This window comes from Paenibacillus sp. J31P190 (assembly GCF_059692075.1).
In genome coordinates this window covers 1-57671 of sequence record NZ_JCAUAS010000012.1, presented here as the reverse complement: position 1 = coordinate 57671, position 57671 = coordinate 1, and the positions used below count along the sequence as shown (strand labels likewise).

Here is a 57671-nt window from a genome sequence, read left to right as displayed (position 1 = left end):
TTGTTTCTTGGCTTCACCCAAGAAGATGTCACAAGTTCGACAATAGGAGCAGACCGTTGTTCGATCTTCAAATATTTGTCTAATCGTCTTGATGATCGTTAATTCGGGATCTCGTGTATGGATGTAGATATTTGCCGGAGATACCGTAATGAGTGTGCTAACAATCATGTCCTCGAAATTAATATCTTTTTCAAGTACTTCCAGCTTAAAGGTTGTATCGAATTCATTCGCGTCTATGAGTTCAAGCTGATCATTCAGGATGACAAACTCATGCCCGCCTTTATGTATAAGATGAGCAACGGGGATCTTGGCTTCCTGAATATAAACAAAGTACTGCAACAGAGAAATAAATTCTTGATACTGGCGATCCATCATGAATTCATCAATGGCATACTCAGCTATCTCTCGCAGCTCCTCCGTATAATCCTGTAAGCGAAATTTAAGGAAGCCATCTAAGCTTAACCGAGGGGTTTCCTCCAGAGTTTGCACGAGCTGCTCCGATAACATTTGTTTGCGGCGTTGTCTTGCTGAGCTGCCATTCAAAATAGGCAATTCCTCAATGACCGCCTCCGCACACATGGATTGCTTGCAGTACCCTTCAATGGCTTCCAAATCATCTATGGCTTCATATTTAAATTCTTTAACAATCAAATCACGCAAGATAAGCGATTCCTTCTCTGCGATGATATGATCAGCCAAAATGACAGCCAGTCCTTCCCTTAGTTCTTTGTGAACAGAAGATATTTCTCTTTCATTCATCCTCACTTCTATTCGAATGTACGCATGTGTATCATGTAGATCAAATGGGGCAGTTACTCCACTTTCAGCGATATGTAAAAGCTGCAGCTCACGTTCTATCTGAGCGCTTAGCGAACGTACATAGGCCTCATCGGCATTCATTACAACAATGGCAAACAGTTCCATAGACTAACTCCTTTCATCAATACGTCCTCCTCCTAAGAGTATATGGTCGATAGGAATCAGATATACAACGAACAATTTGCCATTTCCATTCATTAATTTTTTGTCAATTCTTTCGTTCATATATTCCAATCCCGCAGATATTTTATTTCAATCATGATGTTAAAATGGCACCACTCTACTTTTTCCTCCCTATTTTCATTTCTCTCTTTTAGCTTTCAACGGTCAAAAATTATTATCATCTTTACGGAGAAAGCTACCGAAGAAGTATTCGAAATATTGGAACGTATTCGCTGAAAAATTTCTCAATCTAAATATGAGGAATTAAACGGACAATCCGTGACCATTTAAATTGGACTGAGTGAGTATCGACCGGGAACTAGTAAAGAAACCTTATTCTCTGGCGCTGATCAATCGCTGTATACAGCCAAAATGACAGGTAAAAATTAAACGATCATTCATACGGCTCCGCTTAAGGAAGCAAACTAAAGCATCTAGTCGCAAAAGAAAAAGCCTCCAAGTTGGAGGCTTTTTTGTAGATATTATCCTAAGTATGACTCAAAAATACTTCTGATAAGTAAGAACGGAAGTGCACCAATGGAGACAAAAGCATAAAAAAATCCTTGAAGAAAATTTTTGAATAGTTTCACAAGAATCACTTCCTATCGTTTTTGTCTAAATTGTGAACTACTTCAATTGTACTCCTTTTTCAGAAAAAAACATGAAAATAACATTAATTTTTTCATAACTTGTTCAAGTAAAATTTGAAAGAACAAAGAATCCAAACGCAATTCCCGTCACCACCGCTCCTGCCACTGACGTAGCAATTCGAATCCAAGCAGTACTCGTTAATTTCGAGTATCTGGCACCTGTCACTGTTTCCGAATAAGGCTCCTTAGACGTCCAGGTTGACCACTCATCTCGATGTTGGTCACAAGTAGGCTCAGCTCTCTCCGTTGACGGATTTCTAACCGTTTGATCCTCTCGAGCCGCCTGTATTCACGAATGATCCGTTCGACTTGCTCCCTCTCCGCTTGATGACAGGGCGTCACCTCATTCGACGTCTGAGGATCAATTGTAGAATCTATAACCTTAAAACTTGAAAGCGAAACTCTGTGGAGTGATTTCGAACATTTAGGCTGCAAATCTGAGGATCGCGGGGAACGAGGGGCCGTTATTTCGATGATTATGTCGATACGGGACCCGTATGCGGAACGTAGGAACCCTATTTTGCCGTTTTACGTGTTTTTACACCTCGAAAGCGGGAAATAGAGGCTCCTCGTTCCGCGAAAACGTGAATTACGCGGTTTTGAGCAAAATAAAGCTTCTACGTTCCGCTAAAATCTGGTGATGCCGGTACGTGTTGAGTTTGGTAAACAGATATAAGAGAATATGTTCACAGGTGATGAACAATTATTGTTTGGCTACTTGGTAAAAGGAGCGGCAGTAAAAAAGAGAGCAGCCGCGCAGCTGCTCTCCAAATTACATTATTAGTTTTGCATCACGAAATCTTTATCAATAACTAGCGATTCGTCATCAAACACACGCAATGTTTGGTATTTCGTATTCCGCTGAGCTGGAATTTTACCTGCTTCGCGAATGATTCGCAGCGTGGAGTTAACGTTGACCTTGTGCGTTGTACCCGCCGCGGAGACTACATTCTCCTCAATCATCGTACTTCCAAAGTCGTTGCAGCCGTAGCTCAGCGTTTGTTTGCCCACTTCAGGTCCCATCGTCACCCACGACGATTGGAAGTTAGGAATGTTGTCGAGCATAATTCGGCTAATCGCCAACGTCTTCAAATACTCCTCAGGCGTGACTTTCTCTGCCTTCATATTCGTATTATCCGGTTGGAATGTCCACGGAATAAAAGCTAGGAAGCCTGGTGTATTGAGCTTCTGGAACAGAACATCATCTTGCGCATCACGGATACGCAGCATATGAAGCGCGCGCTCTTCCATGGATTCACCAAAACCGATAACCATGGTACCCGTTGTATGCATACCAATTTTGTGAGCGGTTTGCATAACGTCCATCCAATCGCGCCATGACCCTTTTAGCTTACTAATTTTGCGTCTCGTGCGATCATCCAGAATTTCTGCTCCGCCACCTGGCAAAGAATCGAGTCCGGCTTCGTGCAATTGACGAACGACTTCCTCTAAAGATAAACCATCTGAAACATCTTTCATTTTCATAATTTCAGCTGGCGAGAAAGAATGCATCGTAATATCAAAACGCTTCTTAATTTCTCGAAGGATATTCGTGTAATAACTGAATGGAAGGTTCGGATTTGTGCCGCCCTGCATGAGGATTTCGGTCCCATCTACATCCAGAGTCTCTTGGATCTTCTGGAAAATGGTTTCATCCGGCAAGACGTAACCTTCTGATGAACCGGGTGGCCGGTAAAACGCGCAAAATCTGCAATATACATCGCAAATATTCGTATAGTTAATATTCCGCCCAATGACGAAGGTCGTTACGGGATCGGGATGCCATTTCTTCATAATCTGATTAGCGGTGTCGCCAATCTTCTCTATTTGATCGGATTCGAACAGCGTAATACATTCCTCTACATCAATTCGTCCGCCTGACTGTGCTTTATATAAAATGCGATCAATCGGTTTCATAGGCTACCCACTCCTTTACTTTCTGAAGGCTTGTATCCACTCATCGTACCATATTCATGCCAAAAAAGCAGCAATATGCTGCTTTTACCAAGGCGTATTCCATTTCAAATATGACTAATTTTCGAATTCATGGAGGTCTAACCGCGGAGGGCTTGTTCCAAATCTTCAATAATGTCTTCGATATCTTCAAGACCTACCGAATACCGCACAAGACCGTCCGTAATGCCGCGCTGTAAGCGAACTTCCTTCGGCATCGAGGCATGCGACATCATCGCCGGATAGGACAAGATGCTCTCCACTGCGCCCAAGCTTACCGCAACGAGAGGAATACGCACTTTGCTTAATAGCTTTTTCGCTTTCTCGCCGGAACCAACATCGAACGAAACAACCGCTCCATAGCCTAAAGACTGCTTTTCATGAACGTCTCTACGAGGGTGGTTCGGAAGTCCCGGGTAGTAAACAACATCAATATCAGGCTGCTCTGAAAGCCAATTTGCCAGTCTCCGGGCACTAGTTTCGGACATTTCCATACGAGCCCGCAACGTTTTCATCCCACGGATCAACAACCAAGAATCTTGAATGCCGAGTACGTTCCCCATGCCATTCTGGATTTGTTTCATTCTGCGGCCTAGACTATCGTTAGCAACTACAGCCAGCCCAGCCAGAACGTCACTGTGTCCGCCTAGGAACTTCGTTGCGCTATGCAGCACAATATCAATACCCAGCTCGATTGGCCGCTGATGGTATGGGGTCATGAACGTATTATCCAGCATCGTAAGCAAATCATGCTCTTTAGCAAAAGCAGCGACTTCGGCGATGTCTGTAATTCGGAGTGTCGGATTCGAAGGTGTCTCGATAAATACGGCTCTTGTGTTAGATCGCTGTGCTGCACGTACTTGAGCGATATCAGTCATGTCAACGAATGTCGACTCAACGCCCATACGATTCATAATCGTTGTCAGCAGGCGATAAGTACCACCATAAACATCTTCGGTACAAATGACATGATCACCCTGCGATAATAGCATGAAGGCTGATGAAATAGCTGCCATACCCGAGGCAAAAGCAAATCCGCGTGTACCGCCTTCGAGTAATGCAATATAGTCTTCCAAGGCTTGACGGGTTGGATTGCCGGAACGGGTATAGTCATACTCCGGTGAGACTTCTAAGTCGGCTTGATGAAAGGTTGAGGCTTGATACAGAGGCACACTGGATGCCCCTGTTGCTTCATCGATCTCTCCACCGAAATGAATGAGCTTCGTTGCAAATTTGCCATGCGGCTTACGTTTGTCATCTTGTGGATGGCTCATGATAGCGAATCTCCTTCCAATTCGGCTTGCGCCTTACTGAGGGCATTCGAAAGATCCGCAATCAGATCATCAATATGCTCTATGCCCACAGAGAAGCGTAAAAGACGGTCATCTACACCGATTTGCTGACGAATTTCAAGCGGAATATCCGCATGTGTTTGTACAGCCGGATAGGTCATAAGTGATTCGACACCGCCTAGGCTTTCGGCGAAAGCAATGAGCTCGATATGACGAAGAATCGGTTCAATTAGTCTCGCATCCGTTACTTTAAAGGAGAAAATACCTGTGTTTCCACTCGACTGCTTGTTCTGAATCGCATAACCAGGGTGGGTTTCAAGTGCTGGGTAGTAAACTTCACCGATCAGCGGGTGTTCCAATAGGAACTTAGCGATTGCCGTTGCATTCTGCTCATGACGCTCCATGCGCAGCGCAAGCGTCTTCATTCCCCTCATAAGGAGCCAGCTGTCTTGCGGTCCAAGCACGGCACCAATGGAGTTATGCAGGAAAGCCATCTGCTCGGAGAGCTCTTTGCCCTTGGTCACGATGAGACCAGCGAGCACGTCATTATGACCGCCGAGGTACTTGGTCGCGCTATGAATGACGATATCAGCACCAAGCTCAATTGGACGTTGAAGATACGGCGTTAGTAAGGTGTTATCGACAATCGATACGATACCTTTCTTACGAGCCCATGTACACACAAGCTCAAGGTCTGTAATCATCATCAGCGGATTCGTCGGTGTCTCAATGACAAGCCCTTTGGTATTTGACTGGTAAGCCGCTTCCAATCCATCTAAATCGTTCGTGTCTACATACGTAGCGGTCACACCAAAGCGCGACATGATTTTCTCAAGCAGACGGTAGGTACCGCCATATAAATCCAAGGAAACAATCAGATGATCTCCTTGACTGAAATATGCAAAAATAGTCTGCAACGCAGCCATTCCTGAGGAACATGCAAAGCCCGCATCTCCTGACTCCAGCTGAGCAATAGCATCTTCGAGCACCTTGCGTGTCGGGCTTTTCGTACGTGCATAGTCGAATCCTGTACTTTGCCCAAGCTTCGGATGACGGAACGCAGTAGCTTGGTAGACTGGGAAGCTGATAGCTCCAGTAACGGGTTCTTCAATAGAGCCAATTTGGGCGAGACGACTTTCGATTTTCAACAAAGGGAGTTCCTCCTCAGGGTTATGGGTTCGAATTACAATTGCGAGCTTGCCAAGCTTTCGTTGATGTTAGCATTCAGTTCAAATGGCGTTTCTTGATAGACATAGTAATTCAACCAATTAGAGAACAGGAGATTTGCATGCGCTCTCCAAGTATTATAAGGCTGTCTACTCGGGTCGTTATTCGGGTAATAATTTTTGGGGATATCAATTGAAAGCCCTTTACTCACATCCCGATCGTACTCCCATTTTAATGAACAAGCATCATATTCCGAATGTCCTGTTACGAAAATATGCTTCCCATCTCTCGTTGCAGCGATATAAACACCAGATTCCTCAGATTCCGATAAAATCTCCAAATCCGGACATTGTTCAATGTCTTCACGACGAATATCCGTATGACGCGATTGCGGTACATGAAAGACTTCATCAAAGCCGCGCAGCAGCTTGGTATTCGGTACCTGAACGGTATGAGGAAATACGCCGAACATTTTATTCTCGAGCGCAAACTTTCGCACACCGAAATGGTGATACAAGCCAGCTTGAGCTGCCCAGCAAATATGCAAGGTAGAGGTGACGTTGTGCTTGCTCCAATTCAGGATTTGCGTCAATTCCTCCCAGTAATTCACATCTTCGAATTCCATCTGTTCGACAGGAGCACCTGTGATTATCATGCCATCCAGCTTTTCATCTTTAATATCGTCAAATGTTTTATAAAACATTTCCAAATGCTCGACGGAAGTGTTCTTAGAAGTATGAGTTTTAGGATGCAGAAGCACGAATTCCACCTGCAATGGCGTATTCCCGATTAAGCGCAGCAGCTGCGTTTCCGTCGTTTCTTTGGTCGGCATCAAATTCAATAAAGCAATCCGAAGTGGACGTATATCCTGGTGATACGCGACAGATTCGTCCATGGTGAAGATGTTCTCTTGGTTTAAAATTTCTTTGGCAGGCAGGTTGTCAGGAATCTTGATCGGCATCCTGTTCACTCCTCTTCATAAGTTTTAAATGGGTGAAAATGGGTAATAAATGCAAAAATGACCTTCTCTGGAATCAGAGAAAGGCCATGGAAAAGCAAAGTCAATGTCCTTCTCTTATCTCCCAGATTCGCTTTAAACAGCGTTTCCGCAAGAATTAGCACCGTGCGTCCCTTTGCTTGCAAAGGTTTGTCGGTTGCCGGGTGTCATAGGGCTAGTCCCTCCACCTACTCTTGATAAGAAAATGTAACGTATGCGATTAAAATTATCATACTATAAATTCACCCAAAGTCAAGGCATGAAACACTTGTCAAGCGAAAGAATTTGCAGCGGTTTGTCCCCTTAGGATACGGTTGATACAAAATGTCTCAAATAATAATGTTTAAGCCATCTTAAAAACGGGTTATATGATATTAAAACACTAATATATATAACAAAACTTTACTAATAAATCATATCTCATGAAAAGAGGTCACCTATGTCAACCCAAACGATCGATAACTTCTCCGCTTTTGCTTCATTAAACCGATTTTTCACTCTGATTGAAACCACAAAACCAACCATTCAGCAAGCAGAGGATGCTGCAGCCCTGTTATGCCGTATCTACGGTGCAAACAGTGAGGAAGAATTGCTGCAGCGCAGTGATCCTGAATTAATTGAGATTTACAAAGAAATTAAAAACAAAATTTTAAATGCCGCCATGTAAGCATGGCGGCTATTTTTTTGACACCGACTGAGCGTTATTCCCATACTTTATCTTAACAACACTTTACCAGTTTTCTGCAAACTTTTATGGCTTGAAACGTGATATATGAAGGGTTATACTAGACAAGTATTCGACACGGACTAAAAAGGAGGGCATACGTTTGGACGGAGAACCGAGGAGTAGAACCTGCAAGGATCTTAAACAATTTAATAGTGTAGGAATGCAGTCGGTTATTCCTTCATCCGGAGCCTTGCTCTAAATGATGAACTAACCGGCTGATTCCATTCAAAGGGGTGGATCAGATGAAAACACGGTGGGTTCAGAATGGCATTTTTACGTTGGTTGATGACGTGACTGTCGCCCTAACACCTCCAGAAAGAGGCTTTTATTGGATTGATGCAGGGGTAGAGGACTTAGAGATCCTTCAACCTTTGTTCCATCTTCATGATTTGGCCGTGGAGGATTGCTTAAGCGAAGAGGAACAACGTCCCAAAATTGAGTTCTACGATTCCCATTATTTTATCGTTATTAATAGTATTCGATTTGATGATGAAGAAATTTTCCTTCGCGCACTTAATCTATTTCTAAGCAAACATGTCATTATTACCGTTACTAGACAAAAAATTAATGAACTTCGAGCTTTGAAACCTTTTCTCTGGGAAGAGGAAGTAAACAGCGCCGATCGTTTCCTATACCATCTGGTCGATCTTGTCGTCGATAATTATGTGGCGGTCGGTGACCGTATCGAGGCCAAGATTGAAAAGCTGGAAGAAGACATCCTGGTGGCAACGAAGAAGTCGCATTTGAATGAAATTATCGGTCTTCGTTCAGAGATTCTATGGCTCAAAAAAGTGCTGGTTCCTCAGCGCGATGTCATTGGAACACTTGGCAAGAAAGAGCTTAGACTGATTGACCATCAGCTGCAAAAATATTTCGGAGACATTTATGAAAATGCCGTAAAGATCGTGGATACGTTTGATACGCTGCGCGATCTCATGGGTAACTTACGAGAAGCCTATCAGTCTAGCGTCGCTAACCGAGCGAATGAAATCATGCGCGTTTTCACAGCAACTTCGACGATCTTCATGCCTTTGACGTTCATTACCGGCGTATTCGGAATGAATTTTGATAACATTCTCGGGCTTCATGTGGCTCATGGCGATGAAATTGTGTTGGCGTTCATGGGTGCATTGGGCATAGGCATGTATGTATTATTTCGTAAAAAAGAATGGCTATAGATACTTTATGATCGTGGAAAGAGAGAGGGCTTCTTGGAGCAGAATGCTGCTATCAAGGAGCCCTTTTCATTACGTTTAAATCAACTTAATTTTAACGAATTTCCGTTTCCCCACCTGAATAATATCCCCATCCTTTGGGGTTATTTGTTCATGAATTTGCATGATCTTCTGTTCATTGATCTTCACTGCCCCTTGTTCCACACTGCGTCTTGCTTCCCCATTAGAGGCTTGCAGCTCGAGTGAAACAAGAAGCTTAATGATGGAGATTTGACCTTCTTCCAACTGGCTGATGCTTAGTGTCATTTCTTCGATGTCTTCGGGCAAAGCTCGCTTTTGGAATACAGTGATGAAATGCTGCTCTGCCTCTTCTGCCGCCTGCGCACCATGATACATGTGCACATATTCCTTAGCCAGCTTCATCTTGGCATCTCTCGGATGGATGGCACCTGCTTCTAGCCCTCGTTTGAGATCATTCAGCGAATCATTCGAGATGGTCGTTGTTAATTCGTAGTATTTGGTCATGAGCGAATCCGGAATCGACATCGTTTTGCCGAAGATTTCGTTAGGAAGCTCATCGATGCCAATGTAATTTCGCAAGCTTTTGCTCATTTTTTGAACACCGTCCAAGCCTTCGAGCAGCGGCATCAGAATCGCTATCTGTCCATCTTTAATCTCATAAGCACTTTGAAGCGTTCGGCCCATCAAAATATTAAAGGTTTGATCGGTTCCACCTAGCTCAATGTCACTTTCAAGAGAGACTGAATCATAGCCCTGCATTAAAGGGTAGAAAAACTCATGAACGTGAATGGGCTGATTAGCCGCGTATCTTTTTGCAAAATCGTCCCGTTCCAGCATGCGTGCAATCGTTACTTTCCCTGCTAGCTTCAGTACATCATCGAATTTAAGCGCTCCAAGCCAAGATGAGTTGTAGTAGAAGGTGGTCTTGGCCAAATCTAAAATTTTGGATAATTGCGTCTGATACGTTTGCGCATTGTGCTTAACATCTTCCTCTGACAGCTGTTTGCGTGTCTCTGACTTTCCGGTTGGATCCCCGATGCGTCCTGTGAAATCTCCTATAATCAGTTGAACCTCATGTCCCAAATCTTGAAATTGGCGCAGCTTCTGCAAAACAACGGTGTGACCAATGTGAATATCGGGCGCAGATGGATCTAAGCCAAGCTTCACTTTTAACGGCTTTCCTGTAGCCACGGCGTGCATGATCTTTAGCTTGAGTGCTTCCTCAGGCACGATTTCGGCAGCACCTCGTTTTATGATAAGCAGTTGGCGTTCCACTTCTTGCTGCTGTACTTCAGTAAGCTGATCCCATATCAACATAGTTAACCTCCTCATTCTGATAAATACAAAAAAAGACAACCTGCGCGTCCACAAAGGGACGAGAAGGTTGTCTCGCGGTACCACCCTAATTAAAGAGAAGGATTCGCGCTCTCATTCGCAAATTTCTCTTTCACTTAGATTCATAACGACAAATGAATGCCGGGTAAAAGCTACTGATGCCCTGTCGAGCATGTTCCCTTAACCAACTCAGAACTGTAATTCGGAGCCATACTTGCGTCGGTTTGCACCCTACACCGACTCTCTGCAGCAGCGGCATTTCTCCTACTTCGGGCATAGCCCGTGTTCGTCATCGCTTTAATTGATATTTTAGATTATTGACCATTTAACCATATAATCCCAACCAAAGTCAACACAAACTAGCTCGCAGCTTGAGAAGCAAACCTTTCCTTCTCCCTGCGGAAGCGCAAACGAAGCAAGCGCAGCCACTCATAGGCGCGGTCAAGTTCTTTGCCTTTGAGCTCCTCCGTGCCGATAATGCGCTGCAGTACTGGCTTCAGGTAGCGGTCACCTTCCGATTCAAAGGCGTTCCAGGCTTTGATTTGCTCGTCTTCCGGGATCGAAGCAAGCTCCGCTTCTACAAGCGGATCCATATCGTATCCCTCTCGCTCCAAATCCTCCACCCAAAGCAGCAGTTCCCTGCGCGGCATGGTTAGCACTGCTTGTAAATCTGCCAAGCTTCCTCCGCCAGCAACAATCTCAAGAAGTTTGCGCTTGCTAACCTCACGGTCAAGCTCGGAACGCAGTTTTTGCTCCTTCTGAGCGTGAAGCCAAGCCTCAAACTTCACTGTGTCTACACTTTTAGCTACCCAATCTAAAGGAAAGCCATTCGAACGTGTACACTCAGCGGTGAGACCCAGCACATCCGCCGCGTACATGGTCGTCTTCTGCTCGCCGAAGCCAGGAATTTGCTGCAGCTCTTCCTTGCTCTGAGGCAGGAAGACAGAGATCATGCGAAGGACACGGTTCGTGGCGAGAATATACGGCGCTTTCCCCTCTCGGGCTGCTTGTTCGCGCCTCCAAGCGCGGAGCGTTTCGTACACTTCCTCACTTGGATTTTCTTCACAGTAGTAAGTCAGCATCTGTGTCATTCTAGCTTTGCCTGACAGTCCTTGCGCTGATTCCAAATCCGTACTAACAAGCGGACGGAAACCGGAACGAACTTTATCCCGCAGCCCCTGACGGAAAGCACTCAGCATCTCATCCCAGCTTACCCCCTGATACCACTGATCCTGCTGAATTTTGCCAGCACTATCAGGCTCATTCCAATAGACATTCCAAATGCCTTGTTCTTCCCCAATCGACACTTGGGCCGATGTAACGCGATGATCCCCCGCTTCTTTCTCCAATGTGTTCAGAAATACAATGTTCATGCCTTCTCCTCCAAACGGTAGCTAAAAATAGGTTCAGAAAACGAAAAAGCACCTCCTCAGCTTGTTAGCTGAAAAGGTGCTTCCCTTTTTCTAATATCCAAATCATACCATGTTTGTCAGATGGGCGCAAGATATGTTTTGTTGACGAGCTTTTTTCGGTTATAATGGGGTACATACTAGAAAGAGAATGGAGGGCCTTCATGTCTGATTATGACTTTTTATACGACCATCAGGAAGAAACAACAACGCGTTTCGTTTGTTTCGTTGGCAACGCATTGCACCGATTTGATCTCGCAATTATGACGACGTCCCGTTATTTTGGCAAAAAGCTTGTTATTGATTTGCAATCCGGACGCAGCGCTGTTATTGGTCCAGATGATCTGGCTGAAGAAGGATATTTGGAGCATGTGTATAAACTGAATGAAGAACAAGCGCTAGAACTTAATGAATTCCTGTCGCAAATTATTGGATCCATTCATTTCACGGATATTTAAGCTGTCAGCGGGGGAAACTGGAAAAAGCATAGCAACCTGATAAGGAGGCTTTATCCATGAGTGATAAGTTCCCCAACGACAAATACAGTCATTCCAAAGGCTTCATTCCTGAATACCGCGACGCTTTCACCGATTTGGAGACTGTCGAATCCCAGCGCAACGACTTAATTCCCGAAGAATTTCCCGATGGTCCTTATGGTACAAGCCTAAACACCGAATCCCTTGGAAAAAGTAAATCCTGGCGAGAGGATCAACGTCCGCCTAACCAATACTCTTACGAAAATCGTGAGCTGCATGAAGGTATTAAGCGGGACTATCCAGGGGAAGACGACTATCGGAACGAACCGATGAATCAAGAATAAATTAAGCGAGCCAAACGTTTGATATTACAAACGTTTGGCTCGTTTATTGTTCTTTAGATGTGATTAGAACCCATCAAGTTGCAAAGCATACAACAATTTTCTTTACTTTGGTGTTTAAAGCTCACTAGTGTTGTATAAGGTACCTGTATGCATGCCGCTGGTTGTCGTCTTCACCAGACTTCCATTCAGACCTTCTTGCGTCCATTGGGATGGCGATGCTGTCGGGACTGCAACGCCGTTACCATATTCAAAGCTGTCATAAAAAAGTTGGGTGTTTGCAGGCTCGGACGAAATCGCTTCCATTTCAACTATTGGTGAAACCACGGTCATCAGCAGCATAATGCATAAGGCTATGCGCATCTCAATACTTCGCAGTAAGTACTTCATTTTATCCCCTCGCTTATCTTATGATTAGCAGCCCCTAGAGAAAAACTGCATAGATGCCATCTCTACACAGTTTCGGTCTAGGGTATCTACTTATTTCTCGACAGGTCAACACCATCTTTTTTCTTGAACCTCTCTGTAGCTTCTTTAATGACCTCATTACCGCCTTTTTGCTTCCACTCTTCCAATACTTTCGGATAATCGGAAATCGGTTCTTTCCCATAGACCATTTTCAGAACATGACTGAGAATAACAGGTGGAAGCTTATCTCCGGTCGGCGCTATCTCCGGATTTTTCAGGTAGCCTTTCAATTGGGGATCGAACATAATACCTCCACGGCCTTCCTTAGCCAAAACGGTATCATACAGTTTCATCAGGTTCTGACCTTCAGGAGTGAGACTCAATGATCCTTTGTTATAGGTTGTATCTTGAACGAACCAGAGCAGTACCTGTCTGTAGGTTTCCTCATCTACATCCTTAGCATTGTCAGGCGCTTTATAGTTGATTTTGCCGTTTTCTTCGGTGTAATTTTCCCCTTTAATGCCGAAGGTGAAAAACTTTTCCGCCTCATCACTCACCATCCAATCGAAAAACTTAATAATACCTGCGGGATCTTTCGCATTTTTATTAATCAAATAAGCCCGGACTACATGACCAACACGCCGAAGTCCCCCTTTGCCGTCCGATCCGGTTGGGGATGCTATCAATTTCATCTTTCCTGTCGGAACGAGTTCCCTCAATTGTTGATCCCATTGAAGCAACAAGTTGGCGTTCATGTTCCAAATCCCCGCTTTCCCGGCAATAATATCGTTTTTAAACTTGGTAGGATTGATTGTCGCAAACTCTTTGCTTATCAGGCCTTCATCTACCATTGTTTTATAGGTTTGGATCGTTTTTTGCATATTTTCCACATTAAAAAATTTAGGAACGACTTGGTCGCCCTGCTCCATAAAGAAGTTCCCGAAAACATCATACGAACCGAAGAACGCATCGGAATACACGAAGTCTTCGCGTCCCATGTATGGATTTTCTACACCCATTTTTTTGAAAGCACGCATAACATTCAGATAATCGTCTACCGTTTTGGGTTCAGGCAAACCTGTTTTCTCAAGCAAATCTGCACGGATCCAAGTTGCTCTTCTAGAAGGATTGGATAGCCACTCAGGGATACCATAGATCTTCCCGCTAGCATCGGTTTCTTCATCCCATGCCTCTTTAGGTATTTTTTTCAAAAGGTTTTTACCGTGCTTCTCCAACAAATCATTCAACGGTAAAAATACCCCTGCCTGAACAGAGCCTGCCAATTGCGGATGTGTCAAGCTATTGCTTGCCTGCACAACATCTGGAATCTCGTTGATTGCGAACATCTGGATCATCTTCTGGTCGAAGTCTTTTTGCGGCATTAACCGAATATCCAGATCGGTATTCGTCAGTTCTTCCAGCTTTTTAACCCATTTTTCATCATTGATATTCGGATGGTTTTCCGCATAGGAAATATTCCCAGACCGGAAGGAAATCGAGAACGCTGTCTTGCCTCCTGGCTTACCGACGATTTCCTTTTCTTGTTTCCCTGCCTGCGAGCATCCCACTGAGGTTGCGGCAAGCAACGATGCACTGATTATGGATAAAAGCCACTTCTTTCTCATATCAATCTCCTCCTATTTGGAAATAACTCCATGTTTCACTTGCGATTCTCGCAGCTTATTTACAGTTGGAAGCATGAAACCTGCCAACTTTTCTCCCATCAAAATATGGCCATAATCGGAAGGATGAATGAGATCACTAGTCAACGCAGTAAAATCATCCATGATCTTACTACTATCCAACAAGTGCAGGAAAGGGTGACTTCTATTTGCTGTATATTCCGCTAAGATTTCGTTATAGCGTCTTTCAGCCTCGCTGTAAGCATGGTTATAATCACTGAAATGCGTAGCCCGATTTGGATAAATAAAGGTCAAAAATACAGGCTTCTCCGGGTGCCGTTCAATGATACGGTCCAGTAAGTAGGATGAACGTCGTTCAAATTCCTCCGTAGAAACTACCGCTCGCATGTTGACACCGATCTCAAGATAGACCATATCCCAGTCATTTCGTTCCGCAATATGATCGGACAACTCCTTTTCACAAAAGCAGGATCCGCTAAGTCCCAAGTTACATGCATCAATTTCTAGACGTCGGGCAGCTTGCTGTATATAGCCGTTGTAATGGCTTGAAGCTCCTGCCCCTTGCGTTATCGATGAGCCATAAGCTAGAAGTGTCAGCTGAGGCATCTCATGCTTATGAGGTGGCCTCACTTCAAACCCGAATGCGTTGATATCATAGAATACAGCACTAAACCGTTCAAAGAATATACGCCAAACGTTAGAAGTGAACGCCCGATTGTTCAGTTTCTCCGGGATCACTTGAGCAAACCTATCAGGCTCTTCCAGCTGGATAGTTGTGACAACCCCAGCCTCCAGCTCATGAGACGAATGGAAGAAGTCGCCTTTGAACACCAGCACTTTACCGTTCGTATCCTGCGAAGCAATCACCACTTGTACATACTTCGCTTCTGTAACAAATCGAAGCTCGCATCCGTTCGACTGCACCGCCTTCGTTCTGCCCTTCTCCGTTAAGCTGTGACGAACCTGCTTCGGAAAGCGGTGCAATCGAAGTCCCGGCAGGTATGGCAGCTGTTCAAGTTCTGTGACATTGTGAAAATAAACACCACTATGCTGCATGTTAGTTACCCCACCTATCATTTCACTTGATTTCTGACTCGTATCTAACTCATATATTCATGATATCATCAATGTAAGCGCAGCCAATATGGTTTTCTTTGGTTCAACTTGTGATTTTATGGGATGGAAATAAAAAAAGTACAAGCTCTTTTGGATGAGCCTGCACCTGTGTCCTATGTAAAACCCTTACGAGGAATGAATGATGTTGCTTTCTTTAGCCTCAATCAACAATTGTTCCAATCTGGTGCTAAGCGATGTAGGATTTTGCAGACCCGATAAAAATAACATAATATCACGTTGGATACTTTTTAATTGGTAATTGGTAAGGCCCAATTCCGTAATTAGCCGAAACGTCGGGACTATTTCCCTGTATAAAAAAAATCTAGACGGTCGATACCCCGACTCCTCTCCTTCCCACTCCATGGCACGTCGGTGAGCGGTAATATTCAACGTTTTGCGACGAAGCAGTAATTGAATCTCGTAGGAGGTCAAAAAGTTGACCAGCAGCTTTGCTGCCTCTTTGTTAGAAGACCGGCTGTTAACAGCTAGTCCATTAATAATGAGCAGCGTACTCGAATCCTGCAAAGCCGGCAAAGGGGAGACCTCAAAGGAAATGTTAGAATTTCGCAGCTGATTTAAGAAAAAATAGGTTGTCATAATAATTGAAACTTTTTCTTCAAGAAAAAGTGCTTCCGCATCGGCGTTGCTTTCCGAAAGAATTCTCGGAAATACATCCGTCATCGCCAACAGATCTCTGCATGCTTCTAAGCTTTCTATGATCTTGCTTCCATGCAATCGGTAGTTTCCGCTATCGTCGGTCTGAAAGGTTGTTCCGCTCTGCAGCATAAAGATCGGCCAGCGGTTACGGGAGGGCAAATAAAAATAAAAGCCAAACCGTTCATTCTTCACAGATAATTGCTGACCATATGTAAAAAGATCACGCCATGCCCAACCGCTATCCGGCAGTGGAACTTGAGACTGTTCGAAATGCTTTTTGTTATAGCACAACACGACAGGCGAATAATTAAACGGCCGAACCAGCGTGTGACCTCCTTGTTGAAACGGTTCCGTCAAAAACGGATATGAATCATCCATTTGTTCAATTGGCTCTAACAAATGCGTACAGTCATTTTCCACGAAATCCTGAAAATTATTATTATTAATCATTACGCAGTCGAGGAGTTCCGCTTCCATGTATTGCTTCAATGACTTGGAATAGCTGCCTGAAGGCAGCTCTATTGGATGGACAATAATATGCGGGTATTGCTTAGCAAACTCAGCCAGCAGCTCTTCCATCTCGACAAGTCCGGCAAATGACTGGACATATCCAAATTTAATAACCGTCTTTTGTTCGGAGGATGGACTTATTACCCTATTCCCTACTCTTGGAATTTTCTCAATAAATCCTTCCTCTACGAGAACTTTCAGACCGTTGCGAACGGATGCATTGCTGAGCTCGAATCGCTTTTCCAGATCACTTTCGGAAGGCAAGTAGCTGCCGATTGCCGCTTTACCAGACAGGATTTCTTGACGAAGCGTAACAATCATATCTTCCAGCCGAACCCGAAAATGTTTGCGGCTTAATCTCTTTTGCATGCAGCAACCTCACTATCTGACTGTCTAACTCTCACTTGTTTAATCATACTTAAATCCTTACGGGTCTACAAGCGATGGACGAATATGCTCCTACCGAGAATCGGCTCCTCTCCAACTATATACCTAATAAAAAGCCGACCTCCGCATATCTGGAGATCGGCTCTATGATTATTTACCCAGCAGCTCTAAATGTCTGCCAATATGATAACGAAGACCTTCAGCAAAGGCATCTTCTTGTTCCGCCAACGTCTGGAAGAATTCGTCCGCAAATTGTTTGCTGCCATCGGCATTCTTCGATTGAAGCAGCAAGCCGTACGTGATGTGCAGCAGTTGGCGAGCATTGTTTTCTTCCATGTAATCCGGCAAATCAGCATCGCTTATTTCCCCTAATGGGACGATAGCGTTAATGTCAGTTGTCACGTGATAGTAAGCTGTAGCCTCACTGAAATGATCAAGCGCATACTGATGCATGCGGCGGTATAAAGAAGGATTTACCTTCGCTACGACACGCACCGCTTCAAGCCAGTTCGTTCCTGCTGTTTTGATATGAAACAAACCGTTCGTGTACTGCCCGATGAGAGGGAATACGCTGAATTTATCGCTGCCGGAATGAATACTAAGCTTGTATTCGAAATGTACAGCTATCGCGGCATGACTAGCTAATTCACGTTCAAACTGAGCGATATCGCCGATATAGTCAATTCCCTTCTGGAATTCCCCACAGAAGCGCGGCGCCATGCTGAAGATCGTAACTCCACGGTCGCGAAGCTCGTTAGCTACCAAATAGTGCGCTTCAGGAGATGTCGGCGTAGCCGTTTCATCGATAGAGATTTCAAAATCAACTGCGCGATCAAGCGTCGCGATATACTTACGGAAGATAGCTTCCATGAAATTAATTGCTGCGTCGTAAATCAGCACATCTTTCTGTAAAGCTTGACGTGTATAGTTAAGTGTTGCTCCAGGAACATTAGCTGCTGTCTCAAGGTAACGCTTTTCATAATGATTACGCAAACTAGCTGGCAGCTGTTCATATTTTGCAGCAATTTCTGCTTCAGACATGGATTCAATGGTATTGTCGATATTTTCCGAGCAATCAAGTGTCAACATCGTAAAACCAAGACGCAGCGCGTACTCGATGTCTTCTTCCTTTTTCAAATGGTCGCCGTCTGCACCATACCCATCTTTATAGCCCTCTTGAAAAACAGCATAAGCAGCCGCATCCAAAACATCCTCATAGGTTCGGCCTGTTAGCGCAAGCTCACGAATACTTTGCTGTGCAAGTACAGGGCGAATGTCTTTGCCGCGAATTGTTTGAATATGTCCAGGGCTTGCAATCCCAAGTCGATCCCCTAAACCCATTGTAGCTACTTGTGTACCAAATGCCTGTGGAGCCGTGTATGGAAGGAATCGGTTAAGCGTCAGACGATTTTCGTGAGATAATGAAGCCACTTTGCCGCCGTCCATGTTTTCCCCAATGAGTTGGTCGTATAGTTCTCCCTCGCCTGCAGCGATAAGCTTCTTGTCTGCACCTGTTCGCACCATTAGAAGGGAAGTATTACCTACTTGTGTAAAAGATGGTGCATACACTTTCACATCCGGTGAAGAAAATGTCGTTATATTACCTGATTTAATAGCTTCGATAAGCTGTTTCATTGTGTAAATCCTCCCTTGTTATGCAAGCGTTTACTCATTTCTCATAGCTCAATCATATCGCAAGGTACGAAAATTTTCTCATCATCTCTTCTTATTTTCGGTTAAAACTATTCATATTTTTCACAAAAATCATGCTATACTACAAATAATCATAAAGAACCAAAGGAGTCGTACCTATGTCACAAACTGTCACCTTCGGCAATGAAGATGAAGGCCCATTTTATATCCAACATATACATCGTTCTGGTTCCTTCGAGAGGACTCAACACATGCATGACATGTACGAGCTTTACTATTTGTACGAAGGTGAGCGTATGTACTTCATTCGTGATCGCTCGTATCTCATTCTTCCTGGGGACCTCGTGCTTATAAATCGGCGTGAGCTTCATGCGACATCAGACTCGGACAACTTAGGACATGCGCGTGTAGTGATTAATTTCGATGATAGCTTTTTAGCGAATGCCAAAGAGGATGCTCCATTTCTTCTCGATGCTTTCATACATGCTACTCCCGTTCTGCGATTAGATCTGCCTACTCGGCGTTTAGTCGAAGACATTCTGGGTAAATTGATTCATGAAGCGAAGGAGCCTCAGCTTGGGCAAACTTTCGCCTTGCGTCAATATTTGACTGAGCTTCTGCTGTTCACAGCACGCTTCGTCCTTATGCATCCGTCTACATCTCCCGAACACGTTTCACCACTGCATCGAAAAATTTCCACCATCGTGAGATTTATCAATATTCATTATCCTGAACCTATCCGTCTAGAAGAGCTAGCTGAACAATTCGAAATCAGCCCCGCTTATTTAAGCCGAATGTTCAAGGAAATTACCGGATTTTCGCTTATTGAATATGTGAATCTCGTTCGTGTGCAAGAAGCGCAGCGACTGCTGACAACTACGAAACTTAAAGTAATTTTGATCGCTGAGCAGGCAGGCTTCGGGTCACTTGTACAGTTCGGACGCGTCTTCCGTCAAATGACCAAAACGACACCTCTTCGCTATCGGCAATCGGCGGTTACTTAAGTTAAAGTAACTAAGTGAACAAATAGTGCGTCATTGTCAAGTTATCCTCTCCACTCTTATAATGACTTCAAAGCAGCATAATGAGAGGATGGTAAACATTCATGAAGTATAGAAACGTGGGTCGAAGCGGATTAAAAGTGAGTGAAATTAGCTTGGGAAGCTGGCTTACCTACGGAACAGCCGCCGAACAAAAGGCAGCAGATGCTTGTATCGCGAAAGCTTTTGAAAGTGGCATTAATTTCTTCGATACAGCTAATGCTTACAATCGCGGTGAGGGCGAAAAAGCGATGGGGGCGGCGTTGAAGCCCTATGAGAGGTCAAGCTATGTGCTCTCGTCGAAGGTCTACTTCCCGATGGGTGATGGTCCGAATGATCGAGGTTTATCCCGTAAGCACATCTTCGAGCAGTGTGATGCGAGCTTAAAGAGATTAGGTGTCGACTACATTGATTTGTACTTCTGCCATCGCTATGACATCCACACACCGCTGGAAGAGACGCTTCGCGCATTGGACGACTTAGCTGCTCAAGGCAAAATTATGTACGCTGCGGTCAGTGAGTGGAGCGGTGCCCAAATTACCGAGGCAGCCGGTATTGCCGAACGTTTGCGCCTAAGACCACTGATCTCTAATCAGCCGATTTATAATCTGTTTGAGCGCTATATCGAGCGAGAAGTATTGCCTGTGTCAGCGCAAAAAGGATTGGGTCAAGTAGTGTTCTCGCCGCTTGCTCAAGGTATTTTAACCGGTAAATACAAGCTGGGACAGCCGATTCCGACTGAGAGTCGTGCCGCTAACGACTCCGTAAATGGTGTCATTAACAGCTATTTGAATGACCAAGTGCTTCAGGTTGTTCATGAGCTGGAGCAGGTTGCTCAGCAGCTCCATATCTCTCTCGCTCAGCTCGCTCTAGCATGGGTACTCCGTCAACCAGGAGTAAGCTCTGCGCTCATCGGTGCGACTCGACCTGAACAGATCGAGGAGAATGTGAAAGCCGTTGATGTTGAGCTTGGACCCGAGACATTGGAGCAAATCGAAGTCATCCTTAAACAAGTAGCTAATTTCTCACCTGCACGTTAAAAAAAAGGGACAGGGCCATTGATAGCCCTGTCCCTTGCTTATGAATTTAGCCAATTAATCTCATCAAACCTTTGAATTCCAATTCCTCAAACTTGCTAATAACCTTCTCCCGCTCCATCGACCATCCGCATTCCTCAAGCGCACAAGCGACAGGCGCATCCAAACGAATCGTAGCCAAATCGCGTGATAAATGCAGCATATCGATCTCCGCCTCAATTTTGGCGCGAACACCTTTCGGCAGAGCCGCTAGATTTTCCAATATCCCGGCGATATCCTGATACTCCATGAGCAGTTTGGTCGCTGTTTTCTCGCCAATTCCTTTTACCCCTGGATAGTTATCCGCCGTATCTCCTGTTAAACCCTTCAAATCGATAATTTGAGCAGGTGTAAGACTTTTCTCTTCCATCAAGGTCTCCAGCGTATACACCATATAGTTGGATTGACCTTTTTTCATAATAATAACTTCCGTATTCTCATTTACAAGCTGAAGCATATCGTGATCACCTGTGAGAATCTGCACCTTCGTAGATGGACTATATGTACTTGCCAATGTGCCTATGCAATCATCCGCTTCGTATCCGATAACACCCACGTTTGGAATGTTGAAGCTGGCCGTTACTTCCTTCACTAAATCAAACTGCGGGATCAGCTCCTCAGGCGCAGGTCCGCGATTCGCTTTGTAATTATCAAACTTCTCCGTACGAAACGTCTTACTTCCCATATCCCAGCAGCAAACAACATGTGTAGGCTTAAACGTCTGAATCGCATCTAGCAAATATTTAAGAAAACCATAAACCCCGTTAACCGGCGTGCCGGCACTTGTTCTCATAATGTAACCACTGGAAGAAGTGGCGTAATAACCACGAAATAATAAAGCCATGCCATCGACAAGCAGCACAGATTCAGATGATGTTTCGGACAAAATAATCGCTCCTATTCTATAAATCATAACGTATAAGTTCTACGACTAGTATAGCATGGGAAGGGTTGGTCCGAACACAAAAAACCGCTACTAGCAAAAGGTACCAGCAGCGGTTTTCGATGATTTATTTGTTTTTTAACGGCTCGTATGCCATTTAATTTCTTGAATAAATTCAGTCACGGATTCTTGAAGTCGATCTGCAATTTCATCGTCTAATATGGCTTGTCCTTGATCACCCCACGTCACTTGTTTATCGAGCACGTAAACCCCTTGCAGAATGTTCTGAGCACCTAATGCAGACAGCACCGGTTTTAAAGCGTAATCGATAGCGAGCAAGTGAGATATCGTCCCTCCAACGGCTAGCGGAAGCACGACTTTGCGCTCGAGGCCTTTTTGCGGGAGAAGGTCGAGGAAAGCTTTTAGCACACCTGTGTAAGAGGCTTTATATACCGGCGTAGCGACGAATACGGCATCTGCCTCGGCAACATGCGCGTTCGCTTTCACAATGGCTTCGCTGTCAAATTTGGCGTATAACAAATCCTCTGCCGGGATGTCGCGTACTTTAATCCATTCCACTTCCAAGCCCGCTTTCAAAAGTTCACTTTTGGCCACTTCGATAACGCCATGCAAACGGGATGTAGGTGTTGGACTCCCTGAAATAATAACAACTTTAGCCATGTGATTCACTCTCCATTAGGATTTGGATGAAAAAAAGACTCCGCTGCCTTTGGTCTGTACAAAGTGGGAGTCTCCTGTTGTTGGGTCGACTTTTTAATTCATAGTAATTTACTTGGGTTTATATTACCATTGCCTTTTAGGAACGTCAATACTTTTTGTCTAAAAGAAATTCCAACCCGGCAGCCACCGGAGGAAGAAGGAATATTTGGATGGAATGATCATCCCCGAAAGAATCGGATAGAAGAGAACAAACAGAACGAATACGGCAATTAAATATCCGTAAACCCATCTTCTTTTATGAAGCGGTCCTTCCTCTAAATACTGTTTGATGTAATAGGTTAAGATCAGTACAAGGAACGGCACCATCGCGAAATAGTGATAAATAAATGTGAGCCTTGGTACTAAAATCCACGGTAAATACTGCGAGCAGTATGCGATTAGCAGCATCCGCAGCAGTTTATCTTTACGTGTAACTGCTACATAAAACGAAAGGATAACAGCAATGAAGCCCGGCCACCATACTAGCGGATTCCCGAACGAGACGATGCTCGAAAGCATGCCTTGCGGCATGAGCTTAGCTTGGTAATACCATATCGGACGGAGCATCATCGGCCACTCCCACCAAGGGGAAGAGAAAGGATGCGTCGCGACCAAATCTTTATGATATTTGTACATATGCACCTGGTAGGTGACCACATCCTTCAGATTGTGCCCCGGTCCGGGAACCATCATGAACGGAATATAGGATAACGTATAAACACCTAGAGGTATGATGACAAATGTGAGTACGCACCAGAGTAAAGTAAACAGCGTGTTTCGTATGAAAAGCTTCTGCACAAGCTGCAGCCGGCTGCGCTCCGGTTCTGTAAGCGGAGATTCATTCTCCGCCTCGCGCAGCAAACTTCGTGCGAATCGATATTCGCCGAACCGCTCTAATAAAGACAAAAGCAGCAGCACGGCAAGACCTGCACCGCCATAGATAACGATCCACTTGGATGCAGCTCCAATTCCGAAGAAAAGACCTGATAGTCCTAAGGGAATCAACGTGGTCCAAAGCTTTTCTCTGTAAAAGCTAAGCGTTGTGTAACGATACATGAAATAGAACATCAGCATGATGAAGAATACGCCATAAACATCTATCGTCGCGATTCGCGTCTGCGCAAAGTGCATGAAATCAAAGGTAAGCAGGAAAGCAGCGATAAAGGCATATTCCGAACGGCCGAACATTCGCTTAGCGAACACGTACATAATAGGAATCATGCCGACGCCGAACAGCGTTCCGATGATTCTCCAGCCAAACGGATTCAATCCAAACACATAAATGCCAATAGACATTAGTACTTTACCAAGCGGTGGATGCGTGCTTTCATACGGCTCTATTTGATGAAGATGCTCATAAGCGGTTCTTGCATGATAGATCTCATCAAAGTACGACCCATTCATATATGTAGGCGTGTAAGGTACTGTGGCAGGTTCATCGAACAAATTAGCTGTCTTACCTTCATCTGCCGCGTTGACATCTTGTTCCGAAACCTTAGCAATCGGCAAGATAACCGTGTTGCCATCTCCGAAAATACCAATTTCATGAAGATGCAGCGCCGCTCCTTCCTGCGCATCCATGACCATTTTAACGTAACGCGCATCTTTCTTAGGCTCAACTGTGTTCCAAGTGAATACCTTGGTGTGGTCGGATTTCACCGATATTTGATCCTGCCACTGCGTACCGTCCTGTGAAAACCAGAACGAATAAGCCCCTTCACCAACACCTGCAAAAGTGTTAATTCTCGTAATGTTATGCGAGCTTCCGAGGTCAGCAATGACCGTTTCTCCTGCGATTGTTGGCTTCCAGAATGTTGTAGGAGCCTTATGCCCACCTAGATGGAACAAAGCAATTATCGTATAGACCAACACTAAAGCGCCAAGATAAAGCGCATCCTTTTTTGTGAAAAAACGTCCCCTTGTGCTTCTTTCGACCTCATCCCTACTTGGTTTGAAAATCGCATTCCACCGTTCGGATTCTGTGTGAATTTCTTGCTTTGTTGGCAGCGGAGCTGGCTCCTCCACCTTCTGTTCTTGTTGTGATTCCACGAAAAGCCTCCATCCCAATAAACAAGCATAGGCAAACATCATAACATTGATGGCCGAAACGACCAACATCAAAGGATCATATCTCGGAATGTGATAATCCTGATGAAAACTGCGTAAAAGTACATCGGCTATATTTATAAAATGAGTGATGCTAAAACCGATAAAGAGCCCCAGAATCCGGCGATCCTTTATGTAAATAAAGCTGGTCAGCGCGAGCAATAGCCCATAGTGCAAATAGCGCTCGTGCATTTTGGTCATACATATGAAAACCGCCGTGATAAATAAGAAAGCCACATACAGTAAGGCGCCACGCCGTCCTTTGCTGCGAATATATAGAAAGCAAACATAGACGATGGATAGCGCCATAAGCACCCACCCAATCAATTGGTAAGAGACGTGCAGGATACTGCTATTCAAATCGATAAAATTGCCGCCTAAGAGTGCCATAAGATTGAAGGCGTTCAAAGAGGCGTATGGATAAGAAGATAAAGTGCCTGAGTATAATGCGATCAACCAGCCATACCCTCTGCCAACGGCAAAAGGGAGTGAAATCACGGCCATCGTTGCAGATCCGCTTAGAACACTCAACAACAAAACCATCATGCTGCGCTTTCGTAAAACATCGATAAGTAGAAAAATACCGAAAAGAAGTGCCTGTGGCTTAAGAAGAAGAGCTAATGCTATAAAAACCGCGGCTTGTGGGAGCTTCCCCCGCTGTTGAAGTAACAAAGTTGCAAGAATAAATAACATAAAAAAGGAGTCAACCTGCCCCCATATCGCGGAGTTCGACCAAATCGCTGGATTGAAGGCAAACAAAGCAGCAATTAAAATGGCTTGTACCCATGTCCGTGCCCCGCCTCGTCGGCTAACCGCTAGCTGGTACAAGAGGTAAGCTGTGACTATGTCAGCCAGAATGGCGGGAAGCTTCAGAATGACCAGTGACCCTGCACTCTCCCAGGGAATCGACAGCTTGTGGTGCAGTAAGCCAATGAGATATAGGACATACATATACCCAGGAGGATAATCAAGAAAGTAATCTTTGGCGTTCGTGTACAATCCGGATAAACCTACTGAATACGCGCGATCCGCCCACGCTAGGAACGTTCGTACGTCAGTATCATAGCCCACCCAGAGGGGAGCTAGATATAATCTTAATAATAACGCGGTTAATAGCAGTAAACCCAGAAGAAAGAATTTATGGGGAGCCCCCCACAATTGCTTGAACCAGCTTACCATGTCACATCTCCTTAGATTTAGACTACTACCATTATACCTGTCCACTCTCTTGCAGAAAAGGAAAAAAGCACCGACTCGTTAGGTCAGTGCTTGGGTTCAAGCTTTTCGATGCGCTCGCAAATTTCATGCAGCCAATCATAGTCTCCGGTGAGCGAAGCACAGAGCGATAAATTTTCCAATTTCAAACGGTTCCATACATATGTCGCGTTAGCTTCCATACACAGCAGTAATTCATCTTGTTCTGCTCGTGTTAACTCGCGCGCTCTGCGTAATGTCCATAACTCCGCCATACGTTGATGAACGGCCAACATGGTCTTGGATACCCTCCTGCTAGTTAAGTAGCTACATTAAGCAGTATGGTCAAAAATGGGAAGACTGAAACAATATGTGCAGCATCTTGATCATGTGGTCCAGCTTGGCATTACGGCATGCCGTGTTCAATCATTGCAGGAAAAACTTTCCTCCTTTCGTCGATGCCTTGGAAATGGGAGCCAGCTTCCCCTTATGCAGATTGGTTCCATGTCAGGGAATGGCTGCTCCGTGTCGAGGATGGCATTCCGACTTATGAGACCTTTTCTTTTGAACCTATCATGCCGAAGCTAAACACAGAGAACGCCGAGGTCAAGGCCTACTTGCTCGAGGTCGCTGATGAGTAGTACAGTTCCAATGAACAACAAAAAAGCACCTAAAATGGCGTCTTTTTGTTGTTCACGCTGAGAGCTTTTATTCATGCCGCAAGCAGCCTCTACTGAATGGTTGTGCCTTGATATGGGAATTGCGTTGAATAATTAGAAAACTGTTGAAAGGCTTGATCTAGTTTTGTTTGTTCTTCGGCCTCTAATTTGTAGTGCCCTTTTCTGAACATCATTTCAAATAGTTCATATTGACATTGATGTGTCTCGTTCAAAATCGTCATAATATCCTGGTGTAGGGAAGTGTGACTTGCTTCTCTGGCAGATACGTTAAAGCTATCCGTTAAGTATTTTTCCGTCGCCAAAATATCGTTTACCCGGTCACGGTCATTCAATTCGGAACCTTTGACTTGCGGCTCATTGGCAGGTTTAGGATTTTTGATGACTTGTGGATTCTGATTCATATACGATCCTCCTTCATTGTTGTGTTTGAGGAACTTTTTTCATTTCCTCTGTATTATTGTTTTGCAGGTGTTTTAATAAGAGCATGTAATGTTTTTGATGCATTTGACCGGCCTTATCAATCAATTGTCTAATTTCTGAATCCGAGCATTCCTGTGCAAAATGGCGGCATTTTTTCATGGCTAAGAGCTCCCACGATAATTGGTCCTTTAAATACTGAGAGTCCTTGGTTGTAATTACCTGAGGTGGTACCTGCATAATGGCGTTTTGTTGTTGTTCTTGTTGGGTTTGCATGTTGTCTCCTTTATTTTTTCGAGAATACGTATAGCATGCGCATATTAATAAATTCTTATGACAAAGTTTGGATAATCAGGAACAGCCTTCTTCCAGTTCAATGTTGTATTATCTACAACAATTCACACGCCTAAAGGCTATTTCACAACTTGAAGTTGCATTTTGTACAACATTTTGAACCCATTTGTTGAGAAATGGCATGTATAGGACCAAATTGTTGTACATTATGCAACAACGAAGGGAATAAGGCGGGATTTAGGCTGCAATTGTTGTACTTTATACAACATCATTCAACCGCGAATAGGATTTCATTCAATCGCTTATATATGACGATTGATGCCGATTTAAGACACCTCCCTGTACTGCAAGATTGGATGAATGAATCGACGGTTTCTTTAGTACAACATTATTCAAGTTATTCAGCTCTATAAAAATACAATATCTTCGATTTTCCGGGAAAATATCAAGGAAATTGTTGTACGCCGTACAACTCCCAGGCAAACAAGCAGGGAATAAGTCTCCCCCGCGCCCCTTAAACAAAAAACAGACAAATGAGGTCAATCCCTCATTTGTCTGTTTACCTTTGTTTTTATGATGCAGACGAAGCCACATCATCCTCATCCGTATTTCCGCTATCCGTGCCTTCAAGGAAGAATTGAACAAGCTTCACATGCTTTTTCAGCGATTTCTCATGGATAAGATTGATCTTACCGTTATCCAACGCGCCAAATACGTAGATCAATTCCTCATTGTCATGTGACCAATCGAAGCCTTCCAGAATCTGCAAAGAATTCGTCCATTCCTCGTTATACTCTCCGTTCGGGAATAAGAAGCGATTGGCATACAGCGCAATACTTTCTTGAATCACACGGTTTGCAGATGTATACTGCGCCAAGCCTGGTTGCTCTGGCATCATCGGCAGGAGCGTATTAAAAAATTGGTGCAATATTTCAACATACGTCGATGGATCGTGGCGAATTTTACGTTGAAGCTCATAGGATGGCTGCATTCTGCCTGAAAATAGCATTGTCGCCGTCGCATATAACCAGCTGAAACACGTAAAGTTACGATTGAACGAAGTCAAATTGTTGCGACGCTCAACACCGGCTGCTTTGAGATACACATTATGATCGACAACCTGTTGAATAACCAGATTTAACGGGTCAATGGAGTCGAAGGAATGACCAAGCTCTTTACTCACCAGTTGGACTTTGGAGTTAATGTCGCCGAACAACTGCTGCTCTTCTTCCTCAGTTAAGCCAATATAGATTTGCACGGCAAGCTGTGTTTCCATCAAATCTAGACGTCTTCCTTCAAGCTGATTTATTGTACCTTCTGTTTCCTCAACCTCTTGCCTAATTTCAGCATCCTCTGGAAACTTCCGTTGTTTGATCTTTAGCACAACTAATTTTTTCTCATACCGTCTAACTTCCTTTTGCATCTGATCATTCACGTAGCCTAGCGCTAGAATACGATGTTGACCGTCCAAAATAGACAGCTTGGAGCCATGCTTCAGAAGGAATTCCTTCTCGCCCTTGGACAGTTGATTCACTTCACGCAATGACAGGGTAACAGGTCCGAAGAACACATGATCGAGCTCCCGCTCCTGCAAATAGGTGGAGATTTTGCGTCTTTGCATGTTGCTCAACTTACGCTGCACCATAGGGTCAATCATCGTATAATTCAGCAGATCCTGAACGCGTAAAGCTACAGTTGAAAGTCCGAACTTATCGCAAAAAGGATGAATGGTCATCTTAAGGCGTAATCCTTCCATTAGCTCACGTCCTCCTTGGAATTGTAAGAATCGGCATCGCTGATAAGAAATGCATTCTGATCTTGATAAAAGTTTTTGATGTAGTTGTAGGCTTTCATAATGCGAGTCCGTCTCGGTAACCGATCCTTCTCTTCTCCCGCATAAATGTTGTTCCAATTCACATGAGGAAGTATTTTCAATACATGCTCAAGTGCATAGCGATTAAATTTACCTGGTTTGGTAGCTTCTTCATGCATAAACATGGCTAGTGCAATTTGGATATTCTCTGACCATACGATTTCACCCTTCGCTGGTTCGGGCAAGTAATTCAGTAGGCCATTGAAATAGGTTCCCGCCAAGGATACAAGATCCTGCAGCTCTTTATCCTCATATTGATAGCCATTATTGCGCGCTGCTGATTTCATTCTGCCTTCAAACAAAGCAATCAATATTTCGATCAACAAGTGATAGGAGAACAAATACTCAGGTGACTTCCCGCGTTCAGAGAACATATCTACAGTCAGCTTCTGCATAGCTGGCGCTTTGGCTGCAAGCTCCGACGCAGCAACGTGATAGAATCTGCGCTGATCGCGAAGTACCGCCAGGTTGCCGCCAAGCTTCCGCGGAAGCTTATTAATGTCAGAGAACAACTGGCGCTCTTGACGAGCATTAATGTCCAAATAGGTCATAGTTGAGATAGGGAAAGCGTACAAACGGCGCAGCTTCTCCGTGATCTCTTCCATCTTGTCGTACTCACGACGATCCTTGGCACGAGCCATTTGACTTTGTAACGTCTCCATAATGCGTTGGAAAGCGGCCAAACGATGCTGACCATCTACGACATACAATTTCTCAATAGGCTGCAAACGAAGCGCTTGTTGATCTTCGTCATAATGACCTGCACCTCTTGCCGAGAATATGATTCCCGGGAAATAAATAGGTTGGCGATCTTCTAAATACAAATTAACGTAATCAATTAGTTTAGAAAGATTACGCGGAATAATCGCACGTTGAACTTCTAAATCAACTTCATAGATTGAAAATAGTTTGCTCATAGGCAGTGTAGCTGCAATTGTTGCTTGCCCAAATGTTTGCCCCAAAATTCCGGGAATTTCTACGAACGATGAAGGCTTCTGCTCTGCTAAAAGCTCCGATAATGAGGAAATGGCATCCATATGCTTACCCCTTTCAACAAATAAGTTTTATTTCATTACGTAAACATCTATATGTCTCTCATTCTCCTATTTTTACCAATATCTCTAATTTTCATTCTAATGTACGAAGCCAATCTCCTATTCGCTTTGCCGCCTCAAGTAATCGACCCTCTTCTTGTACCAATGCGATTCGTACAAAGCCCTCTCCCTCGGCCCCGAAAGCGTCTCCAGGAATAACGACAACACCAGCATGATATAACATTTCCCGGGAAATTTGTCGAGATGTCCATCCTTTTGGAATTGGAGCCCAGATAAACATAGTTGCCTTGGGTGGCGGTATGATCCAACCCGCTTCCGCTAGTGCCGAGATCAGCACATTTCGTCTTCTTTCATACACATGGGCAACGGAGTGATTATGCTCCATGTCTTCCTCTAATGCTGCAATTCCAGCAGCTTGAATGGCACTGAATACACCGTAATCGATATTGGATTTCAGTGTTTTAAGAGCCTTCACTGCACTTGCATTTCCGGTTAAGAAAGCGATTCGGCAACCTGCCATATTAAAACTTTTTGACAGTGAATGAAACTCGACAGCAACCTCCTTAGCGCCTTCAATCTCCAAAATGCTAATCGGCCGGTAGCCGTCAAAAGCCATTTCGGAGTAGGCAAGATCGTGTACGACAAGCAAGTCATGCTTCTTGGCATAAGTAATCAAATGCTCAAAGAAAGCGCGATCTGCAACAGCAGACAATGGGTTGCTTGGATAGTTAAGCAGGATGAATTTAGCCTTAGCAGCCACGTCTACTGGAATGTCTTCTAATTGGGGTAAAAAGTTGTGTTCTGCGCGCAGCGGCAGCAAGTAAGGTTCGACTCCCGCCAGCACGAGACTTGCCGAATATATGGGGTAACCTGGATCAGGGACAATCGCAATGTCCCCAGGATCACAGAGTGAAAGCGCTAAGTGAGCAAGACCATCTTGTGAACCCATCAGAGTCAATATTTCACTTTCCGGACTCAGTTCTACACCGAATCTATAACTGTACCATCTGGCTACCGTTTCGCGAAACACTAAACTTCCTTCAGATGTTGGATACCCGTAATGCGCCGGGTTACGAACGGCTTCTGTAATCGCTTCAATAATTCGATTAGAAGGAGGTAGATCAGGACTTCCTATACCTAAATCTATGACGTCTACCCCTTGGTTCATAACCTCTCTCTTCCAATCTGCTACTTCTGAAAAAATAGCCGATCCTAGCTGACTAAGTCTCTTTGATCCTGTAATTTTCATGGTTATTATCCTCTTTATGATGAATTCACTTCATATCATTAATTAATAGGGCGAGAATAGCAAAGCGTTAGTCGATAATTCCCACTTGATGAACAAGTCTTATCATATAAAGCAAAAACAAAACGAGCGCAAGATAAGCGATTCCGAATTTCCAACGGGTTTTCGCAGGGACTTCATAGTAAAGCTCCTGAATCCCAAGAGGTGAATAATCCACTTTTACTTGTAACCCTAAATAAAACCCATTCTCTTTCTGCATACGTTCCACTTTGATTAACTGAACTCTTTTGATAATAGATTGCTGAGGCAATAAAGCATGCCCCTCGAACCCGATCCCCTGCCAATACAACACAATGGTTTGTCTACCTTCCCCAGGACCCTGCAAATCCGAGTAAGTCGTATATTCTAAATCCCGCGTGTGATTTTCACCCGGAATGATATACCCCTGCTGGAGCAAATGATCAGCCCCAAAATCAAACCGCGTGGAAACCGAAAGAAGCTCTTCTCGATTTCTGTATTTCACGTATTTTTTATACAAATCCCAGGCAAACATGGCCCAAATCACAAAGAAAATAAATTGACTTACACGGCTATTTATATAGAAAATAAATACCAAACCGCCGATTAAACCTAGAATCCATAACCAACGAGTTACTGCTGTAGAAATTCGCCCGCCATCTAAAGGATGAATAGGGAGTAAATTAATTAAATTTAAATAGAATGCGGCATAGGCAACCGAAACAATGACAGGTGAATCCATATATACACCCAAACCAAAAGCGGCAACGCCACCAATGGTCCCAAGAATAGGCCCTCCTATGCCAATAAAAGCTTCTGTTGCTGCATCGGTAGGATTCTTTTTCATTGTAATCAGTGCTCCAAGAAAAGGAATAAATACGGGCGCTGACACGGGAAGCCCCTTTATCTTGGCAGCGAACACATGACCGAGTTCATGTATGAGAATCATCAGAACAATGCCTATTGCAAAGGGCAGCGGAGCGAGATAGGCATAAGCCCAAATAGTAATGAACATCGAGATGATGGCCCCGCCAGCCTTACCAAACTTAAGTAAGCCTAAGAGCAGCTTCCCTTGGGATAATAGAACAGCTATGAAACCGCCAATGGCTAATGGTGACTTTTTACCTGCTGGTTTCTTCTTTTCTTCCAACCTGAGATCACCCCTTCGCCCATACTTCGTCATACTCTGCTTCCTTGAAGCCCACTGTAACTTTATGGCCATCGGTAACGATTGGACGCTTAATCAACCTGCCGTTCGAGGCGAGCAATTCGAGCATTTGCTCTTGCGACATGCTGGGAAGCTTGTCTTTCAGGCTCATCTCTTTATATACTTCTCCGGAAGTATTAAAAAACTTTTTGATGTCTAGACCGCTATCACTAAGCAGCTTAGCCAATTCCTTGGCAGAGGGCGGCGTTTCGAATAAAGGAACACTTTCTGTGATATCTACATGATGCTCTTTCAACCACTTTACAGCACTACGGCATGTCCCGCATTTATCGTAACAAAATATTTTTACTCCCATGATGTTTAAAGCTCCTTTAAGTCTAAGATGAAATGAAACGGACTACTTAAAATTCTGATCGAATTGATAAGGAAAGTCAAGTTATAACAAAGAAAAACCATCCTCAAAAGGGATGGTTTCTGTTTATTTAGTTACTTTCCTTCAGCCATGCTTGCAAAACAGTTAAATCCGCAGGCAGAGGAGCATGAAACTCCGTCCATTCCCTTGTTCCTGGATGCACAAAGCCCAGTTTATAAGCGTGCAGAGCTTGACGACCCAGTCGTTCACTGGCTTCTAATGCTGGTAAACTTTGCTCGAACTCTGGAAGTGTATACATCTTATCTCCAAGCAGCGGATGTCCCAAATGGCGCATATGCACACGTATTTGATGTGTCCGTCCGGTTTCAAGCCATATGCGTACTAAAGCGGCATGCGCGAATTGTTCCACGACCTCATAATGAGTTACTGCCGAATATCCGTCAGCGGTCACGATACGAACATGCGGCTGTTCAGGATCGCGATCAATGGGTTCATTGATCGTTCCGCTTTTCGCTGTGACGACGCCCCACACAAAGGCCAGGTATTCTTTTTTCACCTGATGTTGAATCATCTGCTCTGATATTTGCTGATGCACATAGGGCGTCTTTGCAATCGCCAGTACACCTGACGTTTCTTGATCTAGCCTATGCACGGGGCGGAAACGACACGTAATGCCCGCTTGCTGCCAGTGATACACAACGCCGTTGGCGATTGTGTTCAAATAATGCCCATGCGTCGGATGTACGATGATACCGGCATCCTTGGCTAGTATCAACAGATGCTCATCTTCATGCAGAATGTGCAGAGGAAGATCCTGAGGCAAAATATCCTCAGATTGCTCTTCTTCCATACGAATCTCTACACGATCGCCAGCCTTCACCTTAATGTTGATGTATTGTCTAACCCCATTCACCGTTATGCCCTGCTCGGTTAGTTTAATGCGGGATAGCAATTTGCGGGAGACCATCAATCTTTTTTGCAGCACCGTCTTGAGAATGAAGCCTTCTTCCTCCGGAGGTACGATGTATACTAACGGTTCATAATAACTCATGATTTACGTCTAAACACCTCAGCGCTGCGCACATACTCCACATCGGTAATGCCTTCACGGTGATTCGCAGTGCGGGCAATAGTGAAGAACAAATCGGACAGTCGGTTCAAGTATCTGCGCACTTCTGGATTAATTGCCTGTGTTCGCGCTAGTGTTACCACCCGGCGTTCTGCTCTACGGCATACGGTACGGCAAACATGAAGTGTGGATGAAACGGTACCTCCGCCCGGCAAAATGAATCGTGTAATATCCGGTGTTTCGGCATCGTATTTATCAATCCAAGTCTCAAGCATATCAACCATTTCTGCCGTTACTTTATATGGGCGCAGCTCTTGCTTCAAGAGGGCAAGATCGGAACCGCAATCAAACAATTCATGCTGCACCTGCAGCAAATCCGGGAGTAAATCAGGGTACTTCTCAGGATCCATAAAGCTCATCGCCTGACCTACATAACAATTCAGTTCATCCGTTGTGCCATAAGCCTCAACGCGATCATCGTCTTTATCCACACGACCACCGATTACGCCAGTTTGCCCCGCATCTCCAGTTCGAGTATAAATTTTCATTTTCAAGCATCCTCCCTTTTCCAAGGCTTTGATATATCCATCATCTCATAAACACGGTTCATATCCAAGTGACATCTAACGTGGTCAGCCAATCTATCGAAAGCAGCTTCTCGGCGTTCCTTAAAACGAAGGCCACCCTCGATTAGGGATAATCCTTTATGCTTGCGAATACGATTTAACCAGGCTCTGCGGAAGTCATCATTATGCAAAATCCCATGTAAATACGTCCCCCAAACACGTCCATGATCCGCAGTTGCCCCGTCTCCGTGCAGAACGTTATCAATGCTTTCATCATCGAGGTTGGTAAAAGCCTTAACCTTGAAAGGTGTTACTATTTCTTGCAAATAACGTGTCCGTCCCATGTGGATTTCATAGCCATCAATGAGAATCTCAGAGTTATTTTCAGCAAAAAGTGTGCTGCTTCCCTGAACTTGAACCGTCCGTTTATCGGAAGTAAAGACAGTCTCCGTTGGTAAAAGCCCTAGTCCCTCCAGCTCAGGATGATCTGATTCGTAGCCGTTTGGATCAAGCAGCTTTGCTCCCAACATCTGATAGCCTGCACAAATACCAGCGACCCAACCATTCTCTGATTGCGTGAAAACCTTCACTCGCTCAGCCAGACCAGATTCGTTCAAATACCGTAAATCATCCATGGTATTCTTACTGCCTGGGAGCAAAACGACATCCGGTTCCCCCCACTCGGATAGGTGTGTAATATAGCGGAAATGGACATCTTTCTCCTCTTGCAGAGGATCGAAATCCGTAAAATTAGAGAGACGTGGCAATCGAATGACCGCGATATCCAGCTGATCTGCCAGTTTCCCTTGAGAGCTCTCATTCCGTTTACTCTGCATGCGCTTGGAATCCAGTGAAGCTGAGTCCTCATCCTCAATGCCTAACTGCGGCAGATAAGGAATGACCCCAAGAACTGGTTTTCCCGTCCTCTCTTCTAGCCAATCCAAGCCCGGTTTCAGCAGACTAACATCTCCACGAAACTTATTAATAATAAAGCCTTTAACCCGGTCTCTTTCCTCCGGCGTCAAGATCTCCAAAGTGCCTACGATGGATGCAAATACGCCTCCACGATCAATATCAGCAACGAGAAGAACAGGAGCGTCTGCCCAACCCGCCAAGCGCATATTTACAATATCGCGGTCCTTCAGATTAACCTCAGCTGGACTTCCCGCTCCCTCAAGCACCACTACATCATATTGACTGCGTAGCCGGATTAAAGCTTCCTTCACAATCACTTCAGCCTGCGGCAAATAGGTCTCTCTATACGTCCTAGCATCTAGATCAGAGTATGGCTTCCCGTGAACAACGACCTGAGCTACCATGTCTTGCTTCGGCTTAAGCAGGATCGGATTCATATCGGTTGTAGCTAAAATACGGCAGGCATCCGCCTGTACCCCTTGTGCTCGGCCAATCTCTTTGCCATCAAAAGTAACATAAGAATTAAGGGACATATTTTGCGACTTAAATGGCGCCGTTTGCCAGCCGTCTTGAACGAGAATGCGGCACAGTGCGGCCGTTAAAATGCTTTTACCCACATCGGAAGCTGTGCCTTGGACCATCAGTGTTGCAGCTTGTATAGTCTTATTCATCATCAGCTTGCCCCCGGTTCTGCATGAATTCTGCCATCATGTGACGTAACCCAGCTATTAACCGTTGGTTGTCTTCGCGAAGACGTATCGCTACCCGGCAATAGCGTTTATTGAGACCTTCAAAAAGGGAAGCATCTCGGATCAATATCCCTTGATGCCCCAAATGCTTCTGGGCCATCTTCACATCGATACCCGTCCGCTCAGGAAATGAAAAAAGCAAAAAATTCACATCACTAGGCACAACCTCAAGACCCAATTGCTCGAGCTGCTGGGTGAGCCATGGCTTCTCTTCCTTCAACCACTGCCAGCTGGATTGCTCAAAATCTAAATCATCAAGCACGGCTGTTCCGATGCGCTGAGCTAAATAGTTTACGCTCCACTGCACTTGAAGATGTTGGATTTGCCGAATTATATCGGGGTGAGCCACCATAAAGCCTAAGCGTATACCCGGGATGGAATAAAATTTCGTCATCGAGCGGATGACGACAAGCTGCTGACTTGTGGAAGCGAGCTTGAGTAAAGAATGTTCCTGCTCATTCGGTACAAAATCCATGAATGCCTCATCGAGCACCAACCTTCGATTACTCTGCATAAGCATATCCAACACTTGACGAGGGACTAGCTTCCCTGTTGGATTATTCGGATGCCCTAGAAAGAACAAATCCACAGCTGAATAGGCGGCTTCGATATCTTCCTGCTGCAATTCAAAATTGTGCATTTGCGATAGAGGGATGTTGTAAATACCGCCACCTGATTTATGAACCGCTTCCTCGTATTCACTAAAAGAAGGCCTCGCTAATGCGGTAACAGAGGGCTTTAACACTCGAGCAGTCAGATCGATCAGCTCCGCTGCCCCGTTTCCAACGAGAATGCTTTCCACCTCTATATCATATTTCAACGAAAGCTTATTTCTCAGCTCACGCACGGCGGGGTCGGGATATTTGATCATATCGCGCAACCCGTCTCTAAGAATATGTTTAACAACCGAAGGAGGACCTAACGGATTCATATTCGAGCTGAAATCCAAGAATTGCTCCTTCGGACGGCCAAAGGCTTCTTCTGCCGTCCAGAGGTCGCCTCCATGCCCATAGCGTTCTAGCATGAAATTCACTCCTTCTTTTTGGTATGAGTTATATACTTGAACAGACCGTTATCATGGACATAAATTAATTCCACTGGATAATTCCAGTGAAAGTAGGATGAATCATAGTTTGTATTTTCGTGACCGTCGATTCGTTCATCCAATCTGGTTTCTATGGAGGTGTCTTAATCGGAATCTTTGGTCAAATATGCCCCCCACTTGAGGTTGCCAGATGAATGAATGAATGAATGAATAAGTAATTGAATGAAAAAATGAATCCTATCCTCTGTTGAATGATGTTGTAAAAAGTGCAACAATTGCTGCCTAGATCGCGCCATTTTCCCTTCATTGTTGCATGTTGTACAACAATTTGGCCCTATTCAGACAATTTCGTAATAAATGAGTTCGAAATGTTGTACAAACTGCAACTTCAACATGCAAAATAGCCTTCAGAAGTGTGAATTGTTGTAGAAATTACAACATTGGTAGCTACAATAGCCATCTACCCTCACAAAGCCGCTGATCGAGTCAATAATCGAAATCCGTCACCCTAAAATCTCCATTGGAGATGTTCAGCCTTATTGATTTCATATACACGGGCTCATAGGGACTCAACCTATCGAGCCTATTCTTCAATCCCAATCCCAAAGGCATATCCCTTGTTCGGGATGTTACAAACCTACATGTGGGAGGCTGCGAAAATGGTAATGCCCAACAAAAGTAATGTCTCGAGGAGTTCATTCAAGGCACCATATGTATCTCCGGTTAAACCGCCTAATTTACGGCTTATATACGTGGCCAAAAGATAACCTGTTAAAATTGTGCCTATAGCAAAGCTAAAAATGAGAGTTAAACCATTGACGATGGAAAAAGATATAACGCTATTCTCAGCTAGCCATGTGGAAAATATAGTGACTAAAAGAGTAGTGGCAAAGAGGGCTACTAATCCAGAAAGGGTCACATGCCATTTGGTAACTCCGCGAAAAAAACTCCCTAATCCTGAGTCTCGCCGGGCGTAGGGCCAACCTTGAATTGCTGCAACCATAAACCAACGACTCCAGATAGGAACAATAGCAAGTAAGAAGTACACACCGCCCATTCCACCAGTACCCAGCAAGGTATAAAGAAGCGAAAATTTGAGGAGCAGATGGAGAACACAAACGATAACACCCATGGCGCCTACGCGACTGTCTTTCATGATTTCTAGCATTTGTTCACGGGGTCTGTGACTAAGAATACCATCAGCGGTATCCATTAGCCCGTCTAAGTGCAGGCCCCCTGTTAAAACAACCCAAAACCCCAGCAGCAGAACGGCTGCGGGCATCGCAGGCAGGACGAGGCTTAACCCCTCGCCTGCAAGGAGTAAAAGAAGACCGATGACGAATCCTGCTAGCGGATAGAATATCACGCTTCTTCGGAACACTCGGTCTGTATAGTCAATTTGCACGGGAATCGGCAAACGGGTTAAAAACTGAAAGGCTGCTATGCAAGCACGCAGCCAATCTAGTAAAACAATACGAGTAGTATGCACAGCAATCCTCCCATCACTACAAAGCTGACGCCGTAAAGCATCCTCACGGCGTAGACAATATCCTGCTGCGTCCGCAGACGCAGCGGCCAGCCCAGGCGGGCACGCTCACTCGCAGCGCCGCCGTAGACGTTCAGCCCGCCAAGCTCAATTCCGAGTGCCCCGGCTACCGCCGACTCCGGAATTCCGCTATTCGGGCTGGGGTGCAGGTGCGCGAAGCGGCGAATCGCTGCCGCTGCGCGCTTCGCCGAGAGGCCCGGCTGCAGCAGGGCGACGAGGATTAACAGGAGGCCGGTCAGCCGAGCCGGGATCCAGTTCATAACGTCGTCCCAGCGGGCCGACGCCCAGCCGAAATGACGGTATCTGTCATTTCGGTAGCCGACCATCGAATCCAGTGTATTCGATGCCCGGTACAGCATCGCGAGCGGTGCTCCGCCGATCAGCGCATAGAACAAGGGCGCGATGACCGCGTCCACAATATTCTCCGCCACGGTCTCCACGACCGCGCGCGTCAGTTCTTCCTCGCCGAGCTCATCCGTATCGCGGCCTACGATGTAGCCCGTGTACTTCCGAGCATCTGCGAGATTCCCTGTACGCAGCGGATTGTAAACTAGATAAGCGGCATCCTTTAATCCTTTTATAGCTATCGTTGTGGAAATGAACCACGTAGAGACCAAGTATCCGAGCCACTCATGGATCGAGCGAGCAGCAAGAACGAGCAGCAGCATCACGCTAAAGCTAAGCACTACCGTAGAAACAGTAAGCAGCACACCCTTAGTCCGCAGCCATCCAGACGATGTAACTGACGTCTCGTTTCCTTTGTGTAACTTGCCTTCTACCCAGCGAATGAAGCGTCCTATGAGAATAACCGGGTGTGTCGGCCACTTCGGATCACCAATCAGCCAGTCCAGCGCAATGGCAGCAGCTGTCATACTAACGATTTCCTGCCATGAATATATCCACATATTGATCACCGTTTCATGCCTAAAGACTTATTTATTCCAGTCGATAAGCTCTGCTTTTTAGCTCCATGGGTATGCCGACCGTGACAAGGAATACCTGCTCACATACCTCAGCTAAGCGTTGATTCATCCGTCCTGCCAGGTCTCGAAAACTGCGGCCAAGCGGATATTCCGGCACAATGCCGTCGCCTACTTCATTCGTAACCAAGATGAGGTGTCCACGGTAGGAAGACACTGCTTCTACGAGCTCGTCAATGCGTTTCATAACTCGAACAGAAGCATCTGCTTCTCCCTCATGATGGAGCAACCAGTTGGACAGCCAGAGTGTCAAACAGTCAACCAAGACCACAGCATCCTCCCCGCTCTCCTGCATACGGAGCAGCAGCTCCCGCAGCTGGAAAGGCTCCTCTCGGGTATCCCATGGATACCCCGAGGCAAGCCTCATCTGCTGATGCAGCTCAACCCGCTCCTTCATTTCCTCATCATAGATGTGGGAAGTCGCGATATAAATCCCTCGTTCGCTGCCATGCATGGCGAGCTTCTCCGCGAAAGAACTCTTGCCGCTGCGCGCGCCGCCCGTAACCAAAAGTGCCATGGCGCCTTCGCCTCCTTATCGATGCTTCCTGCGTAAGCTTTCCTTTTACCGGCCTATCGCCAAAAGGCTAACCCCGCGACACGCCTGCGCTCTCGAATGTCGCCATTTCCTTCATGATCTTGCCTGCGGCATCGATCAAGTTAAAGGCAAGCACCGCGCCCGTTCCTTCGCCCAGGCGCATATCCATCTGCAGCATCGCTGCGAGGCCCACCGCTTCGAGCAGCTTCGCATGTCCCTGCTCCTGCGATAAGTGCGAGGCGAGCATATAGGACGCGCTTAGCGGTGCTATTCGGCTCGCCACAAGTGCAGCTGCCGACGAGATGAAGCCGTCGACCACCACCGGACAGCGATTCTTCGCTGCGCCCAGAATCACGCCAACAAGTCCGGCGATCTCTAGTCCCCCGACCTTCATCAACACATCGAACGCATACTCATCGCTTGATCTATTCACCTCACCTACACGAAGCTCATTCACATCCAGCGCCTTATTCACAACCGATTGCTTATGGAGCCATCTTTCATCATCAATGCCCGTTCCACGGCCAACAGCAATGCTGGCATCCAAGCCCGTCAAAGCGCACAGAATCGCTGCGCTGGCCGTTGTATTGCCAATCCCCATCTCTCCCATAGCAAAGAGTCGATAGCCCTTTTCCACCAACTCATCTACAACTTCCACACCAGCTTGTATGGCCTGCACAGTCTCATCCAACGTTAATGCCGCTTCACGCGCCATATTACGTGTCCCTTTTCTTACTTTACGAGCGACGAGATTAGGATGCTCCAGATCAGCATTAACCCCCATATCGACACAGATAACTTCAGCACCGGCGTGTCTGGCAAGAACGTTGACAGCAGCTCCTCCATATAGGAAATTAAGTACCATTTGAGGCGTTACTTCCGCTGGATATGCACTAATCCCTTCTTCACATACGCCGTGATCTCCGGCCATTACGATGACCGCTTTTTTATCAAAAACCGGCATCATTTCGCCCGTAATTCCGGCAACCTGACGCGCAATATCTTCCAGTTTCCCTAGACTTCCTTGCGGTTTCGTCAATTGATTCAAATGCTCATTCGCTTGGTTCACCACATCTTGATGAACAGGCTTAATGCTATCTATAATCGCTTGCAACTTTTCCATGACTGTGTCCTCCGATAGCTCAACTATTTTCCTGGCTGTAATAAAATTTGCGGCGCATCGTTAACAGGGTGCTGCAGGACAATCGGTTCAGTTCCATAAACTTCGCTGATTAATCTGCTGGTAATGATTTCATCAGGTGTTCCTATCGCTGCAAGCTCGCCATTATGTACAACCATTAATCGCGTGCAGTACTGCGCAGCCAAATTCAAGTCATGCAGGACAGCCACAACCGTCAACTCGGATTCTCTCTGCCATTCCTTAATGTAGTCCATCATCTGTACTTGATATCCGATATCCAGGAACGTAGTTGGTTCATCCAGCACAAGCAGCCTTGGCTGCTGCGCCATCACTTTAGCAAGCGCGACACGCTGCCGTTCACCGCCGCTGAGGCGCTCGATTGTTCGATCAATCAGCGGTTCTAAGTGCAGCTTCCGAACAATCCCATCAATTAAACCTTCCGCATCAGCCGACTCCTCACCAAGCCAATTCTGAAAAGGATATCTGCCCATTTCCACCACTTCACGGACCGTAAAGCCTACTGGAGGCAAAGCATCCTGCTGGAGGACAGCAAGCCATCTAGCCAGCTCTTTCCGTGAGTAAGAAGATACTAATCGGCCATCGAGGTCAACACTTCCGTTTTTAACAGGATCAATCCCTGATATTAGACGGAGTAGCGTTGACTTACCGCTACCGTTTGGCCCAATAATGCCAAAAAATTCACCTTGCTTGATCTCAAAGCTGATGTTCTCCAGCACTTGTTGTTCCCGAAAGCTTTGGGAAAGGTGCTCCACTTTAATCATCTTGATCAACCTCTTAACGTTTTCTTATCCTTGTGGAGCAAATAAGCAAAAAATGGCGCACCCAGAAATGCCGTGATGACCCCAAGTGGAATTTCGGTTGGACTCAGCAGGGTTCGGGCAAGAGTATCTGCCCAGAGGACATAAATGCCGCCACCAATTGCGGACAATGGAATAATCAACCGATAATCCGGACCTACTAATAGTCGCACTAAATGCGGCACGATGAGCCCGACAAAGCCGATTACACCTGCAACGGATACCGCAGCGGCAGTAAGGAATGTAGCTACAATAAGTACAATCAGCTTCGTACGCTCTACATTAACACCGAGATGTGACGCCTGTCGCTCACCCAAAGCTAGTAAATTTAACGACCTTGCATAGCTAAGGAGCACGACAAAACCGATAATTAAATAGGGTGCAATAATATATGTGTACGACCAACCGCGCATGGCCAAGCTGCCCATTAGCCAAAAAATAATTTCATTAATGACTTGTTTAGAAATAGAAACCATGAATGATACGATTGCCCCTAGAAATGCCTGCATGACCACGCCTGATAAAATAAGCGTCTCCATCTTCAGCTTCCCTTCGATCTGGGCCAGCTTTAGAACCAGAAATAAAGAAATAAGTCCCGTTACGAAGGCAACAATAGGGATCGACCATTGCCCAAACCACGCCACTTCCAGTCCAAAATAGATTAAAAATGCGGCTCCTACAGAAGCCCCCGAGGATACACCGAGTGCATAAGGATCCGCAAGCGGATTGCGCAGCACACCTTGAAAAGCTGCTCCTGCGATTGAGAGTGAGGCCCCTACAAGAATCCCTAGTAATACACGGGGAAATCGTACTTTATTGATGATTTGTTCCGACGATTGCGGCCAAGTGGCATGGATATGATCTCCCAGCCAAGGGATATGCTTGGCGAGAATACTGGCGATTTGCAGTACAGGTAGATTAGCGGTGCCCAGCGACAAGCTCGCCACAATAGAAAGAAGAAGGAGTATAACCCCTACTCCTCCCCATAGCATTAATTTTCTTTTCATTTTATTTCACCAGTTCGGGATAAATGCCTTTCGCCATTTCAAGCAGTCCATCGGTCATTCTTGGACCGGGACGACTGAGCATGTTCTGGTCGAGGCCAATCACCTGCTTGTTCTTCACAGCATCAATCGCATCCCAACCGCTCCGTGTACGGATAATTTCATCTAGTGGTTTCTTGCTCTTACTATCGACTACCCCATTGGCAAACAGAATCACACTTGGGTTTTGTTGAATAATTTTCTCTTCACTTATTTGATACCAGCCTTTACCGTCACCTGCAACGTTAATCCCGCCAGCAAGCTTGATCAATTCATCCATGTATTCGCCACTGCCCACTGTCCATCCCGGGGCAAATTCAATGTATACCTTTTTCTTGTTCTCTTGCTTGACGTCTTTCACCGCATTGACAACCTTTTGACGGTCCGCTTTCATCTTAGCAACCACTTTTTCCGCTTGCTCCTGATGATCTGTAATCAATCCGTAGGTTTGAATGTTAGCAATGGCATCATCCAAGGTTTTCGGCTCCACTTTAAACACGTTAATATTCAAAGCACGCAGATTTTCTACCGTATCGGATTTCATTGAAACCCCAGTAAACACAACATTTGCGTTAGATGCGATCACTGCTTCTTGGTTAGGTTTTGTTATGCTGCCAAGCTTTGGTTTTGTTTTAGCCGCTTCTGGATAATCATCATAATCAGATACACCAACAATATTAGCCTCAAGCCCAATCGCAAAAAGAGCTTCAGTTTCCGCCGGGGACACGGATGCAATACGCTCAGGCGCTTTATCAAATGTAAACTCCTTGCCCGTAGCATCCTTTATTTTCAATGGATAAACCGTCTTTTTGGCTGCTGTTGATGGTGACGTCGTTGCAGCAGGAGCTTTCGTCCCCTCTCCGCCAAGCTTAGACGGATTAGAGATCTCCGTTTCCTTTTTACCGCAAGCTGCGAGACTGATTGCTGTTACTAAAGCTACTGTAAGAATAAATGCTTTTTTTACTGAATTCCTTTTCATCTTGTAAAACCCTCTCTCTAAACAATTTATGTCGATTGACCCTAACAAAAAAGCCCCTTTGTTCTCGAAGGAACAAAGGGGACGATAAATCGCGGCGCTCAGCAACCCTGGGATTGCTTCCTGATTTAACGCGATCCTTTTCCTCGAAGGATGTCGTAAACGGCACCATGGGCAGGTATCCTGACTCTCCTGGCAACTCATGCCTGGATTACAGTGGCGGGACCGCGCCGGACTTCAACCGGCTTCCCTTTTAAGTGGCAACCTCTTCATAATGAGCTTACCAGCACCTATGGCTGCATATTTTACTATCAATCTATTTGTCGATTATAGACTTCTTGTTACTTTTGTGCAATTACTTTGAGCACTTGCTTCGACTCATTCAGCTTCGGAGCATTTTGAGGAATGAAAGCCACCAAGCCTTTCCCTTCAAAACCTTGCTCTTTCATCCATTTGTTTCCTGCAAGCGGAATACCATATAGATGCTTTTCAGCAGGCTTGCCCTCTTCAGCTATTTGAATAACGCCATCCGGATAATCTTCCGGTTTGATCGTATCATCCAAAGAAACGAAACCAGCTTGATTACTTAGTGATTTGAATTGGTCTTCGGCAAGAATGAAGATGCCGTTGCCTCCTGCGGCCAATTCCACAATCATTTTTTCCAGAGAGAATATAGGCGATGTATTGACTTTGACTGTAGGAACCTCGCCCACCTTGGATTTCAAACCACTCTCCAGCTTGTCCCCCGCTTCACTTGGAAAACCATTAGAACCCATAATAAATATAGATACATCCGGCTTTGGCCCGCCGCAACCCGTAAGCATTACCATAAGCCCCACCATCATAACCAACAGCCATTTCACTTTCATGTTGTGAGCGTACCTCCGTTTGTTATCTGAATCTATCGATAGTCGCGAGAAAAGTCGGTTTTCACCGACTTTTTTTCCCATTATGCATATATTCATTTATTTTTTGGTCTAGGATTGTGCTCAATTCAACAACGGAATCAGATGTCATTTCTTTCCCATCAAAAACCATTTGTTCTAACTTGCGTCGCAGAGAATGAATCTCTTCTTCTAATAAGGTAAGGGAGTTTTGCTTCTTCGCACGCTTGGTCAACCAACGTTGTCCGAAATCTTGTTCACGAATTTGAAAATGTTTTTGATAGGTTGATAGTTGATATTCCAAAAAAGCCATGCTCATCCCTCCTTACTATAAGAATACCAGTTTTCATCAATAATGAACATATTTATTTACGTTATTCTTTACAATTTCCTCATAAAATTCCCAATTCTCTCTAATGCTTCATTTAGTTGAGAAACACTATAGGCATACGAACAACGTAAGAAGCCTTCTCCACCTAAACCAAACACATCTCCAGGCACGGCAGCAACCTTTGACTCAAATAATAGCCGCTGAGCAAACTCTTCTGAAGTTAATCCTGTTGCAACAATACTTGGAAATGCATAGAAAGCGCCTTGAGGCTCATGGCATTCGAGACCAATATCTCGGAATCCTTTTACAATTAGACGTCTGCGCTGGTTATAGGACTCGATCATCCGATCTTTTTCTTCCATGCCATTCGTCAACGCCTCGTGAGCAGCAACTTGACCCATGACCGGTGCGCACATTACGGTATATTGATGAATTTTGGTCATCGCCGAAATCAGCTCCTGGTGACCGCAAGCATATCCCATCCGCCAGCCTGTCATGGCAAAAGCTTTGGAGAACCCGCTAACCAAAATTGTCCGGTCTTTCATGCCAGGAATAGCCGCGAAGCTCACGTGCTTCTGACCATAAGTCAGCTCCGCATATATTTCATCGGAAATGACAATAAGATCGTTCTCTTCAATGACTTTAGCAATCGGAAGCCAATCCTCATACGTCATAATACCGCCTGTTGGATTGCTAGGATAGCAGAGAATTAATATTTTGGAGCGTGGCGTAATCGCGTCGCGAAGTGCTTTTTCAGTCAGCTTGAACTGGTCCTTCGCGAAGGTCTCAATCCCAACAGCTACGCCGCCGCTTATGCTCGTAATTGGGGAATACGAAATATAACAAGGCTCAGGTATAAGAATCTCGTCGCCCGGCGTTATCAAAGCTCGGAGAGCTAAGTCAATCGCTTCACTGCCGCCAACCGTAACAAGGACTTCATTCGATGGCTCATATTTCACTTTAAAGGACGTATGAAGATAATCGGCAATCGCTTCACGAAGCTCAGGTATACCTGAGTTTGGCGTGTATTTCGTTCTACCGCGTTCCAAGGAATGCACAGCTGCTTCGCGGACATGCCAAGGCGTTGAGAAATCCGGTTCCCCTACACCAAGCGAAATAATATCTTCCTTGCTGTTACTCACCAAATCAAAAAACTTCCGAATACCTGAAGGCTTCATTTCACGTACGGCAGGAGCGAGGTAGTCCTTCATCGATTTTACCTTATTCTGCTGGATCGTTATCTCATCTTTGATCATGGCGTTCCCTCTTCTTTACGGCGAAACGAGCATTCGGTGATCATCTTCCTGATCCTCGAATATAATGCCGTCTTGTTTGTATTTTTTTAATATAAAATTCGTCTTTGTTGAAAGTACACGATCAATCGGCGAAAGCTTGTTGGACACGAAAGAAGCAACTTGTTTGAGGGAACTGCCCTCAATTTCTACAAGTAAATCATAAGCGCCAGACATAAGATAAACCGATTTGACTTCTGGATATAAATAGATCCGTTCCGCGATAGCATCAAACCCGTGCCCGCGTTCCGGCGTAATTTGCACTTCAATTAGGGCGGTAACCTTTTCGTCATCCACTTTACTCCAGTTCACTACTGTCGCATATTTGACGATGACCTTATCCGCTTCCATCTCGCTTATCGCTCGCGCCACCTCGGCCTCCGCCGTTCCTAGCATAGTGGCGATCAAGTCCGCACTCCTGCGGGCATCTTCCTTCAGTAGTTCGAGAATTTTTAGCTTCAAAGCATCCATGGTTAAACCTACCTTCCTGAAATCTGATTCGTTCATCCTTCAATCTTACAATGAATTGCTGTCCTAATTCAATTACTGAGCTTGTTTTAGAGCGGAATATTTTTGTATAACCGAATTTTCCACCCACAAATAGGAAAAAGGCCACCCGGATCTCCGAATAGCCCCCTCCTACAAGTAATCATCAGGATTGGCCGTGAGCCAAACTAACCTTCGATTCGGCTTGCAACAATTTGTTCATCATGGTTTCAATTTCACGATGCTCATACGTAGGACGCACATGGACATGACATTCTCCCGCCATACAACCGATTCCGACAAGTTTATTCTCATCATAAACCGAAATAACATGCTCCGATTGAAAATCGTTCCAATTCACAATGGCTTGAGCTCCAAATGTTATGCATTCTTCTGTATATGTCTGTATAAATTCCTGGAATTGACCTTCTTCAGGAAGCGCATTAATATAGGCTAATTTCACTGTATTTCCACCTTTCATCCCAAACCATCTCATACTTATAATTATACTCAATTATGAATTTTTATTCAATGATCTTTTGTTATCTTTTTTGTTAAAAAATAATGAAGAACGGCCCATCCGAATCCTTTGGATCCGGTGGGCCGCTTTATATTTATTAAACTTATTCATGAATTTAATCAAAAATGTCCATACTCAAATATCTTTCGCCCGTATCCGGTGCAATGCAGAGCACTCTCTTGCCCGCTCCAAGCTTACGGGCTATCTGCATACCTGTCCACACCGAGGCTCCGGCCGAAGGTCCTACTAGAATGCCTTCCTTGCTGGCCAGATCTTTCATGGTTCGGATTGCATCATCATCAGTCACCTGCACGATCTGATCGTATATGCTGGTATTCAGAATTGCGGGTACGAACCCTGGACTCGTTCCAACAAGTTTATGCGGTCCAGGGTTTCCTCCAGAAAGAACCGGTGAACCCTTCGGCTCTACCACGTAGATCTGGATATCCGGCAGCTTTTCCCGGAGCACCTCGCCTGTTCCAGTAATCGTTCCTCCCGTGCCTGATGTTGCTACGAATGCATCCAGACGCCCGTCCATTTGCTCCAGAATTTCCGGAGCCGTTGTCGTCCGATGAATGCTTGGATTCGCCGGATTCTCGAACTGTTGTGGGATATAGCTGCCAGGTATCTGATCGCGCAGCTCCTTCGCTTTCTCAATCGCTCCCGGCATCCGCAGCGCGGCGGGAGTGAGTACGACCTCTGCGCCATAGGCCTTGAGCAAATTAATCCGTTCTTTGGTCATGTTGTCCGGCATGATCAGAATGGCCTTGTAGCCTCTGGCTGCCGCATTCATGGCAAGTCCAATGCCAGTATTACCGCTCGTCGGCTCGATAATCGTAGCGCCAGGACGAAGCAGCCCGTCTTTCTCCGCCTGCTCGATTAAATTGAACGCAGCGCGGTCTTTTACACTGCCGCTTGGATTGAAATATTCAAGCTTCACGTAGAGCTCCGCATCATTCGAACCTACCAACCGGTTAATCCGCACGGCCGGTGTATCACCTATCAGGTCTGTGATGCTATTCACCATTTTTTTATGTGTCAAGGGTTACCCCACCTCTTCCCAATAAAACAATCTATACCCACATTTTTATCGGGAACCGCGAAAGATGTCAAGTTCTAATTACCGTTAACTGCTTCTTCATAAAGTACCAGCTGACTAGAGATGAACTGCCAATGATTAATAACAGTACGTTTATTACAAGCGGGGCCGTGCTCCACGAAATGACACAAATGAATAGGAGCACACCGCAAACACGCCCCACATTGAGTGAAAGCTCACGAAGAACAACATACTCCTCCCGCTGCTTAGCGCTGGCTTCATTTGAACCAATTAGATCGAATACAGCCGACACCATAGGCACTGAATACATCGGAAAAAAGAGCGAAGCTCCTATGCCGAAAATAAGTAAAGTGCTATACCCCATTTTCCAGAAAAAAGGAATAATAACGGCTACGATCATAGCAGCGCCAATCAACATACTGATCTTGCGAAAACGCGGCTTAATAAATCGTCCCGCCGCCCAGAAACTCACTAATGATACCGCAGAAGTAATCAGTACAAAACTCCCTAAGCTCGCTTCACTTGATGTGGATATGTAGACGAGAAGTCCAATCATGAAACCAAAGACACCCTCTCGAACTCCTTGAAATACCAAAGCTAGGCATACACGCTTCCAAGGGGTTTCAGCTTGCCTTAGACAACGAAAGGGAAACAACCATTCGTAGGTACCTTGCACTTTCCGTTTTTTCAAAAAGAAACTGATAATCACGCCTAACAAATAGATACCTAACGAAATGGAAAAAATTAACCGATACCCAGCCCCATCTCCCAGACTCACAATTAGTAAACCTGAGATCCATGGTGCGATTATTCCTGCGCCAGAACCCAATAGCCCTACCCAACCATTGAACCGATCTCGATTATCGGGGTCCGTCACTTCAAAATAAACAACATTAAAAGCAACCCAGAATAAGCCAGCTGAAATCCCCTGTACCATCCCTAACCAGACAAAATAGTGAAAGCTGCTTGCTCCAAGCCACAATACCAGCATATAAAAGCCCGCTGAAAATGCTACCCCGAGCCGTAAGCAGTTCATTTTATTGTGTTCCTTCACCCATTTCCCAGCCAACCAAAAGGTAAGCGCCATTGTTAAATGCGTTGTTAACGTAAACCAACCGATTAAAGCGTAGTCATTTTTGGCCTTCCACAAATACACACCAACGAAAGTTCCCGACAGAGCATTTGCACTGCCAAATAACGAGTGAACAATCAGTAAAAGAATCGCCTGGGCATCTAGCCGACCTTTCTTCTGCGAACCCTTAATTTCGACGGCTCCACTTCCACGGTCTTCAAAATAATTAGCTTTACTGCCATCCTTTGCCCTACCTTTTTGAACAAACGGCTTACTCTGATCCTTTTGCATACTCCTCCTCACCTTTCCCCACTGATCGAAATAGCTCTTGTTAAGCTTCCCCAATCGAGTGAAAATATGAGGCTGGGCATATAAAAAAACCGAATCCATATAGGACTCGGTTCCACCGCTACTCCGATTTGATACGTTCAACCATGAGCAGTCGATCTGTATCCGATAAGATTTTCTCCACCTTAAAGCAAGACGGACATACAAAGACATTCGAAGTAAAGGGACCTGTTAGGAAAGCACTTCCTAACGTTTTGGGAATGACAGGAGTGAAAGAGGAGCCACTCGTGACCTCAGTACCTGCAAACAACAACAGTTCATGACAGCTTGAGCACTCTGGAGCCTCTTCTTGTTCGTCAGTAATGTGTTGAACTTTTTCTCCGTATTTATCGAGAGGTTCATCCGAATCATCCCAAGCTAATGACAAATCTTCATCCGTATCAGCATATTCTTGTTCATCAAAGCGAAGCGGTTGACCTGTTTGTTTCACCTTTAAATCTATGCTCCTATAATCTTTCAGTTCATTAAAACAGTGTGGACATTCGTCCTCAGGTCCAATTTCCGGATCCCAAACGATCTCTGTTTGGCACCATGGACAAACTATTTCTTCATTGCTACTCATTACGTAATCCTCCAACCTAATGCATTCATGCATATTTCAATAAATAATAAACCCCTGCCGCCATAAATACAAATGCAATGGCAAACAAAGTGCCCCACAGGTATTTCATTGTTCATGCCTCCAAGATTATGTATGATTCTAAGTTACACAAGCTCCGACCACATAGGAAAGGGAGACAGATAGCGTCAAAGACAAGAAACCTACAGCGCGGTTATCTTTTTTGATTTCTTCATCGATTTTGAAATAAGGCGTCAAGAATTCAAAAATGAAGTAGGCAGCCAGCAAAAGCAAGAATCCGTACCCTGCCCAGATGAGGGAATGAATCATCGTGTCATTGTTTAGGATAGCGAATCGGAACAGATTACAAATCCCAAAAATCTTCCCACCTGTAGCCATTGCTACAGATAAGTTGCCTTTTTTGATCTCAGCCCAGTCATCATATTTGGTGACCATTTCAAAAATCGTTAGAAATACAACAAGCGCGATTACAGCAACTGCAAAAAAGGCAAGCGTCGATAAATACGGGTTACTTAGCAATACATCCACCTCTTCGTTCATATCGTCTCCTGCCTTCCTTCGCGAAAGATAGAAGAGACTGAGTTTGACTCAGTCTCTCGCAGGTACTATTAGTATAGCATTAGGATTGTTTTTTTTCAGCAAGCTTTGCTCTCATAGCTGCTAATTCGTCATCAATTCCGCTGCTGCTTCCGCCCAGTTTGTCAAGCTCATCATCTAAGCTGCGGTTTTTAGCACGGATTTCACCGCTTGCTTGCGCTTCAGCTTCCATTTGAAGTACTTTCTCGCTCATACGGTCAAAACCTTTAGCTGCATTGTCCGTACCAAAACCAGACATCGCTTGATTGATTTGTTTTTGAGCTTTCGCTGTTTCAGCACGAGCAATCAACAAATCCTTCTTGTTTTTCATTTTGTTGAACTCGTCTTTCATTTCCGTCAATTGGCTGCGAAGTTGATCAGCATTCGTTTTCGCAAGATCATATTGGCGTTTCAATTCATCGTAACGTCCTTGGTGCTCTTTCTTGTCTTCCAAAGCGCGGCGAGCCAGGTCTTCATTACCTGATTCAAGAGCTTTCATAGCTTGCTCAGTACGCTTAGTGACCATCTCTTCGGATTCCTCAAACTGAAGCTTGAATTTCTTCTCAATTGCGATCTGCTTAGCTACTGCAGCCTCAGCCTCCATGATATCTTCTTCCATGTCACGCAGAAACTGATTTAACATCTTAATAGGATCTTCTGCTTTGTCCAGCAAGTCATTTACCGAAGCCATTGTCATATCACGAAGTCTTTTAAAAATTCCCATTTTTGAATTCCTCCTAAGGTTTAAAAACATGTATTTTAAAATTTGGGTATTACGAATGCTTATTTTTTTAATCACCGGTGCTTACACATATTACATACGCAGTCCCAAAGAATGAGTTTCAAAAAGATGAAAAAAATTAAAAGTTATTTCAATTCGACGATTGTAACTCCTGCTCCGCCTTCGTTGTAATTCCCCATTCGGTAACTCTTCACATGCTTATGACGGCGCAAGTATTCCTGCATGCCAGTACGCAGCACGCCTGTTCCTTTACCATGAATTAAGTAAACTTGCCCCAGGTTGCCCAAGAAAGATTCATCCAGGAATCGATCAGCCTCTATCAGGGCGTCCTCCATGTTGAGACCGCGCATATCCAGTTCCATCCGGATGTTATCATCTCGTGTTCTTTTAACGGTTGTAGCTACCTGATGAGCTGGCTTTTTCTGAGCCGTGCTGCCGATCTTCTCGAGATTTGACAACTCGACCTTCATTTTCATAATTCCCAACTGCACCGTTGCTTCTGTGGCACTAACAATCTCTACGACGTGACCCTTCTGACCCAGGGTCACAACACGCACTTCATCCCCGGCCTCGATTCTCTCAGGCCGCTTCTTCGCCGCGCGAACCTGCTTCTCGCGCAGTTCCGGCGCCGCCTGATCGAGGCGGCGCTTCGCTTCTACCAACCGGTGATCCTTGACTCCACCGGCTTCCTCCTGCGCCATGCGCCGCAGCTCGGTGATGATTTCATCCGCCTCGCGGCGCGCCTTGGCGACAGCCTCACGCGCGTCGCGCTCGGCCTTCTCGAGCAGCTTATCGCGCTGCTCATCGAACTTGGCCTGCTGAGCCTCTAACGTTAGGCGCATCTCTTCCGCCTCTCGTCGCATCCTCTCAGCGCTTTGGCGCTCAGCTTCCGCGATCAGGCGATTCTCCTCAAGCGACGCGATCATTGATTCGACGCGCTTATCCTCCTCGCCCACCTGCGTACGTGCATGCTCAATAATGCGCTTAGATAAGCCCAGACGCTCTGCAATGGCAAACGCATTACTTCGACCAGGAACACCTACAAGTAAGCGGTAAGTCGGACTTAGTGTTTGGATATCAAATTCCATACTTGCGTTAATGGTGCCTTGCTTTTGATAGGCATAAGCCTTTAACTCCGAATAGTGCGTCGTTGCAATGATTCGGCAACCGATTTGATGAATATAATCCAAAATGGAAATCGCTAAAGCCGAACCCTCAGCAGGATCGGTACCCGCTCCAAGTTCATCAAGCAAAACCAAACTCTTTGGTGTCATATCTCTTAAAATGCTTATGATATTCGTCATATGACTCGAAAAAGTACTTAAATTCTGCTCGATGCTCTGCTCATCACCAATATCCGCATAAATCGCGTCGAACACACATAACTGACTGCCTTCCTCAGCAGGTACGAAAAGCCCTGACATCGCCATTAAACTAAGGAGTCCCACTGTTTTGAGGGAGACAGTTTTACCTCCTGTATTAGGCCCAGTTACAATGATTTGTGAGAAATCATTGCCCAACTCCAAATCAAGCGGCACAACGGAATCTGCCGCGATAAGGGGATGCCTTCCTCGCTTTATTTTAATGAAGCCTCGATCATTTAATCTAGGCATTGTAGCTTTCAGTTCCCTAGCTAGACCAGCTTTAGCAAAAATAAAATCAAGCTCAGCCAACTGATCCACATCCAGCACAAGCAACTCCACTTGTTCAGCAACGAGCTCAGTCAGTGCTCGTAAAATTTTCTCAATCTCAACTTCTTCCTTAAACTTTAATTCACGAATTTTGTTATTTAATTGAACAATAGCATCTGGCTCAATATATAGCGTCGCACCCGAAGCTGACTGATCATGAATCATCCCGCCAAAGCTGGATCGATATTCCGATTTAACCGGGATTACAAAACGGTCATTCCGAATAGTGATCAATACGTCCTGCAACATTTTCTGAACAGATGAATTGCGAAGCATTTGCTCTAACCTCTCGCGGACCCTTGCTTCACCTGTGCGTAGTTCGCTTCGCACACGTCCCAGTTCAGGGCTCGCACCGTCAACAACAATAGCGTTCTCATCAATACAGCTATTAATCTTATCTTCTAATGGCTTATTTTCTGTGAGTAATTCAACCTGCCCTTTGAGCATCGGAATCGCGTATTCTTCATGAACCGCAAGAACAAATCGCTTCAACCTGCGAGTGCCGAACATCGTCGTCGAAATATCGAGAAGTTCCATAGGATTTAACATCCCGCCAATTCTAACCCTGTGCAAGGAAGATCTAATATCACGAATCCCACCAAAGGGGGCATTCCCCTTCAATCGCTCTACATTAACAGCCTCATCAGTTGCTTGAAGCCGAAGCTTGACGAGTTCAAAATCACCCTTAGGTTCAAGCTTTTCCACGGCATCCTTACCAAGCGACGTAGACGCATGATGAGCTAGTTTATGTAAAATCTTCTGATAATCTAATGTTTTAATTATTTTCTTATTCAACTATCCCAACCTCATTTCTCTACCCTATATTATAAACCAAAACAAGCCTGATTAGCTACGGAGACAATCGTTATATGGAAGATGCTGCCTACCATAATATTCCCCCCATTTGGATACACTAAGCTGTGCACCTATCCACCTGCCAAAAGGAATTTGTAAGACTTAGACACACCAAGCATTGTTTGCAAAAAATCACTTCTTGTCATGAGAACTTATTCTCATCACAAAAAGAAGGAGGTTCACGAGATGCATCTTCTCGGACATCTGGTAAGGTTTATTGTTTCTGCTTTGGTTTTAATGTTTGTCAGCTGGTTAGTTCCAGGGTTTAAAGTCGGCGGTTTCTGGAGCGCATTTTTTCTAGCTCTGGTCATTGCTGTTGCTGCTTGGATCATTGAAGGGATCTTCGGCAAACAAATCACTCCCTTTGGCAGGGGAATCGTAGGCTTTCTGGTGAGTGCTCTTGTCATTTGGGCCGCCCAGTTTGTAGTGAGTAATGTATCTACGAGCTTAATAGGTGCCATTTTAGCTGCTTTAGTCATTGGAATCATCGACCTATTCATCCCTGTGAAAACTCCCTTTGAACAAGGGATCACAGGAAGAGAAGATCGTCGATAAAAACCTATCCGTTTCGATAACTGATATCCATGCTAAAGCCAAAAAAAGATCGGTCTGCCGCGTATTCACTCGCCGGACCGATCTTTTCTTTTAACCATTTCTTTCACGAGTTTGTCACTGTTTTTTTTGAAGAGGTCGTGTACAATGATGAGGGAAACCAATACAATTTCGGAGGGATATACATGAAGAAATTACTCGTTCTTTTTATGGGAATAGTCCTAGTCATTGCGATAGCCGCATGTGGAAACAAAGATACAAAATCAGCACAATCCTCTACATCTCCCGCCGCTACTACACAAGCTGCAGGCCAGCAAGTTTTATTGAAAGCCACTAATTTCAAATTTGACCAATCCGAATATCGGGTCAAAAAAGGTGAGCCCGTTACAATTACGCTTGAAAATTCTCAAGGCGTTCATGGTGCATCCATTAAAGAATTCAAAATAAACCTCGATAACAGCAACAAAACAGTTACCTTTACGCCAGATAAAGCGGGTTCTTTCCCAATTAACTGTTCCATCATGTGCGGCAGCGGTCACGCTAATATGAAAACAACTTTGATTGTTGAATAATTTAAGTTAATCAGCTATTCATAAGACCTTATCGCGGCAATAATGCGGTAAGGCTTTTTTATATTTGGATAATGATGTAGAATTTCCTCTGATTTCACTTCAAACTTTCACCGCGTACTCATTGAAGCAGGTTCATTCATGCTTTTTATAGGTGACAACAACGTTACTTACGTTAAAGAACTTGACAATACCTTAAATAGACAGGGTACAAATAAACGGATAAGAAAGCATCCATCCACTTTCTAAACAAAACATCCTCAACATACTTTATGTTCTTGGAATTTGTGAACATATACGTACAGAAGTTGGCGTTGATCTTTCGAGAGTTAAAAATTGCATGCTTTCTTGTATTTTGGTTGGACTCTACTTTTTGTTTGCGAATTCTGCCCGTACCTGAACCCATGCGTGAGTATTGCTTATATAAAGCTAGTTGCAGCTTCTCCAGCATCAACTTAGCAGTTCGATAATTTACTCCAAGCAAGCTCGCAAACGCTGCAATTGAATAAGTTTCATCATCTTGGATCAATGCTCGTATAGCTTTGAACCAAAGCATCAAGGAAAGCTTAGATTTATGCATAACCGTCCCAGCCGTTAATGAAATTTGCGTACGGCATTCTTTACACTCCAATAAAGAGTCTTAATTATATAAAATAAATGATAACCACAACTCGGGCAACAAAACCCACCCGCCCACCGTCTTTTCGTCAAAAATCTTACACAATCTTCCTCCGTCTTGAAAGTGTCATCCAACGATTCAAATAAATATGTATCCATGAAGTGACCCCTCTCAATTATAATACCGTCCTGGATAATTCCCTATATTTGTATTATACAGAACATTTGTTTGCATGTAAAGTAGTTTATGCTTCTGATATTAATATCAATGAATATTCATTTTCTGTAGTATCTACAATGTATAAAATCAACTATCGACTAATCAATATCAATAATTTGAAGTTATCTTTTTGGAACTTTTGCAAGCCGTAATACCGCTCTCATCTCCGTCAGGGGACAAGAATATTTTAAGGCTTCGGCAATGTTTTTTTGATAATTGTAGATACCACAGAAAGCGTAAATTTAGAAGTTATCTGTTCGATGCCTCATTTATGGAGTAATGCTTGCGATGCTCGCTAAAGATATTGGTTGGGGTTGGGGTTACGGTTGGGGTTGCGGGTTGCGGTTGTTAATTTGGTTGAGGTTGTGGTGCCGCAGTCATTGTTGGTGTGATTTTGGTGTTATTATCGGGTTGTCGTTGTGGTTGGGGTGATTGTGGTGTCGTTATCGTTGTGGTGATTGTGGTGTCGCTGTCATTGTCGATGTGTTTTTGGTGTTATTATCGGGTTGTCGTTGTGGTTGGGGTGATTGTGGTGTCGTTGTCATTGCCGGTGTGTTTTTGGTGTTATTGCCGGGTTGTCGTTGTCGTTGTGGTGATTGTGGTGTCTTGTCATTGTCGGTGTATTTTTGGTGTTATTGCCGGGTTGTCGTTGTCGTTGCCGTTGTCGTTGTGGTTGTGGTTGTGTCACTGTCATTGTCCGTGTGTTTTTGGTGTTATTATCGGGTTGTCGTTGTGGTTGTGGTGATTGTGGTGTCGTTGTCATTGCCGGTGTGTTTTTGGTGTTATTGCCGGGTTGTCGTTGTCGTTGTGGTGATTGTGGTGTCTTGTCATTGTCGGTGTATTTTTGGTGT

At 44.9% G+C, this 57671-nt stretch carries 56 protein-coding genes, 1 pseudogene, 2 riboswitches and 1 other annotated feature (1 of these 60 running past the window's edge); of the genes and pseudogenes, 9 read left to right on the top strand and 48 right to left on the bottom strand.

All coding sequences use genetic code 11. The annotated features are described in order from the left end of the window. The 5 genes from ytxC to metA all read right to left on the bottom strand — a co-directional run. Positions 1–924, bottom strand: the 5' portion of a protein-coding gene (gene ytxC, locus AC58U0_RS20905; protein WP_497380910.1) for a sporulation protein YtxC. It extends 18 nt beyond the left edge of the window; only the first 924 of its 942 coding nucleotides appear in the window; it begins with the start codon at positions 922–924; its stop codon lies beyond the left edge, outside the window. Positions 925–2411: 1487 nt separating this feature from the next. Continuing rightward, positions 2412–3548, bottom strand: a complete 1137-nt coding sequence (mqnC, locus tag AC58U0_RS20900; protein ID WP_497380909.1) for a cyclic dehypoxanthinyl futalosine synthase — start codon at positions 3546–3548, stop codon at positions 2412–2414. Between the two features lie 137 nt (positions 3549–3685). Then, complete coding sequence (locus AC58U0_RS20895) at positions 3686–4858, bottom strand: trans-sulfuration enzyme family protein (protein WP_497380908.1); 1173 nt, start codon at positions 4856–4858, stop codon at positions 3686–3688. After that, entirely contained in the window at positions 4855–6024 is a 1170-nt protein-coding gene (locus tag AC58U0_RS20890) for an aminotransferase class I/II-fold pyridoxal phosphate-dependent enzyme (RefSeq protein ID WP_060648103.1), read from the bottom strand. Before AC58U0_RS20890 ends, AC58U0_RS20895 begins: the two co-directional genes overlap by 4 nt. A 35-nt stretch (positions 6025–6059) precedes the next feature. Continuing rightward, on the bottom strand, positions 6060–7004 hold the full coding sequence (gene metA / locus AC58U0_RS20885; protein ID WP_497380907.1) for a homoserine O-acetyltransferase MetA: 945 nt from the start codon (positions 7002–7004) through the stop codon (positions 6060–6062). 111 nt (positions 7005–7115) lie between these two features. Beyond that, a riboswitch (SAM riboswitch) is annotated at positions 7116–7244 on the bottom strand. Between the two features lie 235 nt (positions 7245–7479). Between metA and AC58U0_RS20880 the strand changes: the two genes are divergently transcribed. Both AC58U0_RS20880 and corA read left to right on the top strand, forming a co-directional pair. Continuing rightward, the gene (locus tag AC58U0_RS20880) at positions 7480–7707 is read left to right on the top strand and encodes a hypothetical protein (RefSeq protein WP_497380906.1); all 228 of its coding nucleotides are present in this window, start codon (positions 7480–7482) and stop codon (positions 7705–7707) included. A gap of 302 nt (positions 7708–8009) precedes the next feature. After that, entirely contained in the window at positions 8010–8945 is a 936-nt protein-coding gene (gene corA, locus AC58U0_RS20875) for a magnesium/cobalt transporter CorA (RefSeq protein ID WP_057304829.1), read from the top strand. A 75-nt stretch (positions 8946–9020) separates the two neighbouring features. On the opposite strand, the gene tyrS is transcribed toward corA, so the two are convergent. Continuing rightward, positions 9021–10280, bottom strand: coding sequence for a tyrosine--tRNA ligase (gene tyrS / locus AC58U0_RS20870; protein WP_497380905.1), 1260 nt, complete (start codon positions 10278–10280; stop codon positions 9021–9023). A gap of 51 nt (positions 10281–10331) precedes the next feature. Then, positions 10332–10600: a binding site (T-box leader), on the bottom strand. A gap of 57 nt (positions 10601–10657) precedes the next feature. Further along, positions 10658–11671 carry an HRDC domain-containing protein gene (locus AC58U0_RS20865; protein ID WP_497380904.1) on the bottom strand — a complete coding sequence of 338 codons (1014 nt, stop codon included), beginning with the start codon at positions 11669–11671 and terminating at the stop codon, positions 10658–10660. A 200-nt stretch (positions 11672–11871) separates the two neighbouring features. Between AC58U0_RS20865 and AC58U0_RS20860 the strand changes: the two genes are divergently transcribed. Both AC58U0_RS20860 and AC58U0_RS20855 read left to right on the top strand, forming a co-directional pair. Beyond that, positions 11872–12165: a DUF3055 domain-containing protein gene (locus tag AC58U0_RS20860; RefSeq protein WP_171646239.1), complete on the top strand. Its 294-nt coding sequence runs from the start codon at positions 11872–11874 to the stop codon at positions 12163–12165. Between the two features lie 56 nt (positions 12166–12221). After that, positions 12222–12527: a hypothetical protein gene (locus tag AC58U0_RS20855; protein ID WP_497380903.1), complete on the top strand. Its 306-nt coding sequence runs from the start codon at positions 12222–12224 to the stop codon at positions 12525–12527. A 114-nt stretch (positions 12528–12641) separates the two neighbouring features. Here AC58U0_RS20855 and AC58U0_RS20850 read toward each other — a convergent pair whose 3' ends face one another. From AC58U0_RS20850 to AC58U0_RS20830, 5 genes are all read right to left on the bottom strand, one after another. Further along, entirely contained in the window at positions 12642–12914 is a 273-nt protein-coding gene (locus AC58U0_RS20850; protein ID WP_497380902.1) for a hypothetical protein, read from the bottom strand. 86 nt (positions 12915–13000) lie between these two features. Beyond that, positions 13001–14557 carry an extracellular solute-binding protein gene (locus tag AC58U0_RS20845; protein WP_497380901.1) on the bottom strand — a complete coding sequence of 519 codons (1557 nt, stop codon included), beginning with the start codon at positions 14555–14557 and terminating at the stop codon, positions 13001–13003. 12 nt (positions 14558–14569) lie between these two features. Continuing rightward, positions 14570–15631 (bottom strand): SGNH/GDSL hydrolase family protein, encoded by a 1062-nt coding sequence (locus AC58U0_RS20840; RefSeq protein ID WP_497380900.1) that lies wholly within the window; start codon positions 15629–15631, stop codon positions 14570–14572. A 186-nt stretch (positions 15632–15817) separates the two neighbouring features. Further along, a complete protein-coding gene (locus AC58U0_RS20835; protein ID WP_497380899.1) occupies positions 15818–17227 on the bottom strand; it encodes an ABC transporter substrate-binding protein in 1410 nt (469 codons plus the stop codon). 168 nt (positions 17228–17395) lie between these two features. Then, complete coding sequence (locus tag AC58U0_RS20830; RefSeq protein ID WP_497380898.1) at positions 17396–18880, bottom strand: tagaturonate epimerase family protein; 1485 nt, start codon at positions 18878–18880, stop codon at positions 17396–17398. A 176-nt stretch (positions 18881–19056) separates the two neighbouring features. Here AC58U0_RS20830 and AC58U0_RS20825 point away from each other — a divergent pair, with 176 nt between their 5' ends. Both AC58U0_RS20825 and AC58U0_RS20820 read left to right on the top strand, forming a co-directional pair. Beyond that, the gene (locus AC58U0_RS20825) at positions 19057–19902 is read left to right on the top strand and encodes an AraC family transcriptional regulator (protein WP_497380897.1); all 846 of its coding nucleotides are present in this window, start codon (positions 19057–19059) and stop codon (positions 19900–19902) included. 101 nt (positions 19903–20003) lie between these two features. Further along, positions 20004–20978, top strand: a complete 975-nt coding sequence (locus tag AC58U0_RS20820) for an aldo/keto reductase family protein (RefSeq protein WP_497380896.1) — start codon at positions 20004–20006, stop codon at positions 20976–20978. Between the two features lie 46 nt (positions 20979–21024). Here AC58U0_RS20820 and AC58U0_RS20815 read toward each other — a convergent pair whose 3' ends face one another. The 4 genes from AC58U0_RS20815 to AC58U0_RS20800 form a co-directional block, all read right to left on the bottom strand. Next, positions 21025–21858: a 5'-3' exonuclease gene (locus AC58U0_RS20815; RefSeq protein ID WP_497381016.1), complete on the bottom strand. Its 834-nt coding sequence runs from the start codon at positions 21856–21858 to the stop codon at positions 21025–21027. Between the two features lie 177 nt (positions 21859–22035). Continuing rightward, complete coding sequence (gene ssuE / locus AC58U0_RS20810; RefSeq protein WP_057304820.1) at positions 22036–22578, bottom strand: NADPH-dependent FMN reductase; 543 nt, start codon at positions 22576–22578, stop codon at positions 22036–22038. Positions 22579–22737: 159 nt separating this feature from the next. Next, positions 22738–25902: a glycosyltransferase family 39 protein gene (locus AC58U0_RS20805; protein ID WP_497380895.1), complete on the bottom strand. Its 3165-nt coding sequence runs from the start codon at positions 25900–25902 to the stop codon at positions 22738–22740. Between the two features lie 83 nt (positions 25903–25985). Then, positions 25986–26213, bottom strand: a complete 228-nt coding sequence (locus AC58U0_RS20800; RefSeq protein ID WP_029194101.1) for a DUF7667 family protein — start codon at positions 26211–26213, stop codon at positions 25986–25988. 110 nt (positions 26214–26323) lie between these two features. Between AC58U0_RS20800 and AC58U0_RS20795 the strand changes: the two are divergent. Further along, positions 26324–26549: pseudogene (locus tag AC58U0_RS20795) on the top strand (alpha-glycosidase); the annotation flags it as partial. A 98-nt stretch (positions 26550–26647) separates the two neighbouring features. Here the strand turns inward: AC58U0_RS20795 and AC58U0_RS20790 are convergent. The 29 genes from AC58U0_RS20790 to AC58U0_RS20650 form a co-directional block, all read right to left on the bottom strand. Continuing rightward, a complete protein-coding gene (locus AC58U0_RS20790; RefSeq protein WP_497380894.1) occupies positions 26648–26998 on the bottom strand; it encodes a spore coat protein in 351 nt (116 codons plus the stop codon). A gap of 13 nt (positions 26999–27011) precedes the next feature. Next, positions 27012–27290 (bottom strand): hypothetical protein, encoded by a 279-nt coding sequence (locus AC58U0_RS20785; protein ID WP_029194099.1) that lies wholly within the window; start codon positions 27288–27290, stop codon positions 27012–27014. A gap of 589 nt (positions 27291–27879) precedes the next feature. After that, the gene (locus AC58U0_RS20780; RefSeq protein WP_497380893.1) at positions 27880–29064 is read right to left on the bottom strand and encodes a DNA sulfur modification protein DndB; all 1185 of its coding nucleotides are present in this window, start codon (positions 29062–29064) and stop codon (positions 27880–27882) included. Further along, positions 29064–30218 carry a DNA sulfur modification protein DndB gene (locus AC58U0_RS20775; RefSeq protein ID WP_497380892.1) on the bottom strand — a complete coding sequence of 385 codons (1155 nt, stop codon included), beginning with the start codon at positions 30216–30218 and terminating at the stop codon, positions 29064–29066. Before AC58U0_RS20775 ends, AC58U0_RS20780 begins: the two co-directional genes overlap by 1 nt. Positions 30219–30309: 91 nt before the next feature. Further along, positions 30310–31485: an aminotransferase class I/II-fold pyridoxal phosphate-dependent enzyme gene (locus AC58U0_RS20770; protein WP_497380891.1), complete on the bottom strand. Its 1176-nt coding sequence runs from the start codon at positions 31483–31485 to the stop codon at positions 30310–30312. Between the two features lie 67 nt (positions 31486–31552). Then, a complete protein-coding gene (locus AC58U0_RS20765) occupies positions 31553–32650 on the bottom strand; it encodes a site-2 protease family protein (protein WP_497380889.1) in 1098 nt (365 codons plus the stop codon). Positions 32651–32657: 7 nt separating this feature from the next. Then, positions 32658–33023 (bottom strand): arsenate reductase family protein, encoded by a 366-nt coding sequence (locus tag AC58U0_RS20760; protein ID WP_497380888.1) that lies wholly within the window; start codon positions 33021–33023, stop codon positions 32658–32660. Positions 33024–33150: 127 nt separating this feature from the next. After that, positions 33151–34092, bottom strand: a complete 942-nt coding sequence (locus AC58U0_RS20755; RefSeq protein WP_497380887.1) for an RluA family pseudouridine synthase — start codon at positions 34090–34092, stop codon at positions 33151–33153. Beyond that, complete coding sequence (locus tag AC58U0_RS20750; RefSeq protein ID WP_057304810.1) at positions 34089–34658, bottom strand: cob(I)yrinic acid a,c-diamide adenosyltransferase; 570 nt, start codon at positions 34656–34658, stop codon at positions 34089–34091. The genes AC58U0_RS20755 and AC58U0_RS20750 overlap by 4 nt, the downstream gene beginning before the upstream one ends. 2 nt (positions 34659–34660) lie before the next feature. Then, positions 34661–36265: a cobyric acid synthase gene (locus tag AC58U0_RS20745; RefSeq protein WP_497380886.1), complete on the bottom strand. Its 1605-nt coding sequence runs from the start codon at positions 36263–36265 to the stop codon at positions 34661–34663. Further along, complete coding sequence (gene cobD / locus AC58U0_RS20740; RefSeq protein ID WP_497380885.1) at positions 36255–37364, bottom strand: threonine-phosphate decarboxylase CobD; 1110 nt, start codon at positions 37362–37364, stop codon at positions 36255–36257. The genes AC58U0_RS20745 and cobD overlap by 11 nt, the downstream gene beginning before the upstream one ends. Before the next feature lie 658 nt (positions 37365–38022). Continuing rightward, positions 38023–38874, bottom strand: coding sequence for an adenosylcobinamide-GDP ribazoletransferase (cobS, locus tag AC58U0_RS20735; protein WP_497380884.1), 852 nt, complete (start codon positions 38872–38874; stop codon positions 38023–38025). Next, on the bottom strand, positions 38847–39836 hold the full coding sequence (gene cbiB / locus AC58U0_RS20730; protein WP_497380883.1) for an adenosylcobinamide-phosphate synthase CbiB: 990 nt from the start codon (positions 39834–39836) through the stop codon (positions 38847–38849). The genes cobS and cbiB overlap by 28 nt, the downstream gene beginning before the upstream one ends. A gap of 31 nt (positions 39837–39867) precedes the next feature. Next, positions 39868–40428, bottom strand: a complete 561-nt coding sequence (cobU, locus tag AC58U0_RS20725) for a bifunctional adenosylcobinamide kinase/adenosylcobinamide-phosphate guanylyltransferase (protein WP_497380882.1) — start codon at positions 40426–40428, stop codon at positions 39868–39870. A gap of 67 nt (positions 40429–40495) precedes the next feature. Continuing rightward, positions 40496–41569: a nicotinate-nucleotide--dimethylbenzimidazole phosphoribosyltransferase gene (gene cobT, locus AC58U0_RS20720; RefSeq protein WP_497380881.1), complete on the bottom strand. Its 1074-nt coding sequence runs from the start codon at positions 41567–41569 to the stop codon at positions 40496–40498. A gap of 23 nt (positions 41570–41592) precedes the next feature. Continuing rightward, on the bottom strand, positions 41593–42369 hold the full coding sequence (locus AC58U0_RS20715; RefSeq protein ID WP_497380880.1) for an ABC transporter ATP-binding protein: 777 nt from the start codon (positions 42367–42369) through the stop codon (positions 41593–41595). Between the two features lie 5 nt (positions 42370–42374). Beyond that, complete coding sequence (locus AC58U0_RS20710) at positions 42375–43412, bottom strand: FecCD family ABC transporter permease (RefSeq protein ID WP_497380879.1); 1038 nt, start codon at positions 43410–43412, stop codon at positions 42375–42377. 1 nt (position 43413) lies between these two features. After that, positions 43414–44427, bottom strand: a complete 1014-nt coding sequence (locus tag AC58U0_RS20705) for an ABC transporter substrate-binding protein (RefSeq protein WP_497380878.1) — start codon at positions 44425–44427, stop codon at positions 43414–43416. Positions 44428–44580: 153 nt separating this feature from the next. Then, positions 44581–44733: riboswitch (cobalamin riboswitch) on the bottom strand. A 32-nt stretch (positions 44734–44765) separates the two neighbouring features. Continuing rightward, on the bottom strand, positions 44766–45293 hold the full coding sequence (locus tag AC58U0_RS20700; protein WP_497380877.1) for a hypothetical protein: 528 nt from the start codon (positions 45291–45293) through the stop codon (positions 44766–44768). A gap of 61 nt (positions 45294–45354) precedes the next feature. Further along, positions 45355–45621 carry an aspartyl-phosphate phosphatase Spo0E family protein gene (locus tag AC58U0_RS20695; RefSeq protein ID WP_497380876.1) on the bottom strand — a complete coding sequence of 89 codons (267 nt, stop codon included), beginning with the start codon at positions 45619–45621 and terminating at the stop codon, positions 45355–45357. 68 nt (positions 45622–45689) lie between these two features. Continuing rightward, entirely contained in the window at positions 45690–46895 is a 1206-nt protein-coding gene (locus tag AC58U0_RS20690) for an aminotransferase class I/II-fold pyridoxal phosphate-dependent enzyme (RefSeq protein ID WP_497380875.1), read from the bottom strand. 15 nt (positions 46896–46910) lie between these two features. Further along, complete coding sequence (locus AC58U0_RS20685) at positions 46911–47402, bottom strand: Lrp/AsnC family transcriptional regulator (protein WP_047677420.1); 492 nt, start codon at positions 47400–47402, stop codon at positions 46911–46913. Between the two features lie 181 nt (positions 47403–47583). Continuing rightward, the gene (locus AC58U0_RS20680; protein WP_497380874.1) at positions 47584–47880 is read right to left on the bottom strand and encodes a hypothetical protein; all 297 of its coding nucleotides are present in this window, start codon (positions 47878–47880) and stop codon (positions 47584–47586) included. 172 nt (positions 47881–48052) lie between these two features. After that, positions 48053–48964 (bottom strand): cysteine synthase A, encoded by a 912-nt coding sequence (gene cysK, locus AC58U0_RS20675; protein WP_497381015.1) that lies wholly within the window; start codon positions 48962–48964, stop codon positions 48053–48055. Positions 48965–49046: 82 nt separating this feature from the next. Then, positions 49047–50360: an MFS transporter gene (locus tag AC58U0_RS20670; protein ID WP_497380873.1), complete on the bottom strand. Its 1314-nt coding sequence runs from the start codon at positions 50358–50360 to the stop codon at positions 49047–49049. A gap of 118 nt (positions 50361–50478) precedes the next feature. Further along, positions 50479–50979, bottom strand: coding sequence for a hypothetical protein (locus tag AC58U0_RS20665; RefSeq protein ID WP_497380872.1), 501 nt, complete (start codon positions 50977–50979; stop codon positions 50479–50481). A 138-nt stretch (positions 50980–51117) separates the two neighbouring features. Further along, complete coding sequence (locus AC58U0_RS20660) at positions 51118–51537, bottom strand: DUF350 domain-containing protein (protein WP_057304794.1); 420 nt, start codon at positions 51535–51537, stop codon at positions 51118–51120. A 79-nt stretch (positions 51538–51616) separates the two neighbouring features. Beyond that, positions 51617–52297, bottom strand: a complete 681-nt coding sequence (locus tag AC58U0_RS20655) for a PspA/IM30 family protein (protein WP_057304793.1) — start codon at positions 52295–52297, stop codon at positions 51617–51619. A gap of 143 nt (positions 52298–52440) precedes the next feature. Continuing rightward, positions 52441–54801: an endonuclease MutS2 gene (locus tag AC58U0_RS20650; RefSeq protein ID WP_497380871.1), complete on the bottom strand. Its 2361-nt coding sequence runs from the start codon at positions 54799–54801 to the stop codon at positions 52441–52443. A 246-nt stretch (positions 54802–55047) separates the two neighbouring features. Here AC58U0_RS20650 and AC58U0_RS20645 point away from each other — a divergent pair, with 246 nt between their 5' ends. Then, positions 55048–55416, top strand: coding sequence for a phage holin family protein (locus tag AC58U0_RS20645; protein WP_060648038.1), 369 nt, complete (start codon positions 55048–55050; stop codon positions 55414–55416). A 182-nt stretch (positions 55417–55598) separates the two neighbouring features. Continuing rightward, the gene (locus AC58U0_RS20640) at positions 55599–55985 is read left to right on the top strand and encodes a cupredoxin domain-containing protein (RefSeq protein WP_497380870.1); all 387 of its coding nucleotides are present in this window, start codon (positions 55599–55601) and stop codon (positions 55983–55985) included. A gap of 172 nt (positions 55986–56157) precedes the next feature. Here the strand turns inward: AC58U0_RS20640 and AC58U0_RS20635 are convergent, their stop codons facing one another. From AC58U0_RS20635 to AC58U0_RS20625, 3 genes are all read right to left on the bottom strand, one after another. Next, positions 56158–56562: a hypothetical protein gene (locus AC58U0_RS20635; protein WP_497380869.1), complete on the bottom strand. Its 405-nt coding sequence runs from the start codon at positions 56560–56562 to the stop codon at positions 56158–56160. Positions 56563–56576: 14 nt separating this feature from the next. Further along, the gene (locus tag AC58U0_RS20630) at positions 56577–56759 is read right to left on the bottom strand and encodes a transposase family protein (protein ID WP_497380868.1); all 183 of its coding nucleotides are present in this window, start codon (positions 56757–56759) and stop codon (positions 56577–56579) included. A 602-nt stretch (positions 56760–57361) separates the two neighbouring features. Further along, positions 57362–57671 (bottom strand): hypothetical protein (locus tag AC58U0_RS20625; protein ID WP_497380867.1); only part of this gene is annotated, 310 nt, incomplete at its 5' end.

Bases quoted from the DNA above. Each gene is read 5' to 3' on its own strand.
- AC58U0_RS20845 (WP_497380901.1), bottom strand. From the start codon at position 14,557: ATGAGAAAGAAGTGGCTTTTATCCATAATCAGTGCATCGTTGCTTGCC.
- AC58U0_RS20820 (WP_497380896.1), top strand. From the start codon at position 20,004: ATGAAGTATAGAAACGTGGGTCGAAGCGGATTAAAAGTGAGTGAAATT.
- cobT (WP_497380881.1), bottom strand. From the start codon at position 41,569: ATGGAAAAGTTGCAAGCGATTATAGATAGCATTAAGCCTGTTCATCAA.
- AC58U0_RS20895 (WP_497380908.1), bottom strand. From the start codon at position 4,858: ATGAGCCATCCACAAGATGACAAACGTAAGCCGCATGGCAAATTTGCA.
- AC58U0_RS20670 (WP_497380873.1), bottom strand. From the start codon at position 50,360: ATGCAAAAGGATCAGAGTAAGCCGTTTGTTCAAAAAGGTAGGGCAAAG.
- ssuE (WP_057304820.1), bottom strand. From the start codon at position 22,578: ATGGCTAAAGTTGTTATTATTTCAGGGAGTCCAACACCTACATCCCGT.
- AC58U0_RS20660 (WP_057304794.1), bottom strand. From the start codon at position 51,537: ATGAACGAAGAGGTGGATGTATTGCTAAGTAACCCGTATTTATCGACG.
- AC58U0_RS20665 (WP_497380872.1), bottom strand. From the start codon at position 50,979: ATGAGTAGCAATGAAGAAATAGTTTGTCCATGGTGCCAAACAGAGATC.
- AC58U0_RS20690 (WP_497380875.1), bottom strand. From the start codon at position 46,895: ATGATCAAAGATGAGATAACGATCCAGCAGAATAAGGTAAAATCGATG.
- AC58U0_RS20785 (WP_029194099.1), bottom strand. From the start codon at position 27,290: ATGCAAACCCAACAAGAACAACAACAAAACGCCATTATGCAGGTACCA.
- AC58U0_RS20750 (WP_057304810.1), bottom strand. From the start codon at position 34,658: ATGAAAATTTATACTCGAACTGGAGATGCGGGGCAAACTGGCGTAATC.
- AC58U0_RS20800 (WP_029194101.1), bottom strand. From the start codon at position 26,213: ATGTTGGCCGTTCATCAACGTATGGCGGAGTTATGGACATTACGCAGA.
- AC58U0_RS20805 (WP_497380895.1), bottom strand. From the start codon at position 25,902: ATGGTAAGCTGGTTCAAGCAATTGTGGGGGGCTCCCCATAAATTCTTT.
- AC58U0_RS20755 (WP_497380887.1), bottom strand. From the start codon at position 34,092: ATGAGTTATTATGAACCGTTAGTATACATCGTACCTCCGGAGGAAGAA.
- AC58U0_RS20880 (WP_497380906.1), top strand. From the start codon at position 7,480: ATGTCAACCCAAACGATCGATAACTTCTCCGCTTTTGCTTCATTAAAC.
- AC58U0_RS20645 (WP_060648038.1), top strand. From the start codon at position 55,048: ATGCATCTTCTCGGACATCTGGTAAGGTTTATTGTTTCTGCTTTGGTT.
- AC58U0_RS20860 (WP_171646239.1), top strand. From the start codon at position 11,872: ATGTCTGATTATGACTTTTTATACGACCATCAGGAAGAAACAACAACG.
- AC58U0_RS20710 (WP_497380879.1), bottom strand. From the start codon at position 43,412: ATGAAAAGAAAATTAATGCTATGGGGAGGAGTAGGGGTTATACTCCTT.
- AC58U0_RS20770 (WP_497380891.1), bottom strand. From the start codon at position 31,485: ATGAAAATTACAGGATCAAAGAGACTTAGTCAGCTAGGATCGGCTATT.
- AC58U0_RS20835 (WP_497380899.1), bottom strand. From the start codon at position 17,227: ATGCAAAAGAGATTAAGCCGCAAACATTTTCGGGTTCGGCTGGAAGAT.
- AC58U0_RS20815 (WP_497381016.1), bottom strand. From the start codon at position 21,858: ATGGCTTTATTATTTCGTGGTTATTACGCCACTTCTTCCAGTGGTTAC.
- AC58U0_RS20655 (WP_057304793.1), bottom strand. From the start codon at position 52,297: ATGGGAATTTTTAAAAGACTTCGTGATATGACAATGGCTTCGGTAAAT.
- AC58U0_RS20850 (WP_497380902.1), bottom strand. From the start codon at position 12,914: ATGAAGTACTTACTGCGAAGTATTGAGATGCGCATAGCCTTATGCATT.
- AC58U0_RS20705 (WP_497380878.1), bottom strand. From the start codon at position 44,427: ATGAAAAGGAATTCAGTAAAAAAAGCATTTATTCTTACAGTAGCTTTA.
- AC58U0_RS20700 (WP_497380877.1), bottom strand. From the start codon at position 45,293: ATGAAAGTGAAATGGCTGTTGGTTATGATGGTGGGGCTTATGGTAATG.
- AC58U0_RS20780 (WP_497380893.1), bottom strand. From the start codon at position 29,064: ATGGAAGGATTACGCCTTAAGATGACCATTCATCCTTTTTGCGATAAG.
- cobD (WP_497380885.1), bottom strand. From the start codon at position 37,364: ATGCTAGAACGCTATGGGCATGGAGGCGACCTCTGGACGGCAGAAGAA.
- cobU (WP_497380882.1), bottom strand. From the start codon at position 40,428: ATGGCACTTTTGGTTACGGGCGGCGCGCGCAGCGGCAAGAGTTCTTTC.
- AC58U0_RS20715 (WP_497380880.1), bottom strand. From the start codon at position 42,369: ATGATTAAAGTGGAGCACCTTTCCCAAAGCTTTCGGGAACAACAAGTG.
- corA (WP_057304829.1), top strand. From the start codon at position 8,010: ATGAAAACACGGTGGGTTCAGAATGGCATTTTTACGTTGGTTGATGAC.
- AC58U0_RS20775 (WP_497380892.1), bottom strand. From the start codon at position 30,218: ATGGATGCCATTTCCTCATTATCGGAGCTTTTAGCAGAGCAGAAGCCT.
- cbiB (WP_497380883.1), bottom strand. From the start codon at position 39,836: ATGTGGATATATTCATGGCAGGAAATCGTTAGTATGACAGCTGCTGCC.
- AC58U0_RS20635 (WP_497380869.1), bottom strand. From the start codon at position 56,562: ATGCATAAATCTAAGCTTTCCTTGATGCTTTGGTTCAAAGCTATACGA.
- AC58U0_RS20840 (WP_497380900.1), bottom strand. From the start codon at position 15,631: ATGCAGCATAGTGGTGTTTATTTTCACAATGTCACAGAACTTGAACAG.
- AC58U0_RS20695 (WP_497380876.1), bottom strand. From the start codon at position 45,621: ATGGCTTTTTTGGAATATCAACTATCAACCTATCAAAAACATTTTCAA.
- AC58U0_RS20825 (WP_497380897.1), top strand. From the start codon at position 19,057: ATGTCACAAACTGTCACCTTCGGCAATGAAGATGAAGGCCCATTTTAT.
- AC58U0_RS20640 (WP_497380870.1), top strand. From the start codon at position 55,599: ATGAAGAAATTACTCGTTCTTTTTATGGGAATAGTCCTAGTCATTGCG.
- AC58U0_RS20745 (WP_497380886.1), bottom strand. From the start codon at position 36,265: ATGATGAATAAGACTATACAAGCTGCAACACTGATGGTCCAAGGCACA.
- mqnC (WP_497380909.1), bottom strand. From the start codon at position 3,548: ATGAAACCGATTGATCGCATTTTATATAAAGCACAGTCAGGCGGACGA.
- AC58U0_RS20830 (WP_497380898.1), bottom strand. From the start codon at position 18,880: ATGAAACAGCTTATCGAAGCTATTAAATCAGGTAATATAACGACATTT.
- AC58U0_RS20790 (WP_497380894.1), bottom strand. From the start codon at position 26,998: ATGAATCAGAATCCACAAGTCATCAAAAATCCTAAACCTGCCAATGAG.
- AC58U0_RS20865 (WP_497380904.1), bottom strand. From the start codon at position 11,671: ATGAACATTGTATTTCTGAACACATTGGAGAAAGAAGCGGGGGATCAT.
- AC58U0_RS20855 (WP_497380903.1), top strand. From the start codon at position 12,222: ATGAGTGATAAGTTCCCCAACGACAAATACAGTCATTCCAAAGGCTTC.
- AC58U0_RS20760 (WP_497380888.1), bottom strand. From the start codon at position 33,023: ATGGGAGTAAAAATATTTTGTTACGATAAATGCGGGACATGCCGTAGT.
- AC58U0_RS20630 (WP_497380868.1), bottom strand. From the start codon at position 56,759: ATGGATACATATTTATTTGAATCGTTGGATGACACTTTCAAGACGGAG.
- cysK (WP_497381015.1), bottom strand. From the start codon at position 48,964: ATGGTGAATAGCATCACAGACCTGATAGGTGATACACCGGCCGTGCGG.
- AC58U0_RS20685 (WP_047677420.1), bottom strand. From the start codon at position 47,402: ATGGATGCTTTGAAGCTAAAAATTCTCGAACTACTGAAGGAAGATGCC.
- metA (WP_497380907.1), bottom strand. From the start codon at position 7,004: ATGCCGATCAAGATTCCTGACAACCTGCCTGCCAAAGAAATTTTAAAC.
- tyrS (WP_497380905.1), bottom strand. From the start codon at position 10,280: ATGTTGATATGGGATCAGCTTACTGAAGTACAGCAGCAAGAAGTGGAA.